The sequence below is a fragment of the Erythrobacter westpacificensis genome (genome assembly GCF_039542285.1).
Taxonomy (GTDB): domain Bacteria; phylum Pseudomonadota; class Alphaproteobacteria; order Sphingomonadales; family Sphingomonadaceae; genus Alteraurantiacibacter; species Alteraurantiacibacter westpacificensis.
In genome coordinates, this window is sequence record NZ_BAABHV010000005.1 from 35,001 (window position 1) to 92,671 (window position 57,671).

Sequence of the window (57,671 nt, forward strand, 5' to 3'; positions counted from 1 at the left end):
CTCACGCCGCCCGCGGCCTTTCGGCCAGCGTTGGCACGTGTGGGCCTGTAGCTCAGTTGGTTAGAGCGCACCCCTGATAAGGGTGAGGTCAGTGGTTCGAATCCACTCAGGCCCACCATTTCTCTTGTCTGTTACGGGGCCTTAGCTCAGCTGGGAGAGCACCTGCTTTGCAAGCAGGGGGTCATCGGTTCGATCCCGATAGGCTCCACCAGACAACTCCAGTGATTGGGAAAACTAATCCCGCTTCGGCGGGTAGTGACGGCATCTGGCCGTCGCGTCTTTGACATTGTGAATGGGTTTTTAAATCGATGCCGTGAGGTGTCGTCGCGCTGGCAAGGCCTTTGGCCTGGCCCAGACGATGGCAAATCACAAATCAATCAAATTGATTATCTGGCTGAGATAATTCCTCCGCGCCATTGTATCGGCTCGCTTTTATGCAGGCTTGTCGTTGATGGTGTGGATTCTCAAGCGTGAGGTAAGAGCATTTGGTGGATGCCTTGGCATGTACAGGCGAAGAAGGACGTGGCACGCTGCGATAAGCGTCGGGGAGCTGTGAGCAAGCTTCGATCCGGCGATTTCCGAATGGGGAAACCCACCTTCACCATTTCTTCTCTGCATTCTTCGGAATGTGGTGGAGAGGTGGATAAGGTATCACCAGACTGAATATATAGGTTTGGTGAAGCGAACCCGGGGAACTGAAACATCTCAGTACCCGGAGGAAAAGACATCAACCGAGATTCCCGTAGTAGTGGCGAGCGAACCGGGACCAGGCCAGTGCCTTCATTTCAACTAGCAAAACACTTTGGAAAGAGTGGCCATAGCGGGTGACAGCCCCGTATGCGAAAGTGATGATGAAGGACTTGAGTAGGGCGGGACACGTGAAATCCTGTCTGAATATGGGGGGACCACCCTCCAAGCCTAAATACTCGTACATGACCGATAGCGAACACAGTACCGTGAGGGAAAGGTGAAAAGCACCCCGATTAGGGGAGTGAAACAGTACCTGAAACCGAATGCTTACAATCAGTTGGAGCCCCATAGGGGGTGACAGCGTACCTCTTGCATAATGGGTCAGTGACTTAATCTAACATGCGAGCTTAAGCCGTTAGGTGTAGGCGCAGCGAAAGCGAGTCTGAATAGGGCGACTGAGTATGTTGGATTAGACCCGAACCCCGGCGATCTAGGCATGACCAGGCTGAAGGTGCGGTAACACGCACTGGAGGGCCGAACCGTTTAATGTTGAAAAATTATCGGATGAGTTGTGTTTAGGGGTGAAAGGCCAATCAAGCCGGGAAATAGCTGGTTCTCCGCGAAATCTATTGAGGTAGAGCGTTGGATGTATGCCGATGGGGGTAGAGCACTGGATGGGTGCGGGCGGCGCGAGCCGTACCAAGCCTAACCAAACTCCGAATACCATCGAGTCTTGTCCAGCAGACAGACGGCGGGTGCTAAGGTCCGTCGTCAAAAGGGAAACAGCCCTAACCTACAGCTAAGGTCCCCAAGTCATATCTAAGTGGGAAAGCATGTGGGAATCCCAAAACAACCAGGAGGTTGGCTTAGAAGCAGCCATCCTTTAAAGAAAGCGTAACAGCTCACTGGTCTAAATAAGGGTTCCTGCGGCGAAGATGTAACGGGGCTAAAGATATGCACCGAAGCTTAGGGTTGCAGTTTACTGCAGCGGTAGCGGAGCGTTCCGTAAGCGAGTGAAGCCGAAGGGTAACCGACGGTGGACGTATCGGAAGTGCGAATGCTGACATGAGTAGCGATAAAGAGGGTGAGATGCCCTCTCGCCGAAAGACCAAGGGTTCCTGCGCAACGCTAATCGGCGCAGGGTGAGCCGGCCCCTAAGACGAGCCCGAAGGGGGTAGTCGATGGGAACCACGTTAATATTCGTGGGCCTGGAGATGTGTGACGGATGGCGGAAGTAGTTCAACCTTATCGGATTGGTTGGGCTGCCAAGTTGTCCCGGGAAATAGCCTCTCCATATAGACCGTACCCGAAACCGACACAGGTGGTCAGGTAGAGTATACCAAGGCGCTTGAGTGAAGTATCCTGAAGGAACTCGGCAAATTGCCTCCGTACCTTCGGAAGAAGGAGGCCCTGAATCGAGGCAACTCTTTTCAGGGGGCACAGGCCAGGGGGTAGCGACTGTTTATCAAAAACACAGGACTCTGCTAAGTCGGCTTCAAGACGACGTATAGGGTCTGACGCCTGCCCGGTGCTGGAAGGTTAAGAGGAGGAGTGCAAGCTCCGAATTGAAGCCCCAGTAAACGGCGGCCGTAACTATAACGGTCCTAAGGTAGCGAAATTCCTTGTCGGGTAAGTTCCGACCTGCACGAATGGCGTAACGACTTCCCCACTGTCTCCAGGATATGCTCAGCGAAATTGAAGTTCCCGTGAAGATGCGGGATACCCGCGGTTAGACGGAAAGACCCCGTGCACCTTTACTGCAGCTTCAGAGTGGCATTAGGAAAGAACTGTGTAGCATAGGTGGGAGGCTTTGAAACTTGGGCGCCAGTCCGAGTGGAGCCATAGGTGAAATACCACCCTGTTGTTTTCTGATGTCTAACCTAGAACCGTTATCCGGTTCAGGGACCCTCTGTGGCGGGTAGTTTGACTGGGGCGGTCGCCTCCTAAAGAGTAACGGAGGCGCGCGATGGTAGGCTCAGGCTGGTTGGAAACCAGCTGCGAGAGTGCAATGGCATAAGCCTGCCTGACTGCGAGACTGACGAGTCGAGCAGAGACGAAAGTCGGTCATAGTGATCCGGTGGTCCCTCGTGGAAGGGCCATCGCTCAACGGATAAAAGGTACGCCGGGGATAACAGGCTGATACTGCCCAAGAGCTCATATCGACGGCAGTGTTTGGCACCTCGATGTCGGCTCATCACATCCTGGGGCTGGAGCAGGTCCCAAGGGTTTGGCTGTTCGCCAATTAAAGTGGTACGTGAGCTGGGTTCAGAACGTCGCGAGACAGTTTGGTCCCTATCTGCCGTGGGCGTCGATTGTTGAGAGGAGTTGCCCCTAGTACGAGAGGACCGGGGTGAACATACCTCTGGTGTACCTGTCATCGCGCCAGCGGTGCAGCAGGGTAGCTATGTATGGACGGGATAACCGCTGAAAGCATCTAAGCGGGAAGCCTCCCTCAAGATTAGCAATCATCGAACCGTGATAGACCATCACGTTGATAGGCTGGGTGTGGAAGTGCAGTAATGCATGGAGCTAACCAGTCCTAATAGTTCTGTTCGCGCTTGGTGGATCCCACCATCAACGTCAGGCCTGAGGCCTAGCGTTGTGGAGGAATACTCCCAGCCGGATAACGACGCCTTCAACAAGCACACCATGATTGGTGCATCGATTTAAAACCTTGCCCGCACGCCGGCTTCATTGCTTGGTGGCCATAGCGCCTGTGACCCACCCGATCCCATCTCGAACTCGGCCGTGAAACCAGGCAGCGCCGATGGTACTAACGCTTAAGCGTTGGGAGAGTAGGTCGCCGCCAGGCATTGCAGCCGGCGGGCTTGCAAGGAAATAACCCATTCACAAGTCAGAAGGCTGACCCGCAAGGGCGGCCCTTTTGGCGTCTCTACCAGACGTCCACTAACGGTGCCGCGGGATGGAGCAGTCCGGTAGCTCGTCAGGCTCATAACCTGAAGGTCGTTGGTTCAAATCCAACTCCCGCAACCACCGTCACTCACCATGACCCATTTGATGCCCTGCTGGATTCAGCAGGGTTTTTTGCATTTCGGGGTGGTGCCAGGATCGATGCACGGACGGTATGGATCGAAACGTCGCCATCGGGGAGCGTCCCTTCCCGTGCCATGACGCTTGCGGTCTGCCGGTCGTGCCGCCATGTGAAGTTTCATGAAACAGCCGGGCACCCGTGAGCGCCTGCTTGCAGCGGCGGAGCAGATCGTTGTGATGCATGGCGTTACCGGCTTGTCGGTTCGCAAGGTAGGCGAACAGGCCGGGGTCAATCCGACGCTCGTCACGTATCATTTCAAGACCATCGAGAACCTGCTGACGGAGCTGGCGCAGCAGAACCTCGATCCCATCCTTGCCGAATGGGATCTTATCGCCGTGGGCATGGACTTTCACGAGATCCTGTTGCGGTGGCTGGAGCCCATGAGCACTGCGGCAAGGTTCACCGATGGAGGACGTGCGCTTGTCGTGGTCGACGAACTGGCCGCTCATGGCGAAGGTGCGCCGCGCAACCTGGTGCTGGCGTCGATGGAGACGTTCGTCCTGCGCCTGCGCGAGAGCATCGCGCCGCACTGTCCTCACCTTTCTGCGCACGAGCTGCGCGCGCGCCTGCGTTTCATATCGGGGGCGGCGCTCGGCCCTCCGCCCCGCACGCACGGCGCACACTCACCACCTGATGGAAGGGCCCTTGACGACCCAGCCTACCTGATCGCCTTCGCGCGCGCCGCACTGGCTGGACAACCTGCCGACCCTTGATTTATACGAGCGTATGAATCGCGATGAGGGAGCGGACGGGAAATGACGACACCACCGGGCATCGACGCGGCGACATTCGCCGACGGCCTTGCCGCCATGCGCAATGCCGTGGGCGAGGAGTGGGTGTTCGACCAGCCTGCCGATCTCCATACCTACCGCGATTTCTATTCCGTCCTTTGGGGAGAACCCGGCGAGAAAGTCGCCAGCGCCGCCGTTGCGCCTGCCAGCCTGGAGGAAGTTCAGGCCGTCGTGCGCGTTGCGAACGAGCGCGCAATTCCGATCTACCCCATCTCGACGGGCCGTAACTTGGGCTACGGTGGCTCCGCCCCCGTCCTCAGCGGCAGTGTGGTCGTGGACCTGAAGCGCATGGACCGCATTATCGAGGTCAACGAGGACAACTGCTCCGCGCTTGTCGAGCCGGGGGTATCCTTCTTCGACATGTATCGCCACCTGCGCGAATCCGGCTCCAAGCTGATGATGAGCGTGCCCGACCCGGGCTGGGGCTCGCTTGTCGGTAATGCCCTCGATAGCGGCGGCGGCTATGCGGCCGCCGGCTATCGCGGCCATTTCGAGGCCGTGTGCGGGATCGAGGCAGTGATGGCCGACGGCGAAGTGCTGCGCACCGGCATGGGCGCGCTTCCCGGCAGTGAGACCTGGCAACAGTATCGCATGGGTATCGGGCCGTGCCTCGATGGAATGTTCCGCCAGTCGACTCTCGGGGTCGTCACCAAGATGGGGTTCTGGATGTTCCCCACGCCCGAGGCATGGCTTTCCGCCAGCGTCAGCGTGATGCGCTACGAAGACCTCGACGATCTTGTCCGCATCGCCAACGAACTGGAGTACGGCAACCTCTTCAACGGCATGCCGGGATTCAGCAGTCCCGTGCTCAGCCGCGAGAACCCGATCGCCATGGCGATGATTCCCGAGCCCGAAGTGATGAACCGCATGGTTGCCGAAAGCGGCGTTCCGGCGTGGTCTTTCGCGCCCAACTTCTACGGGCCCGAGCGGGTGATCTGCGAGCAATGGGCCTATGTGAAGAGCCGCTTCGAACATATTCCCGGCGTGCGGTTTGCGGAGACGGACTACGTCGACCTTCCGCTCTCGCCAGAACAGATGGAGCGCGTGCACAAGCCACGCTTCGGCATACCGTCTCTCGAAATCTTCAGCGTCGGCAGTCGCGGCTATGGCAATTTCAACCCCAGCGACGGGCATATCTGGTTCAGCGCCGTGATCCCGCGATCGGGCCAGGGCATTATCGAGGCGAACCGGGTCATGCGCTCCGAATGCGAGCGGCTGGGGCTGGACCTGTTCATGTTCGCGCCCGCCGTCACCTGCTGGACGCGCAGCTTCGTGCTGTTCGCCGCCGTGCCGGTCTACAAGGACGAGCGCAACGCACACCTGCGTGACGCGGTGTGCGAGATCATCCGCACCTGCGCCGACCACGGCTGGGGCGAATACCGCTGCCCGCCTGCATTCATGGACGACGTGATGGAGGTCTACAGCTTCGGCGATCACAAGCTGCGCCGCGTGAACGAGCAGATCAAGGACGCGCTCGATCCCAACGGCATCATCTCGGCGGGCCGCTATGGCGTCTGGCCGGAGCGGCATCGGCACATGCGCCGGACGGGAGGCGCGGCATGAGGATCGTGCTTGCCACCGCCGCCGTGCTGGCGTTTGCCACGGGCGCGGCAACCGCGCAGCAAAGCGTTCGCACCGGCCCTGCCGCCCCCGAACTTGCGGAAGGCAAGGCCGTCTATGCGCATTGGTGCGCGCCGTGCCATGCGGATTCGATGGGGCTGGCGGGCACCAACAGCCTGACGATCAAGTATGAAGGCACGGACATTCCCGGCGTGCTGGAAGACCGCACGGACCTGACCGCTCCCGTCATCAGCTATTTCGTGCGCAACGGAATTGCCTGGATGCCGCCGTTCCGCCGTACCGAGATATCCGACGCCGAACTGGCGGCGCTTTCCGCCTACCTTACCGCTCCGCTGGAGGATCGCGGCGCGCACACACCGCTGCTGGCCGAAGAGATGGCCGAAATGGAGGCTGCACGATGATGGGTTCTTCCGGGATAAGTCGGCGCGAGATACTCAAGTGGGGCGCGGTCGTCCCCGCGCTCGGCACTGGCTGGCACGGCGCTTTCGCCGCCGCCCCCCAAGGCTTGGACGCGATGCTGGTCGACACCCGCTTCCCCGGCGCGCTGGACGTGGCCGAAGTGCCGGTGCCGGTGCTGCGCTTTGCCGGCGACGTGACGAACCTGTGGTATGACGAACTCGATGCGCGCTGGCGGCGGAAGGGGTTTGTCCTGGGCGGCATCACCGGGGCGGACGCGTCGTTCGTGCTGGAAACGCTGGCCAACCACCAGGGCCGCCGCGTCGTCTCGCGCATGGCGCTGGACCTGCCGCGCGTGAACGATGTTCAGGCCGTGCGCTGGATCATCGCCCCGCATCACCCGAGCGTTTCCGCATGACGATCCTTCCGCCCGACATGAACGAGCGCGCCTTTGCCGCTTTTCTCGATGACCTGCGCGGCGCCGCTGGCGAGGACTGGGTCTGGTCTTCGGACAGCGACATGTTCCCCTACCGCGACGCCTTTTCGCCGGTTTGGAACACGCCCAAGGAAATCCAGGCGAGCAGCGCCGTCGCCCCGGCTGACGTGGCGCAGGTGCAGCAGGTCGTACGCATTGCAAAGCGCCACCGCGTGCCGCTGCATCCGATCTCTACCGGCAAGAACTTCGGCTACGGCGGTGCCTCGCCCAACGTGCAGGGCAGCGCGGTGCTGGACCTGAAGCGGCTCGACCGCGTGATCGAGGTGAACGAAGATCGCAATTACTGCCTCGTCGAGCCGGGCGTGTCCTATTTCGACCTCTACCGCCACATCCAGGAACGCGGCCTGAAAGTCATGATCGACTGCCCCGATCCCGGCTGGGGATCGCCCGTCGGCAATGCGCTTGACCGGGGCGTCGGTTACACCATGCCGCAGTTCCGCGACCATTTCGGCGCGCACTGCGGGATGGAAGTGGTGCTGCCCGATGGCGAGCTGATGCGCACCGGCATGGGCGCCATGCCGGGCGCGGATAGCTGGCAGGAATACCCTTACGGCTTCGGGCCGGACCCGTCGGGCCTGTTTGCACAGGGCAATTTCGGCGTCGTCACCAAGATGGGCTTTCGCCTGATGCCGCAGCCCGAATACTATCGCACCGGCCTGATCCGCGTGCCCCGGCGGCGCGATCTCATCAAGCTGGTGAACCACGTGAATTACCTGTCGGACAGCGGCATGGTGAGCGAGGTGCGCTTTGCCAGCCCGCTCTCGGCATTGCTGGGCAATCCGGAGTTCGCGGCTCTCGCCACGAAGATGGGCGGACCATCGGACGCGGAAATGGATGCCGCTGCTTCCGCCGCTGGCCTGCACAGCTGGGCGATCGACCTGCAATTCCTCGGCCCGCGCGCGGCGACGGCGGCGCAGTGGGAATATGCCAAGGACCGTATCTTGTCTGACATTCCCGGCGCAGAAGCGCTGGACGGCGACCACTTCGCGCTGCCCGCAACCGAACAGCAACTGGAAAACGACACCCAGCCCTATCCCACGGCGATCCGCCGCAAAGGCGCATTGGGCATTCCCTCGCTCGGCATCTGGGAAATCGTACGCGACGATGGACACGTCGGTTTTTTCCCGGTCCTTCCGCGGGACGGGGAGGCCATTTTCGAAATGCAGCGCGTGCTGGGCGATGCGCAGCGCCAGTTCCCGCTGCCGCCCTATTTCAGCGCCGTCACCGCGCCGCTGTTCTGGCATTCCAACACGTTCCAGATGGTTTTCGCGCCCAGCATCAAGCGCGACGACCCGGAGCACAATGCTATGGTCCACCGTTCGATGAAGCACATGGTTGCGGTCGCGGCAGAGCACGGCTGGGGCGACTATCGCGCCGCGCCGATCTACCAGGACGACGTGGCGGAGACCTACAGCTTCAACGGCGGTGCGCTGCGCAAATTCCTCGAGGCCATGAAGGACGCGGTCGATCCCGACGGCATCATCGCGCCGGGCCGGGGCGGCATCTGGCCCTCCCGGTTCCGCGAAGGAGAGCGCGCGTGAAGCTGCTGCTTGCCACTCTGGCGCTCGTAGGTGCCGTTTCGCTGTCCGTCGCCGCGCAAGGCGAAGACCCGCAGGTCGTGCACGGGCGGCAGGTTTTCGAGCGGCAATGCGCGCCGTGCCACGGTCGCGGGCCGGGGGACGATCGCTCCGAAATGCTCCCCGGCACAGCCGCATTGGCGCATAAGTACGAGGGCCGCCTGCCTGCCGCACTGGAGGATCGCACGGACCTTTCCGCCCCGGTCCTCACCCTGTTCGTGCGGCGCGGATCGGGCGCGATGCCGTTCTTCCGGAAAGCGGAGCTGAGCGACGCCGATATCGAGGCGATCGCGGCTTACCTCGCCGACTGAGAGGTGCCTGTCCTACACCGGGTGGCCGCGTCGATAACCTCGGCATGGCCAAATCTTGCGGAACACATGGGCTGTGCGAAAGGTTACACCTTGCACGACAAACATGGGCCTATATATCTGATAGGAAGCATAAATCCGGAGATCCGGAGTTTTTCAAAAGCGCCGGTTCGGTGTTCCAGGTTCATCACTGCAACATAACTGGCACAATTCACGTTCAAGAGGCCGAAGCGTCACAGACGACAGGCTTCACCAGGGTTCGCAGACCATATGTCAGTATCAAATCGTCGCCAGTTCCTCGGCCTGACCGGGACGGCTTTCGCTGGCCTTTACCTCAACAGCTGCACGTCGCTGGGGCCGAAGGCATCGTCCAGCCCCGCGCTGGCGGGCGCAGCCAGTCCAGTGGGGCCGCTGGTGCCCGATCCGGCCGGCATGTTCGACCTGCCCGAAGGCTTCTCCTACCGCGTGATCTCGCGGTTGGGCGATGCCATGGGCGATGGCGGCACCGTGCCTGACAGGGCGGACGGCATGGGCTGTTTCGACCTTGGCAACGGCAAGCTGGCGCTGGTGCGCAACCACGAACTGAAGCCGGAGCACGAGGGCGGGGACATTCCGCCCGGCCCCGCATTCGACACGGTCGCGCGCTCGCTGCGCCCGCTGCCCGGCGGCACGACGACGCTGGTGCTCGATGCGGCGACTCTGGAAGTGGAGCGCGAGTACCGCAGCCTGGCGGGCACGATCCGCAACTGCGCCGGTGGCATCACGCCTTGGGGCAGCTGGCTGACCTGCGAGGAAAACACCGACCGCGCCGATGGCCGCATCAACCAGGATCACGGCTGGGTGTTCGAAGTGCCCGCCGACGCGCCGGGCCTTGTCGATCCCGTGCCGCTGAAGGCCATGGGCCGTTTCAACCACGAGGCGGCCTGCGTCAATCCCGCCACCGGCATCGTCTACCTCACCGAGGACCGCGACGCTTCGCTGCTCTACCGCTTCCTTCCCACCTATCCCGGCCAGCTCGCACGCGGGGGCACATTGCAGGCGCTGGTGCTGGAAGGCATCGACGATACGCGCAACTGGTCCGCCCGCAGCATGGGCGCAGGCGACACGGCGCGCGGCACCTGGATCACGCTGGACGACGTCGAGGCACCCGAGGACGACCTGCGCCAGCGCGGCGCGGCACAGGGCGCGGCCTTGTTCGCGCGGGGCGAGGGCATCTGGATGGGCGAGGGCGAGCTGTTCTTCACCTGCACCAGCGGCGGCGCGGCGCGCGAAGGGCAGATCTTCCGCCTGCAGCCGGACATCCACAGCGCCGATGTGCTGGAACTGTTCTACGAAAGCCCGCACGAAAGCGAATACAGCTACGGCGACAACCTCACCGTGGCCCCGTTCGGGCACCTCGTCGTATGCGAGGACAGCTACGACGACGTCGTGCAGAACCACTTGCGCGGCATTACGCCGGAGGGGGCGGCCTATCCCCTGGCCCTGCTGCACCGGCAGACCGAACTGGCGGGCGCGTGCTTCTCTCCCGATGGGCGCACGCTGTTCGTCAACGCCTACAGCCCGACGATGACATTGGCGATTACGGGGCCGTGGCCGGCATGATAGGGTGCGGCGCATGAATGACGCGCCCTCCATCCTCTTCGTCTGCCTCGGCAATATCTGCCGTTCGCCCCTGGCCGAGGGTGCCCTGCGCACCGCCGCGCGGGAGGCAGGACTGGCATTGGAAATCGACAGTGCGGGCACGGGCGACTGGCATGTCGGCAATCCGCCCGACCCGCGCGCGATCGAGGTGGCGCGGGAGGAGGGCGTGGACATCACGACCTTGCGCGCCCGGCAAGTCGTCTACGAGGACTTCACGCGCTTCACCCACATCTTCGCGCTCGACGCCGACAACCTGCGCAACCTGCGCCAGCTCGCCCCTGGCGACACCACCGCCGAGCTCGCCCTGCTGCTGGACATGGTGCCGGGGCGGGAAGGGCAGGCGGTGGCTGACCCTTACTACGGCGGGGCGGAAGGCTTCGAGCAGACCTGGGCCGATGTGAACGCAGCGGCCAAGGCACTGGTCGCCCGCTTCTCGTGAGCCTTGGCCACGCCATCGAGGCGGCAATGGGCGTGGCGGTTCTCGACGCCCGGCAGTTGCCAGGCGGCGACCTTGGCGGCGCGGCGCTGGTAACGCTGGCGGACGGCCGGGCGGTGGTGGCGAAGGAGGGACACCTCGTCGACCGCGAAGGCGCGATGTTGCGCGCGATCGCCGCAACCGGAGCGCCCGCGCCCAAGGTGCTGCATTGCGACGGCGACCTGCTGGTGATGGAACACGTTGAGGCCGATGGCCGGGCGGGATGGGAGAGCATGGCCGAGGCGCTGCGCCTGCTGCATGCGCCGCAGGAATGCGCCTACGGCTGGAACGCGGACTACGCCTTCGGCAGCGTCACGATATCGAACGACCCGCTGGACGACTGGCCGCGCTTCTGGGCCGAGCGGCGCGTGCTGCCGTTCTGCCGGCACGTCGACGTGGCGCTTGCGCGGCGTCTGGAAACGGCCGCAGCGCGCTTGCCGGACCTGCTGCCCGCCACTCCGCCGTCAGCCCTGCTGCACGGGGACCTGTGGAGCGGCAATGTCCTGTTTCATCAAGGACAACTCGCCGCGCTGATCGATCCTGCCTGTTACTATGGCGACCGCGAAGTGGACTTCGCCATGCTGCAGGTCTTCGGCAGCCCGCCCGAGACGTTCTTCGCCGCCAGCGGCCTTGCGCCCGGCTGGCGCGAGCGGGTGCCTGCGTACCAGTTGTGGCCGATGCTCGTGCATCTGCGCCTGTTCGGCAACAGCTATCGCGGGCGGGTGGAGAGTCTGCTGGACGTCTGCGGCGCGTGACGACTCAAGCGGCCGGGAACGGCGTCCATTCCTCGCTTTCGGGCAAGGGTGCGAAGATTGCGTCCAGCATGTCCTGCGTCACGCCTTCGGGCTCGGCAGGATCCCACTTGGGCGCGTTGTCCTTGTCCACCAGTACGGCGCGCACGCCCTCGGCGAAATCGGGGCGCATGATCATGCGGCTGGCCACGCGGTACTCCATCGCCATGTTGGCGGCGAAGTTCCTGCAGTCGGCGTTCTCCTCGAACTGGCGCAACGCCACCTTGCTGGTTGTCGGGCACTTGGACCGGACGGCGACCAGTTCCTTCGCGGCCCAGTCGCTGTCGTCCGCTTCCAGCGCGGCGATGATGCCTTCGAGCGTTTCAGGAGCGAAGAGCCGGTCGATCTTGCGGCGGTTGCCTTCAAGCCGCGCATCGGGCGCTTCGCTGGCGAATTCGTCGAGGATCGCTTCCACGTTTGCCGGCTCGGCGATCAGGCGTGCCTTCACTTCGGCCAGCTTCTCGCTCTCGATGTAATGCGTGGCAAGGCCCGCCCACAGGCACTCTGCGCCGTCCAGCCGCGCACCCGTCAGCGCCAGGAACTTGCCGACCTGGCCGGGCAGGCGGGGGAGGTAATGGCCAGCGCCCACATCGGGAAACAGGCCGATGGAGCCTTCCGGCATGGCGAACTTCGTGTTCTCGGTCGCCACGCGGTACTTCGCCGGCTGGCTGATGCCCACGCCGCCGCCCATGGTCACGCCGTCCATGAAGGCGACGACGGGCTTGGGATAGGTGAACAGCAGGTGGTTCAGCCGATACTCGGTGTGAAAGAACTCGCGGCCGCGCACGCCGTCATCCTCGGTGGCGGAATTGCGCAGCAAGGCCACGTCGCCGCCCGAGCAGAAACCGCGCCCCTCCGCGTGGTCCAGCAGGACCAGCTCGACCCCCTCGTCCTCGCGCCAGCCGAGCAGGGCCAGGCCCATTGCCTCGCACATTTCCAGCGTCAGTGCATGGATCGCCTTGGGGCGATTGAGCGAGATGTGCGCCACGTTGCCATGCGTGTGCAGGTTGAGAAGATCGGTCATAAAGTCCTTAGTCTTTGAGCAGGTCGCGGCCGACGATCATGCGCATGACCTGGTTCGTGCCTTCCAGGATCGAATGCACGCGCAGGTCGCGCCAGAAACGTTCGATGGGATAGTCCTTCAGGTAACCGTAGCCGCCGAACAGTTGCAGCGCGTTGTTTACGACATTGCTACCGCTATCCGTCGCAAGGCGCTTGGCCATCGCCGAAAAGCGTGTCTTGTCTGGCGCGCCGTCCGTCACCTTTGCAGCGGCGAGGTAGAGGAGGGCGCGGGCGGCTTCCAACTCGGTCGCCATGTCGGCCAGCATGAACTGGGTGTTCTGGAAATCGGCGATGGACTGGCCGAACTGGTTGCGATCCCTGGCGTAGGCAATCGCTTCGTCCAGGCATCGCTGCGCGCCGCCAAGCGAGCAGGCGCCGATGTTCAGCCGTCCGCCGTCGAGGCCCGCCATGGCGAACTTGAAACCGTCGCCTTCCTCGCCCACGCGGTTTGCCACCGGCAGGCGCGCATCTTCGAAGATGACCTGCGCCGTCGGGCTGGCGTTCCAGCCCAGCTTCTTCTCCGGCGCGCCGAAGCTGACGCCAGGGGTGTCCTTGTCCACCACCACGCAGGAGATGCCGCGCGTCTTGTGTTCGCCGGTGCGCACCATCACGACGTAGACATCGTTCACGCCGCCGCCGGAAATGAACTGCTTGGTGCCGTTGAGGACGTAGTGATCGCCGTCACGCTTTGCCGTGGTCTTCAGCGCCGCTGCGTCGGAGCCGCTGGAGGGTTCCGTCAGCGCGTAGCTGGCCAGTTTTTCCATCGAGACGAGATCGGGGAGATAGCGGCCTTTCAGGTCGTCCGAACCGAAGGTGTCGATCATCCATGCGGCCATGTTGTGGATGGAGATGAATGCGCTGGTTGTCGGGCAGCCGTAGGCCATGGCTTCCATGATCAGCGCCGCTTCGAGCCGGCCCAGGGCAATGCCGCCGGACTCTTCGGAGACATAGATCGCGCCGAAGCCAAGTTCGCCGGTCCGCTTGATCACGTCGACCGGGAAGTGGTGCTTCTCGTCCCACTCGCCCGCGTTTGGAGTGATGTTATCCGCCGTGAAACGCTGCGCCATTTCCTGGATGGCGCGCTGGTCTTCGGTAAGCTGGAACTGTCCGGTCATGCGTATCTCCTGCACGGATGATGTGCTGGCGCGCCATGTCAAAAGGCGCGTTGCGGGGCAACCGGTATCTCGTGAAACTTTTCGCCTGTCTCTTTGCGGCTTATTCCTCGAAACTTTCAGGTGCCATGGATTCAGGCGCGAATCCGCCTGTATTGTCTGGAGTTGGATCGAAACCTGTCGCGTCGTCCATGGGGTCTGCGGAGAAACCCTGCGCCGTGTCGATCAGGGATTCAGGCGGCACATCGACTGCCGCGCCCTGGTCCACGTTATCCTCTGGCGCCCGGCGCGTGACGGTGGCCTCGCTCTCCTGCGGTGTTGCGTTGCGGATCGTGATCTCGTCTCGGGCGGGCTCCAGACCCTGCACCGCCTGCTGGCGGCTTTCGAGGTCGTCACCGCATCCGGCCAGCAGGGCCACGGCGCTAAGGGTCGTCGCTGCGCGGGCAATCATTGCAGGCTTCCGATCACGGCTTCGGCTTCGATTTCGCATTTCCACTCCGGGTTGTAGAGCGCATTGATGCCCACGAGCGTTCCCGTGGGCCGCGCGTGCCCCACGGCGCGGGTGAAGGCGGCGGTCACGGCATCAGCATCGCTCATTTCGGTTACGAACATGCGAACGCGCACCACATCGCCCGCGTGGCCGCCCAACTGGCCGATGTAATCGAGAATCTGTTCGAAGCAGCGATCCGCCTGTCGCCCGGCATCGGGGCTGACGCTGCCATCCTCCTCAACCCCCACGTTACCGGAAACGATGATCCGGTCCCCCACGCGAATGGCGCGGGTGAACCCGGCAGCTTCCTCGAACGGGCCGAGCGGGGGAATACGCTGGCGGCCGTCGTTGGGGCCGTTCGAATCGGGGTCAGCCACAGGTAATCCTCTCAATCTGCAGGTCGTCGTCGTAATAGACGGTGAGTCGGTCCGAGCGGTAATCCATGGTTACGGCAGTGCGAGGCGGAACCCAGCGCAGGGTGCGTGCGCCGGACGCTTCCAGCAGTTGCTCGCCCACCGCGGAGCTGGCGGTTGTGCCGAGCATATCCTGCGCGGCAGCGGCATCGCATTGCGCAGTCGGGTCGAGCACGCGCGGATCGCCGTCGCCATCGAACGGGGGCGGCGTGGTGGCGCAGGCAGAAAGCGACAGCGCGGCGAGCGGGAGGAGGGGCTTGATCATGCCGGGCATCCTAGCGTGAAGGCCAATTCAGTGCCAGAACCGTATCCAGATCGGGCATAGTCAATTTGCCCGAAAGCCGCTATGATGCGTTCACGAATTCGAACTGGCCGGAACGAGCCAAGTGGAGAGCGAAAAATGGCTTTGAAATGCGAACCCATCCTGCCGAATTTCGGCGCGGTCTGCTCGGGACTGGACCTGACGCGCGAACTGGATGCTGACGAAGTGAAGCAGATCACAGACGCCATGGACAAGTATGGCGTCACCGTCTGGCGCGATACCGGCATGAGCGACGAGGACCACGTCAATTTCAGCCGTAATTTCGGCTACCTCGAACGCGTGCCCAAGCGGCCGGAGGGACAGAGGACGCGTCTCCCCTACCGCGAGCTGTTCGATGCCTCCAACCTCAACCTCGAAGGCGAGATCACCACCGACCCTGCGGCCATCGAATACCGCAAGGGCGACCGTCTGTGGCACACCGACAGTGCCTTCCTGGAAAAGCGCACCAGCTATTCGATTCTGCTCGCCCACATCACCCCGCCTGCCGGTGCGGGCGGCGAAACCTGGTTCGCCGATGCGCGCACGGCATATGAAGACCTGCCGCAGGAAACCAAGAACCTTATCGAGGACAAGGTTGGAGTGAACTCGCTCTGGTGGAGCAGGAAGAAAGCGGGCGCCGAAGTCAGCGAGGAAGAGGTTTACGAACGGCCCGTGGCCAAGCATCCTCTCGTCCACACCCACGCAGGGTCTGGCCGAAAGAGCCTGTTCATCGCGGCGCACACGATGGACGTGGAAGGCATGGACAAGGCCGAGGGTCGCAAGCTGATCGAAGACCTGATCGCCCACACCACACAGGACAAGTACACCTTCAAGTGGCAGTGGCAGCCGGGTGACATGGTGATCTGGGACAACCTGTGCACCATGCACAAGGGCGGCGAGTACGACTACAATGCCTACAAGCGCGACATGCGTCGCACGACCGTGCGCGAAGGCACGGAACCCCACCTGATGGAAACAGGGGACGACCCCTATACTGCGCTGTTCTCGAAAAGCCCCAAGAGCGTGGATATCAATTCGGCGCGTGACGCGGGTCGATAACCGGAGACGGTGATCAGGTCATCAGTAGGGCCAGGTTCACTCGCCCGGTTCCGCTGCGGATCAGCCCGATCTCGCGCGCGGCGGCGTAGCTGAGGTCGATCACGCGGTTGCCGTGATAAGGACCGCGATCGTTGATGCGCACGACAACGCTCTCGCCGTTGCGCGGGTTCGTGACACGCACTTCGCTGCCCAGCGGTAAGGTGCGGTGCGCAGCCGTAAGGGCCTGCGGATCGAACCTCTCGCCGCTCGCCGTGCGATTGCCTGCCAGTTCATTGCCGTAGAAGCTGGCCTCCCCTGCGCCCATCGCGCTTTCGGCGGGGGAGGGGGTGGTGGCAGGCATCGGCTGTGGCAGATCGATCTCGGCGACCGGCATGGTCTCCACGCTGGCCGTGCCATCGCCAAGCTTCACCACGTCGCGCGAATTGCCCTCGCTGAGCATGGCAACGCCCAGCACCAGAGAGACGGCAGCAAACAATCCGGTGCCGAGCAGCGCCAGTTGTCGCTGCGATTTCAGGCGCATGAACACGCGCAGGCGGTCTCGGCGGCTGGGTAAGGTGTGATCGTTATGGGCGGCGTTTTCGGATGTCCTCATGTCTAACCAAGGGACAGGCGGGGGCCAATGTTCCGAGAAAGTGAAGCGCCCGGCCCCTCCTGCGAGGGGCCGGGCGCCGGCATTTCAGCTATTGATCGGTGACGATCAGAAGATGCGCGTGGCCGTTTCTGCCGGTGCGGCCAGCAGCTTTTCGAGCTCGTCGTCCAGCTTCAGCATCGTGAGCGAAGCGCCCGCCATTTCCAGCGAGGTGCAGTATTCGCCGACATAGTTGCGAGCCACGGTCAGGCCGGTTTCGGCGGCAAGCTGCGCGGCCTTGTTGTAGATGACGTAGAGCTCGGCCGGCGGGGTGCCGCCGAGGCCGTTGATCATCAGTGCAACCCGGTCGCCCGATTCGAACGGCAGGTCCGTCTGCACGGCTTCATAGAGGGACTTGGTGATCTCGTCGGCGCTGGTGATCTTGGCGCGCTCGCGGCCCGGTTCGCCGTGGATGCCGACGCCGACTTCCATCTCGTCGTCACCGATTTCGAAGATGGGGTCGCCCTTGGCAGGCGGGATGCAGCTGGTGAGTGCGACGCCCATGGAGCGCACGTTGTTGTTCACCTTCTCGGCAATCGCCAGCACTTCATCGAGGCTGGCACCGTTCTCGGATGCCGCACCGCAAGCCTTCATCACGAAGAAGTTGCCCGCCACGCCGCGACGGCCGACGGTGTAGAGGCTGTCCTGCACGGCAACGTCGTCGTTGATGTGGAACTGCTTGACCTTGATGCCCTCGGCCTCGGCCAGCTCTGTTGCCATGTCCCATGCCATGCGGTCGCCCTGGTAGTTGTTCACCAGGACCAGCACGCCTGCGTCGGTGGCGACGGACTTGATGGTTTCGTAGCAGGCATCCACCGGCGGAGCGGCGAAGACCGGGCCCTGGCAGGCGGCGGTCAGCATGCCGGGGCCGACGGCCATGACGTGGGCGGGTTCGTGGCCCGATCCGGAACCCTGAACGATGGCCACCTTGCTGGCATCGACGTTGCGACGCTTGATCAGCTGGTGCTCGGGAATGGCTTCCAGCAGGTCCGGGTTGGCGGCAGCGATACCGGCCATGAAATCGGGAACGAAGTTCTCCGGATCGTTGACGAATTTCTTCATTGTGGGTCTCTCCCTTGTAAGAGTGTCTCTTAGCGGTTCAGTTCCTTGGCATTCGGCGAGTAATCGACGCCGTAGACCTTGCACCAGTCGTAGAGGATGGTGGCGATGCCGACGATGCCCGGATCGGGCGTGTCGGCGCTGCGCTGCCCCACCTGGCTGGCGCGGCCGCGATGGGCGATCAGCGTGCGGGTCTCGTCGATCGCCTTGTCGGCTTCCGCCGTGATGGCAGCCAGCACGGCACCAAGGTCGGAGCCGTCCATTTCCTGCATCTTGTCGTGGATCGGCCAGAGCGCGTCGAGCAGCGTCTTGTCGCCGCGCTTCGCGCCGCCGCGGGCCACGATACCCTCGATGGCGGAGCCGAGCATGTCGACCAGGTTCTGGTAGGTCAGTTCTTCCAGACCCTTGGCCACCATTCCGGCGCGCATGAAGCCGGTTCCCCAGATCGGGCCGGACGAGCCGCCCACGTGCTTGGAACAGATCATCGAGATCTTCAGCAGCATGGCGCCGATGGCGCTCTTGTCGATTTCGGGCAGTTCCTTCTTGATCACCTTGAACCCGGTGGCCAGCGAGGTGCCGAAATCGCCGTCCCCGGCCAGGCCGTCGAGATCGGAGAAATACTTCTCGTTGCGGATCACCGTATCGCAGGTGATGTCGATGGTCTTTTCGACCTGGTCGATTGAAATTGTCGACATTTTTCTCTCCCTAATGCGCGCTTATGCGGTCAGCGCGGACAGGTCTGCAAGTGTGATTTGGGGGTTTGACGCATCACCCAGCTCGGGCACCACGCGCGCGGCTTCGGAGAAGTCCTCGCCCACAGTATAGGTGCTGGTGGTGATGAGCGTGGGATAGCCCGCGCCGGTGGATGCGAGCAGGCCGTTGCGGCTGTCCTCGATCACCACGCATTCCTTCGGATCGAGGCCGAGCGACTTCGTTGCCAGCTCGTAAATCTCGGGGTCGGGCTTCTTCTTCGAGACCACATCGCCTGCATGGACGAACTCGAAAGCCGCCTTGCGCTCCGCTCCGAACAGGTCGAGCACGGCATCGATGAACTTCGCATTCGAGGTGGTGCACACGCCGAGGCGCACGCCGCTTGCCATCGCTTCGTCCACGATGCGCAGCACGCCGGGGCGCACGGGCAGTTCCTGCACGATCTGGCTGACTTCGGCGGTCTTGTACTTGTGCAGGGCCGCGATCAGCTCCTGCTTGCCGCCGTATTCGGCCACCTTGTCCTCGGGCCAGCCATCTTCATCGAAGTAGGCCGTCATCCGTTCCTTGCCGCCGGCGACTTTCAGCAGTTCGCCGTAACGTTCGACGGACCACTCGGCATCGATGCCGAAATGCGCGAAAGCGCGGTTGAAGCCGACGCGGTGGGCGTCACGCTCCGTATCCACCAGGACGCCGTCGCAATCGAAAATGATCGCCTTCACCATCAGGCGTTCTCTTTCGTCGATGCGAGGAACTTGCTGCCCTGGTCCTTGCCGCCGAACTTCTCGATGAAGCCTGCGAACAGGTCCTTGCAGGCCTGGTATTGCGCATCGATCACGCGCAGCGGTTCGTAATCGTCCGGGTTGGCCTTGCGATAGGCCTCGAAGCTTTCGACGAAGACGTGCTTGAGGTTGGTGGAGATGTTCACCTTGGCCGAACCGCGGGCGATGGCCTTGGCAAACGTCTCGTCTGAAAGGCCGGTGCCGCCGTGCAGCGCCATCGGGGTGTTGGTGGCTTCGTTGATGGCCTTGATACGGTCGAAATCGACCTTGGGCTCACCCTTGTAGAAACCGTGCGCGGTGCCGACGGCACAGGCAAAGGCGGAAAGGTCAAGCGCGTCGCAGAACTTCTTCGCGTCTTCCGGATCGGTCAGGACGGAGTCTTCCTCGGCCACCACCATGTCGTCTTCCACGCCCATGATCTGGCCTAGTTCGGCTTCCATGCCCACGCCGTACTTCTCGGCGATGTCGCGCACCTTCTTCGACATTTCGAGGTTTTCCTCGAACGGGTATTCGCTCGCGTCGATCATGATCGAGGTCCAGCCGGTGGCGGCGCACTTCTCGATCATCTCCAGGTTCTTGCAGTGATCGAGATGCAGCACGACGGGCACCGGCGAATTTTCCGCGACCGTGCGCACCCAGGAAACGATCTCCTCGTGGCTGTAATAGTCGATGGTCTTGGACGAGGTCTGGCAGATGACCGGCGCGTTCAGCGCCTCGGCCGCTTTCACCATACCCTTCGTGGTGTTGTAATCGACGAGATTGAAGGCCGCGACAGCATAGCCATTGTCCATGGCGTGCCGCAGCAGGGGTTTCATATTGACCAGTGGCATGCTCGTGCTCCCTACGAATAGCCGCTAAATTAGGTGCGTGCCGGTGATTGTGTCCGGTTCGCTCGAATCGGGTCCATAGCGGCACTTTCGACGGCAAACCACCCGTCTTCGGACCATTTCACGTGGGTGAAATTGAAAATGTCCGAAAATTTGAATGGCCCTGCCTCTGCAGTCGCGGGTATCGGATTGACCGATCAGGACTGCGCGTTCGCGAGAGCCGATACGTGTCTGGCGATCCAGATCTTCGTCGTCAGCCCTTCTCCGGCCAGGGCGAGAGGTTCCGCCGCCGAGAGCCCGCAGCGGTGGAGGAATCCGTCCATCTGATCGTCGCTGAAGCCGAGCCTTGCGTGAGCATGGCGTTCGCGCAGTTCGTCCCGCTCGTGGGCGGCGAGATCAACGATGACGATGCGCCCATCTGGTCGTGCAACACGCGCTGCTTCCTGCAAGGCAAAGACAGGCTCGTGCGCGTAGTGCAGCACCTGGTGCAACACCACCGTCTCGAAGGTGTCGTCGGCGAAGGGCAGGGCATTGAAATCGCCTTGCACAAGTTCCCAACGCTGGGCCGGGCGGTCCTGAAGGCGTGCGCGGGCAAGGCGCAGCATTTCCGGGCTGCGGTCCAGCCCCACCACGTGATCGGCCCGGTCTGCCAGCAACTGGGCAATCCGCCCGGTGCCGGTGCCGATGTCGAGCATCCGGCCAAGCGGTTCGTCGCCAAGGGCGGTGAGAATCTTCGCTTCCAGTTCTTCCGGCGGGCAGAGCATCGCGCGAAGCTGGTCCCAGTTCTCGGCGTGGCTGGCGAAAAACTCGGCTGCTTTGCTTTCCCGGCGCGCGCGGATGGCGGAGAGATGGCGCCGGTCCTCTGCGCAGCGAGCGGCGAATTCGGGATCCTCGACCTCTGCCGCATCGAGCAGGCGCGAGGTGGCGGCGGCCAGCGCCGAATCCGATCCCCGCGCAATGGCCTTGCGCAAGTAGACCCAGCTTCCTTCCCGCCGCCGCTCGGCAAGGCCGCTGTCGCACAGGATCGCCACGTGGCGCGAAACGCGCGGCTGGCTCTGCCCCAGCGCCTGCGCAAGCTCGCCCACGGCCAGCTCCATGTGCTCCAGCAGGCGCATGATGCGCAGCCGCGTCGGGTCCGACAGGGCGCCGAGAAGGGGTTCGATCCTCACGGGGCGAGTGCATATTAGGAAATCTTTATATGTGCAATCGTGATATGGATTGTAGATATAAGGATATCTTGATATCTGCATTTCCCGAACCGGAGGCGATCGCCCCGATCTCGCAAAGGCATGCCTTCTATGAATACCCTCGACCCCGCGACCGGCAATCGGAGCTGCGAATCCGCCTATGCCGAACTTCCGGGGGACATTTCCGTCTCGTTCGAATTCTTTCCGCCCAAGAACCAGCCTGGCGAGGCGCAGCTTTCGCGCTCCTTCGCACGGCTCGCACCCTTCGCGCCCGGCTTCGTTTCCATGACCTACGGCGCGGGCGGCTCCACCCGCGAACGCAGTCTGGCGGCGGTGAAGCGCCTGATCGCGGACGGAGAGGTTCCCGTGGCGGCGCACCTCACATGCGTGGGTGCCAGCCGCGAAGAGGTGGATGCCGTGGCCATGCAGTTCCACGATGCTGGCGTGCGCCACATCGTCGCCCTGCGCGGTGACGCCGGCGAGCCGGGCGAACCGTTCTCGCCCCATCCGCAGGGTTATAAGAGTGCCGCCGAACTGGTCGCGGGCCTGCGCGAACTCGCAGACTTCGACATTTCGGTTGCCGCCTATCCCGAGGTGCATCCCGATGCCCAAAGCGCCGAAGCCGATCTCGACAACCTCAAGCGCAAGCTGGACGCAGGCGCCAGCCGTGCGCTCGCGCAGTTCTTCTTCTCGCCAGACACATTCCTGCGCTTCCGCGACCGGGCCGTCGCCGCCGGGATCGAGGCACCGATCGCGCCGGGTATCCTGCCGGTTTCCAGGTTCGGCCAGGTACGCAAGTTCGCCGAGGCATGCGGCGCGCAGGTGCCCCAATGGATGCACCCCGTTTTCGCCGGGCTGGACGAGCATCCCGAGACGAGCAAGTTCGTCTCCACCGCCGTCACCGCAGACCTGTGCCGCAGCCTTTATGAAGGGGGCGTCCGCGATTTCCATTTCTACACCCTCAACCGTGCCGAGCAGGTGGAGGCCGTGTGCCATCTGATGGGGCGCCGCCTGCCTGCCGCTCGGCTGGAGGCCGCAGCATGAGCGTCCGCGAAGCCCTGAACGCCGCCGCGCGCGAGCGCATCCTGCTGTTCGACGGTGCGTTCGGCACCATGATCCAGCGCGCGAAGCTGGCCGAGCAGGATTTCGCCGGGAACCTCGGCCTGCCTGCCTCGCAAGGCGGTAACAACGATATCCTCGCGCTCACCCGGCCAGACGTGATCCGCGATATCACCGCGGCCTATCTTGCCGCTGGGTCCGACATCGTCTCCACCAACACCTTCTCCGCCAATCGCATCAGCCAGGCGGATTACGGGTCGGAGCACCTCGTTCGCGAGATCAACCTCGCGTCGGCACGCATTGCGCGCGAAGCGGCGGATGCTGCTGCCGACGCCGATGGCACCGCGCGATACGTTGCAGGCGCGCTGGGGCCGACGAACAAGACGCTCACCCTCTCGCCTAATGTCGAGGACCCCGGCTACCGCGAGATCGATTTCGACTTCCTCGCCGAGGTTTACCGCGAGCAGGCTGCTGCGCTGGTGGAAGGCGGCGTTGACCTGATCCTGGTCGAGACGATTTTCGACACGCTCAACGCCAAGGCGGCGATATTCGCCGTTCGCCAGCTGGAGCGTGAACTTGGCCGCGAAGTGCCGATTGCGCTCTCCATGACGCTGACGGACCTTTCGGGCCGCAACCTCTCCGGTCACACGGTGGAGGCGTTCTGGTTCGCCGTGCGCCATGCAAGGCCGGTGGCCGTCGGGCTGAACTGCTCTTTCGGGGCCGAGCAATTGCGCCCCTACGTGCAGGCGCTCTCCAAGATCGGCGAGACGCTGCTGCTGGCCTATCCCAACGCGGGGCTTCCCAACGAACTGGGCGAATACGACGAACCGCCGGAGGAAACCGCCGCCATGTTGCGCGAGTGGGCGCACGGCGGCCACGCCAACATCCTTGGCGGCTGCTGCGGCTCCACCCCCGAACATATCGCCGCCATCGCCGCTGCCGTGCGCGGCGCTGCTCCGCGCAAGTTGCCGCAGGTGCAGCCCGCCACCCAGCTCGCCGGCCTCGAACCCTTCACGGTGCCTGCCTGACATGACCATGACCGACACGATCGACCGCCCGATTGATGAGACCGCGCAGGGCCCCACCGCGCGCTTCGTCAACGTGGGCGAACGCACCAATGTTACCGGGTCTGCAAAGTTCAAGAAACTGATCCTCGATGGCGACTACACCGCCGCTGTCGAAGTCGCCCGCCAGCAGGTGGAGAACGGCGCGCAGATCATCGATGTGAACATGGACGAGGGCCTGCTCGATTCCGAGGAGGCGATGGTCAAGTTCCTGCGCCTGCTCGCCGCAGAACCCGATATCGCCCGCGTGCCCACCATGATCGACAGCTCGAAGTGGGAGATCATCGAGGCGGGTCTGAAATGCGTGTCCGGCAAGCCCATCGTCAACTCGATCAGCCTGAAGGAAGGCGAGGCACAGTTCCTGGAACAGGCGCGCAAGTGCTTGGACTATGGCGCGTCCGTCGTCGTCATGGCTTTCGACGAGACAGGGCAAGCCGACACGAAGGCGCGCAAGGTCGAGATCTGTTCTCGCGCCTATCGCCTCCTGACGGAAAACGGCTTCCCGGCAGAAGACATCATCTTCGATCCGAACATCTTCGCCGTTGCCACCGGCATGGAAGAGCACGAACGCTACGCCCTCGATTTCATCGAGGCGGTGGCGGAAATTCGCGAGCAATGCCCGCACGTGCATTGCTCGGGCGGCCTCTCGAACCTCTCCTTCAGCTTCCGCGGCAACGAGACGGTGCGCCGCGCGATGCACTCGGTGTTCCTCTACCACGCGATTCCGGCCGGCCTCGACATGGCCATTGTCAACGCAGGCCAACTCGACGTTTACGACACGCTCGACCCGCAACTGCGCGAGGCGTGCGAGGACGTGATCCTGAGCCGCCGTCCCGATGCGACCGAGCGGCTGATCGCCCTTGCGGAAAGCTATCGCGGCAAGAGCAAGGAAGACGAGAAGCAGGCCGCCGAATGGCGCGGGTGGCCCGTCAACCGGCGGCTGGAACACGCGCTGGTGAAAGGCATCGACAGCCACATCGTCGACGACACAGAAGAGGCGCGGCTGGAAATCGCCAAGCGCAAGGGCCGCACCATCGAGGTGATCGAAGGACCGCTGATGGACGGCATGAACGTGGTCGGCGACCTGTTTGGCTCAGGCAAGATGTTCCTGCCACAGGTGGTGAAATCCGCCCGCGTGATGAAGAAGGCCGTCGCCCACCTCATTCCCTATATCGAGGACGAGAAAACCGAGAACTCGCGCAGCGCGGGCACCATCGTGATGGCGACGGTGAAGGGCGACGTGCACGATATCGGCAAGAACATCGTCGGCGTCGTGCTGCAATGCAACGGCTACGAAGTGATCGACCTTGGCGTGATGACGCCGTGGACCAAGATCATCGAGACCGCCCAGAAAGAAGGCGCGGACCTGATCGGCTTGTCGGGTCTCATCACTCCCTCGCTGGACGAGATGGTGACCGTGGCCGAGGAAATGCAGCGCGCTGGGCTCGACATTCCGTTGCTGATCGGCGGGGCGACCACCAGCAAGGTGCACACCGCGCTGCGCATCGATCCCGCCTACGAAGGCCCGGTGATCCACGTGCTCGACGCCAGCCGCGCCGTCGGCGTTGCGAGCAAGCTGGTGTCCGAAACGAACAGGGACACTTTCGTCGAAGGCGTGGCCGACGATTACGAGAAAGTGCGCGAAAGCCGGGCCGGGAAGGGCGGCTCCAAGCTGCTGATGCTGGCCGAGGCGCGCGAGAACCGTTTTGTGGCCGACTTCGCCAAGAAGGCACCGGCCCCGGCCAAGCCCGGCCTGCACGTGTTCGACGACTGGAGCCTTGCCGACCTTCGCAAGGCCATCGACTGGACGCCGTTCTTTCGCGCCTGGGAACTGGCAGGCACCTATCCCGCCATCCTGCAGGACGACGTGGTGGGCGAAAGCGCGCGCAGCCTGTTCGCCGACGCGCAAGCCATGCTCGATACGATTATCGAAGAGAAATGGCTCACCGCGAAAGGCGTCGCCGGTTTCTGGCACTGCAAGGCGCAGGACGATGACGTTGTGCTGGAGGATGGCACACTGCTCCCCCTGTTGCGCCAGCAGGTGAAGAAAAGCCGTGACCACAACAATTTCTGCCTGTCCGATTTCATCGATCCCGAGGGCGACTGGATCGGTGGTTTTGCGGTCGGCATACACGGCATTGAGCCGCATTTAGAACGCTTCAAGGCAGATACCGACGACTATTCGGATATCCTGCTGAAAGCCCTGGCGGACCGCTTCGCCGAAGCCTTCGCCGAGCGTCTGCACCAGCACGTTCGCACCGACCTGTGGGGTTATGCCCCGGAAGAGGCGCTGTCGAACGAAGACCTCATTCGCGAGCGATACACCGGCATCCGCCCGGCGCCCGGCTATCCCGCCTGCCCGGACCATACGCTCAAACCCATCCTGTTCGACCTGCTGGACGCGCGGGGCAATGCGGGCCTCATGCTGACCGAAAGCCAGGCCATGCTGCCGACGGCGGCGGTGAGTGGGTTCTACTTCGCCCATCCCGACAGCCAGTATTTCGGCGTCGCGCGCATCGGGGAAGACCAGCTGGCCGACTACGCCGACAGGCGCGGGATGGACCTGGAAACCGCCACTCGCTGGCTGCGCCCGAACCTCACTTAGCCCCACCCAAGCAGGACTGCTCACCATGCTCGATACCGCCACCGCCCCTTCCGCCACCTGGCTCGACCGCTTCTGGAGCGACGACCTTGAGGCCGCCGATCCCGATGTCGCCGCGATCATCGGGCGCGAACTTGGCCGCCAGCGCGACGGGATCGAACTGATCGCGAGCGAGAACATCGCCAGCCCCGCCGTGCTGGAGGCTTGCGGCAGCGTATTCACCAACAAATATGCGGAAGGCTATCCCGGCAAGCGCTACTACGGCGGCTGCGAGTTCGCCGACGAGGTGGAAACCCTTGCCATCGAGCGCGCGAAGCAGCTGTTCGGTTGCAACTTCGCCAACGTGCAGCCCAATTCGGGCAGCCAGATGAACCAGGCGGTGTTCCTCGCCCTGCTCCAGCCCGGCGATACCTTCATGGGGCTGGACCTTGCCAGCGGCGGACACCTGACCCACGGATCGCCCGTCAACATGAGCGGCAAGTGGTTCAACGTGGTCCCCTACGGCGTGCGCAAGGACGATTGCCGCATCGACATGGAAGAGGTTCGCCGCCTCGCCCACGAACACAAGCCCAAGCTGATCATCTCGGGCGGCACGGCCTATCCGCGCACCTGGGACTTTGCCGAATTCCGCAAGATCGCCGACGAGGTGGGCGCCTACCTGCTGGCCGATATCTCGCACTTCTCCGGCCTTGTCGTGGGCGGGCAGCATCCCTCGCCGTTCCCGCACGCGCACGTCGTCACCAGTACGACGCACAAGAGCCTTCGCGGCCCCCGTTCGGGCATCATCCTGTGGAACGACGAGGAACTGACCAAGCCGATCAACATGGCGGTTTTCCCCGGCATGCAGGGCGGCCCGCTGATGCACACCATCGCCGGCAAGGCCGTGGCCTTCGGCGAAGCGCTGCGCCCTGAATTCCGCCTCTACGCGCAAGCCGTGGCCGAGAACGCCAAGGCGTTGGCCGAGGGCCTGCTGCGCGAAGGCGTGGGCGTGGTGTCGGGTGGAACCGACAACCACCTCGTCCTTGTCGACCTGACCCGGAACGGCGTCACCGGCAAGTCGGCCGAGGCCGCGCTGGGCCGCGCGCACATCACCTGCAACAAGAACGGCATCCCCTTCGATCCGGCACCGCCCTTCGTTACCAGCGGCGTGCGGCTCGGCACGCCGGCAGGAACGACGCGCGGGTTCGGGCAGCCGGAATTCGCCAGCATCGCCGAGATGATCGCCCGCGTCGTATCGACCGCTGTCGAAGACGAGGGGACCAATACCCGCGTCGAGCAGGAGATCGCAGCGCGCGTTGCACGGATGTGCGCCGACTTCCCGCTCTATCCGGGTAGATAAGCTACTGCCGAGCGCGCGCGTATTTGTATTGACCGGGGCCGATCCCCCGTGGCAATTGCGCCGCGACCTTGCGGGTGTAGCTCAATGGTAGAGCAGCAGCTTCCCAAGCTGACGACGAGGGTTCGATTCCCTTCACCCGCTCCAAATCCCTGTTCAGTGATGTTCATTCCTGACTAGACACCATCCGTATTTCCGCGATATTCTGCCACTTACAGGCCGCATTCGTTCATTTCCGGCCAGAGGCATCCACCCGTTAGCGGGGGTATCTTTGGGGGGTATGGCAGGGCGGCTTGATCCGATACCCCTGATCATGGGGGTATCCAGCCGGTTCGGCCGGGAAAGGATTAGTGGCTCATGGCGCTTACCGATGTGGCAGTTCGCAACGCGAAACCGGGAGAAAAGCCGGTCAAACTCTCCGATGGTGAGGGTATGTTCCTGCTAGTTACGCCCGCCGGGGGGAAACTCTGGCGGCTGAAATACCGTGTGGATGGCCGGGAAAAGCTACTGGCCATGGGAGCCTACCCTGAAATCAGCTTGGCCGAAGCGCGCAATCGGCGGCGCGACGCGAGAGAGTTGATTGCCTCAGGAAAAGACCCTTCCCGCGAAAAGCAACGGGCCAAGCGCAGGGCTCATATGGATGCTGACAACACCTTTGCCGCGATTTCTGCCGAATACTGCGCAAAGCGCAAACGCGATGGCGAAGGCGGTTGGTCGCCAGCTACGGCCAAACGGAGCGAATACCTGCTTTCGCTACTCCGTCCGGCGATTGGGAAACTGCCGATTGCGGAAATCGAGCCAGCCGACATTCTGTCAGCTATCCGGCGCATTGAGGCCAAGGGCAATCTGGAAAGCGCGCGGCGCACCTTGCAATTGGCGAGCATGGTCTTTCGCTATGCCATAGCGACCGCTCGCCTACGTTCGGACCCTACTCGCGATTTGCGGGGCGCGCTAACGGCTCCCAAGGTAACGCACTATGGGGCGGTGACAGATGCCAAGGGCGCTGGCGAACTATTGCGCGCGATAGATGGATACGAGGGGCAGGGACAAGTGAAGCTGGCGCTGCAATTCGCGCCGCACGTGTTCGTGCGACCGGGCGAACTGCGCCATGCCGAATGGTGCGAAATAGATTTCGATGCCGCGCTCTGGATTATACCTGAGGGTAAGACCAAGATGCGCAAGGCCCACCACGTTCCCCTTTCGCGTCAGTCAGTGGAGCTATTGCGGGAAATTCATTCTGCCACCGGCCCGACAGGATACGTTTTTCCGTCTATCCGCTCTCGCGCCCGGCCTATGAGCGACAACACTCTCAATGCCGCGCTGAGGCGGCTGGGTTACTCCACCGAGGAAATGACCGCACATGGCTTTCGAGCGATGGCTTCAACATTGCTCAACGAAAGCGGCAAGTGGCACCCGGACACTATCGAACGTGCGTTGGCCCATGGCGATAGCGACAAAGTGCGCGCGGCCTATCACCGCGGGGCGCACTGGAATGAGCGCGTAGAAATGGCGCAGTGGTGGAGCGACTATTTGGACCAGTTGCGCACGGGTGCGGACATTATCGCTATCCCCAGCCGAGTAGCCAGCTAACCCCCAAGGCCTTGCCCGACGCCCGCGAACGTGCCTAAACCCTTGCGAACGCTAGAGGGGTATCATGCGGCTAGGCTGGGACGAAATTAAGCGGCGCGCGAAGGTCTTCAGCGAGGAGTGGAAGGACGCCCACTACGAGAAGGGCGAAACCCAAACCTTCTACAACGAGTTTTTCGAGCTGTTTGGCATCCGGCGCAAGCAGGTGGCGATTTACGAGCAGCGCGTGAAACTGCTAAAGCAAAAGCACGGCTTCATTGACCTGTTCTGGCCGGGTACGCTGCTAGTCGAACAAAAGAGCGCGAACCTCGATCTGGATCGTGCGCAGGGGCAGGCGCTCGACTACGTGCAGGGCGTCCATCCAACGGACCAGCCGCGCTGGGTTCTAACTTGCGATTTCCAGCGTTGGAGATTGTTGGACCTGGAGACAGGCCGGGAACTCAAATTCCACCTGCAAGACTTGCACAAGCACATTACCGCGTTCGATTTCATGCTTGGCCGCAAGGTTAGCTTCGAAACGCAGGCTGGCGTTACCATCAAGGCAGCCGAGCTCATGGGTAAGCTGCATGATGCGCTGGAGGAATCGGGCTACGTTGGGCATGATCTGGAGCAATTGCTCGTCCGCCTGCTGTTCTGTCTGTTTGCGGACGATACGGGCATATTCCAGCCGAAGGATATTTTCCTCCAGCTGATAGAGAACGATACGCGGCCAGATGGCAGCAATGTAGGCCGGGTGCTGAGCGACCTGTTCGATGTGCTGGATACGCCGGAGAACGCCCGACAAACCACCCTGCAAGCCGAATTGGACGCCTTCCCCTACGTGAACGGCCAGCTGTTTGGTGGACGCCTGAGAACGGCGCATTTCGACGCTACCATGCGGGAGCATTTGCTGGACGCGGCCCGGCACGATTGGTCCGGCGTCTCGCCCGCCATATTCGGCTCTCTGTTCCAGTCCGTCATGGATGCTGAGCAGCGCCGAGCGAAGGGGGCGCACTACACCACCGAGGCAAATATCCTAAAAGTGATTGGCCCGCTGTTCCTAGACGACCTGAAGGCGGAACTTGCCAGCATTATCGCGCGCAAGACTGCTCGCGAAAAGGAATTGGCCAAGTTTCAAGACAAGCTAACCCGGCTAACCTTTTTTGATCCCGCGTGTGGGTGCGGCAACTTCCTTGTTATCGCCTATCGGGAAATCCGGCGGCTGGAGCTCGAATGTCTCAAGGCTCAATATGGCGACCAGCAAATTGACGCGGCGCTGCTCTCCCGTGTGACCGTGGGCCAGTTCTACGGTATCGAGTTCGAAGAATTTCCCGCCCGCATTGCCGAAGTGGCCATGTGGATGATGGACCATATCGCAAACAACGAAATCAACGAGGCCTTCCGGCTTAACTACGCCCGTATTCCACTGAAAGATTCCGCCCATATCCTACATGGCGATGCGCTTGAGACGGATTGGAATACGCTGCTGCGAGCAGAGCGTTGCAGCTACATCATGGGTAATCCGCCTTTTCTTGGAGCGAAACAACAAGACGAATTCCAACGCTTACAGGTTCGCAGAATTGCAGCGCTGGGAGGCAGTGGAGGCACCCTCGATTACGTCGCCGCTTGGTTCATTAAGGCAGGGCAATACTGCCAAGCAAACAAACGCATCCAAATCGCATTCGTCGCGACCAATTCAATCACGCAGGGCGAACAGGTAGCTCAGCTATGGCCGGTTCTATATGACCGTCACTGCCTTGAAATTGCCTTCGCACATCGAACTTTCGCCTGGGCTAGTGAAGCTCGCGGGAAAGCCCACGTTCACGTTGTAATCGTCGGTCTTAGTCATCGCGATCACGAGCCTTCAGAGAAGAGGCTCTTCAGCTATCCCGATTTGCAAGGTGACCCGGTGGAAAGTCAACACAAGGCGCTCACTGCTTATTTGTTTGATGCTCGAGGATTAGCCAACCGTCACTTAGTCGTGAAGAGTGTGAGCACGCCGATAAACGGCGCGCCGAAGCTCCAGGTTGGTTCGAAGCCTGTTGATGGAGGGTATTTCATATTCTCTCCCGCCGAACGTTCCGCACTCATTGAAGCAGCTCCGGGCGCAGAGCGTATCCTTCGCCCATTTATTGGCGCTGAAGAGTTTTTGAATGGCGGAATTCGCCATATAATCGACGTAGAGAAAATCACACCAAAGGACATAAACGCCTATCCTCCGATCCGAGAGAGAATTTCCAAAGTAAGGAAATGGAGGTTGGGGGAAATTGCCAAGAAAAATAGTAAGAAGGGGACCGATAGGGCAGCGGCTAGCACACGCCCCCTCGCGCAATATCCGACCAAGTTTCACGTAAATGTCTTTCCGGCTTCCGGCTTTCTGGTGGTGCCAGAAAATGGCTCGGAACGAAGGGAATATGTGCCAGCGGGTTGGCTAACTAGCCCGATTATTCCTAGCAGTCTGGTGCGGATAGCTCTTGATGCAGAAATTTGGCACTTCGCAGTCTTAGCTAGTCGAATGCATATGGCTTGGGTGAATCACATCGGTGGACGCTTAAAGAGCGACCCACGCTACTCCATTGGCCTAGTCTACAATACGTTCCCTTGGCCCGACATGAGCGAAGCACAGCGCGCTAGAATTGAGGCATTGGCGCAAGACGTGCTCAGTGCTCGCGAAGCGCATCCTACGTCGAGCTTAGCTACTCTCTACGATCCAGATACGATGCCTGCGGATCTTAGAAAGGCCCACACCGCACTCGATGCCGCCGTTGACAAGCTCTATCGACCTACGCCCTTCGCTAGCGACCGCGACCGGGTGGAACACCTTTTCGGTCGCTACGAGGCGCTTGTGAACCCCTTGGAGCGCGTAGGCGTAGCAAAGAATAAGCGAGTGGCAAGGCGCTCAGGAAAATGAGCGAAAGTTCAGCAAAAGCCCTTACAATTATGCGCGGCTGGGCGTGGCTCAGCGGCGACCCTGATGGCAATACTTGGCCGCTATGGAAGCCAATCGGAGAGGCGATCAATCGCTTGGCAATGGAAGGGATCGAGCGTCCCCAAAACGTTCTGATCGAATTGTTGCGCGATGGCGAGTTGGTCGCCGAAGGCGATTACCGTTGGCGTAAATATCAATGGGGAAGGCACTACAGTGTCGAGGAAGTGAATTCGCCAATCAAGAAGAGACAATGGGAGAACCTAGCCAATTTGCTCGAAGCGGAGCGGCAAGAGCTCAAGATGGGCGGGTTCCTGCTCGATAGCGTGGAGCTGACCAATTTGGGCGAAGCTAGTTCATATCCGTATGAATGCGAATTTGAGTTTGGGCGTTTCAGTCTGTCATTATGTCCTCCCGATACGCCGGACACCGATAGGGCATATTATGAAGAGTCCTTTTCCGCCTGGGACGTTCAAGTGCGCCCGGCGAACCTCGATTTTGAAATGGAAGATAGCGAAGAAGAATCGGCATCGTCTCGGACCAGCCGAGGCGGTCGCCCGCCCGCGAAGTGGTGGCCCGAATTCGCTGAGGAGCTGGCATTATATGTCTACGAGGAAGGTATACCTGAAGGCACCGGCCACGAGGGCCAATCGGCCATGATAGACGGAATTTTCGCGCGAATGGCAGCCGCAGGTATGGGTGAGCCTAGCCGCGCAACCGTGCAGCCAGTGATAAATGCTGTTCTCGCCAGAACTCGCTCGGCCGGAAACTAACTTGAATTCATTTCCGGCCCATTCCGGCCATACCGGCTGACTGCACAAGGTCGGACGGGGCAAAACATCTCCAGTCGCAAACGAACGGAGATGCACATGAACCCTACTGCTTCACTTGAACCACTGGCCTATTCGATCAAGGAGGCCTGCCGAGTTTCATCGCTTGGCCGCACCCGAATTTATCAGTTGATTGGCGAAGGTAGGCTTGAGGCCCGGCGCATCGGCAAGCGCACCCTCATTCCAGCCGCCTCCCTTCGCGCGCTGGTCGCCGGGGAAGGTTGAAACCGTGGGCAAGCGTCGAAACCGTAACAGGATCAATGCAAAGGGGCGAAACGTAACCAGCCGTTTTGTCCGGCTTGATTATCGCATCCTAACCAGCAACGCCTATCGGGCGCTTTCGCCTAATGCCCGGTCGCTGCTCGTCGAAGTGGCCATGCTCTATAACGGGGATAACAACGGGAGCCTCTATCTTGGCGTGCGCGATGCCGCCCACCGATTGGGCGTTGCAGACCTAACAGCTGCCAGCCGTGCCTTCGATGATCTTATGGTGCTAGGCTTCCTGCAAATGACTCAGGATGCGCATTTCGCAATCAAGGCAGGGGAAACCTCCCGCGCGCGTTGCTGGCGTCTCACGTGGCTTTCTGGGCCGGGGAGGAAGCTTGCCAGCTGGGATTTCCTAGAGCGGGAGCCAACCCCCAAGAGTCCCTCGCGCAAACGGATGGAACGCGGACTGAGGGCGCTCAAGGCCTATCGGAAAGCCCGCGCTGCCGATCAATTCCCGGTATTGGATATCAATACGATCCCGGCGAATAGCGCCATTCCAACGGCCAGCGCCGTGGCGGAATCCAATACGACAAATGACGAGATTGGCGGAAATCTGCCGATCCTCCGAATACCGAAATCCAATACACATTTAGCTACACCATGGGTGAGGGGGCGCAGCGGCTTACCGATTGGATGGTGGCAGCCTGACTGGTCGACGCAGTTTGCCCGGCTGGCCTACGCCAATTCGCTGGCTAGGGCGCCCGATATGCGAACCGACACCTGCCGGGAGGTCGCAACATGACAAAACCACGAAAGAACAAACCAGCCGCAGAGAGGGTTACGACAGTGACAGCGGAAAAAGGTGAGACGGAACCCGAAACCATGGCCCGCGTGCTCGTTGGCCCATACTTTCGCCATGGCGTCCTCAGTCATGCCGTAGCAGAAAAGGGTTTCGGTAAACTGCCCGGCGAACCGAACTTCGATGATTTCGGTAAAGCTATGAAGGCCAAGGCCAAAGCTGCAATGGATGGCAACTTGACGCTGGCGACCGAACTATTGACCGCTCAGGCGCTCTCGCTCGATGCGCTTTTCGGCGAGCTCGCACGACGCGCCACCATGAACATGGGCGATTATCCCTTGGCAGCCGAACGCTACGCCCGGCTTGCCTTCAAGGCCCAATCCAATTCGCGCGCGGCAATTGAGACCTTGGCGAAGCTGCACCAGCCGCGCGAACAGGTGGTGCGCCATGTGCATGTCAACGAGGGCGGCCAAGCGGTTATCGCAAACAACATCAACCAGCACGGCGGGGGGATGGAAAATGGAAAATCGAACGAACAACCCCATGCAACCAGTTCAGCTCGCGAAGGCTCGCCGATGCTTGGCCAAGACCCGGCTGGGAACGGCGTGCCAATCTCCGGCGGTGAACGGCAGCCAGCGATGCAGGATGCACGGGGGCAAGGGAAGCGGCGCACCTAGCGGCAACCGCAACGCCTGGAAGCACGGCGGGCGATCCGCTGAGGCCGAAGGCGCGGCGCGATACTTGGAGGCGATGGCTCGCCTGATAGGTGAAGCCAATTAGGACGGGCTTCCTTTCCCGGGGGGGGGGTAGTCTGATTTTGAAAGGGTGGTTGGAGAGGACCGAACTGGCCACCCAAAGTTATTGCAAACACAGTTTTCTGTAACCGATTCACGCTATCCATGCCACGCCTTGGCAATTAGCGTGGGTTACATGAGATTAGAGTCAGAACAACAAAAACGCATCCTTCCCCTGAAAGCGGCGATTGTCGAAAACTTCGACCGGGAAAAATGGCTCGAGCTTGGCTTGATGACAGGTTTCATGGAGGAAATTCGTGGCCATAGTCGTCTTTTGCGCAGTTGGGATTTTGGCGACCCTGACTATCCCGGCCATGTGCTGGATATACTCGTAGCAATGGTTACGCGCGATCCGGGCAATCTCAATATTATTGAAGAATATGTGCTGGATTCCAGCGCGGGGGTGCCCTTCGCTCAAGCTGACGGGCGTAAGCGCATTTCAATCTCGCCTAGGGTCTTCGACATACCGAGCGAAACGCCGCAGTTAGATTTCGTCTCTGTGATGATGCCGTTCGATGCGAGCTTCAACGGCGTGTATACTGCGATCCAAGCTGCGTGCAGAAACTCCGCACTGACATGTCAACGGGCCGACAATATCTGGAATCGCTCCACTGTGATTCAGGACGTAGTTGATCTAATTTGGCGTTCTTCAATTGTGATCTGTGATTTCAGCGGGCGGAACGCAAACGTATTCTACGAATGCGGGATCGCCCACACTCTGGGCAGGCATGTTGTTCCCATTACCCAAAGCAAAGGTGATGTGCCCTTTGACCTCCAGCATCATCGCTATCTGCAATATCATCCAAACGATGAGGGGCTCGCATCGCTTTCGAGGGATTTGGAAACGAGATTGAGAACGCTGGCAGGACAAATCCGAGAAGAAAAATAATCAGCCAACCATGTAGGGCTGGGGGTATATCTGGGGGTATGCCGTTCCACCTCATAAAAAATATCAAGTTTTATCAACACAAAGCGTGCGTTTGGAGATTCCCTTCACCCGCTCCATTCACCCGCTTCGCAGCATCGTCATTCTTGTCCTGACTTCCGGGGCGGCGAGCAATTCGTCCAGATCCGCGTCCAGTCGCCTGCGCCAGTTGGGGTGTTCGCAAGTCGTGCCGGGAATGTTGGGCTGTTCGGCAAGGCCCAGCAGGTCTTCCAGCGGCACGAGGGCGAGCATGCTCGGCGTTCGCGCGATGTGAGCGATGGCGGCGTCCACGGCGGCTTTCGGCTCGTCCGGCGCGGGGCGCGGGGTGTGGCCTTCCATGGTTGACCACAACAGGCCGCGATCCCAGTCGCGGACCTGCTCGGCGTTCACGCGGTCCACGCCTTCGGGCAGCCGTCCCAAAGCGTCGGCCCAGTCCAGGTCCCTGCCGCTCCACCAGCCAGCCACCGTTGGCGTGTCGTGCGTTCCGGTCATGGCGACTGCCAGTTCGCCGTAATCGTGCGCGCCGATGAAGCCGTCGTCCGAGGCCCGTTCGAACCACAGCACTCGCATGCCCAGCATCTTGCGCCGCGCGATGGCATCCGAAAAGCCGTGCGGGGCCGTGCCGAGGTCTTCGGCAATGATGAAGGCGTCCGCCAGGTACGCTTCCAGCGTCAGCAGTCGCAGCAGGTCTTCGAAAGGGTAGGTGAGATAGGCGCCGTCCCCCGGTCCGCCGCCTTCGGGTATCACCCACAGCCGCGCGAGACCGAAGGCGTGATCGATCCGCAAACCGCCACCGCTCGCGAGGGCCGCGCGGATCATGGCGATCCACGGCGCGAAGCCGGTGCGCCGCAATCCCTCTGGCGAGAAACCGGTGATGTTCCAGTTCTGCCCGTGCGGACCCAGCGGATCGGGCGGCGCGCCGATGGTGAGACCGCGCAGCATCACATTGCCCAGCGTCCAGCAATCGCTGCCACCCGGATCGACGCCCACGGCAAGGTCGCCCACAAGGCCGATGGACATTCCCGCCGCCTTCGCCCGGTCCTGCACCTTGGCCAGCCCGGCGCGAGCAAGAGCCTGGGCGGCAAGGTGGAACTCCACCTCATCGGCATACTTGGCCGCGAACGTGCTGACGGCCTTGCTGGCGGGATTGCGATACTGGCGAGGCCAGTCGCGCCAGCCTTTCGCGCCCTTGGGGCGGTAATGGCAGTCGAGCGTGTCGAAGACGGCGTGAAGGACCTCGTCCTTTTCGGGTTGCCCGACAAGATCGGCGCGCTGCTGTGGTGACAGGCTGTCGAACAAAGCGCGCATCTGCGACAGCCTTGAGGGCAGGGCGCTTTCCCAGTCGATCAGCGGGCCGCTTTCATCCTCGGGCAGGGCGGGCAGCCCAAGCAGCGCCGGGTCGGCCATGGCTGCGTTAAGGAAACGGCGGCTGGACGGCGAATAGGGACTGAAATGCTCGCCATTGCCCGGAAACAGGGCGTGGACCGGGTTGATCGCCACAGCATCCGCGCCTGCCTGCGCAAGCGTTTCGACGGCATCGGCAAGATCGCCCAAAGTGCCGAATGCGCCGCCCCCTGCAGGTCGCAGCGACGGAATTTGCAGCGATGCTCCCCACGACCTGTGCCCTTGGTGCGGCGGCACGGGGCAATGCGGCGGAGCGACTGCGAGCCGGGTCTCCTCGCCGTCGAATCGGCAGTCGAAATAGCCCGGCTCTGGCGGCGCGATCGGCCTGCCGTCCCGGATTTCCAGCGGCTGCCATGTGTCACCGTCCGCAAATTCGGCCCGCGAACAACGGGAGGGTAGTTCCACCGGCTGTCCTGCGTCCGCGATCACCAGGGCATGGAGCGCGCCGTGCTCGGCCTCCAGAGTATTTAGCGCAGCACCGATTTGCCGGGGCGTATCCACCTTGTGCCCCAGCGCACGCAGCACGCCGCGCAGGGTTGCGTCCGGCACGACGTGGTCGCGGCCTTCGACATCGCGCCAGCGGCGTTGCAGGCCGGCGGCATCGGCCAGCGCATGCAGCGGTTCGAGGGCATCACTCACGGCCGGTTCCTTCTCGCAGGGGCCACCCGGTCATCGGCCCGGCGGGCCCAATTTGCAACCGGATTGCTGCGCCGCAGCAACGAATAGGAATGCGCGAGCGGATGCGCGATTGCGCGGTGCAGCAAAACCTGTCTAATAGCAGCAAGGAGAGGCGTTTTCGACGTCGCGACAAGCGACCCACTGGAGCTTTCGTATCGTGACCACCAGCCCGCAGCCCTCCAATGCCGAGATCGACGCGCTGATCGTCGACGCGCTCAACCACCGCGTCGGCAAGGACGAGCGCGCCGCCAAGCCGCACGACTGGTACACCGCCACCGTTTACGCCCTGCGCGACAAGGTTATCGACCGCTGGATGGAATCGACGCGCCGCACCTATGCCGAGGGCGGGAAGCGGGTCTATTACCTCAGCCTCGAATTCCTGATCGGCCGCCTGCTGCGCGATGCGGTGAGCAATCTGGACCTCAACGGCGCGCTGGAGCGGGCGCTGCGCTCCCACGGGTTCGAGCTTTCGCAGCTTGAGGAACTGGAGCCCGATGCGGCGCTGGGCAACGGCGGGCTCGGGCGGCTGGCGGCCTGCTTCATGGAGAGCCTCGCCAGTCTCGATATCCCGGCCTACGGATACGGCATCCGCTACGTGAACGGCATGTTCCGCCAGCGCATCGACGATGGCTGGCAGGTGGAACTGCCCGAAACCTGGCTGAGCCACGGCAACCCGTGGGAATTCGATCGCCGCGAAAGCGCCTACCGGGTCGGCTTCGGCGGCGAAGTGGTGAGCGATGGTGATGCCGTGCGGTGGGAGCCTGCAGAGATGGTGGAAGCCTCCGCCGTCGATACCCCGGTGGTCGGCTGGCGCGGCAAGCGGGTGAATACCTTGCGGCTGTGGACCGCGCACGCGCTCGATCCGATCAAGCTCGATGCCTTCAACGCGGGCGATCATGTCGGCGCGCTGGAAGGGGAGGCGCGCGCGGCCAGCCTCGTGCGCGTTCTCTATCCGGCGGATTCGCACCAGGCCGGGCAGGAGTTGCGGCTGCGGCAGGAGTACTTCTTCTCCGCCGCCAGCATCCAGGACATCCTGCGCCGCCACATGCAGCACAACGGCAACATCCGCACCCTGCCGGACAAGGCCGCGATCCAGCTCAACGATACGCACCCGGCGGTGGCCGTGGCGGAACTCGTGCGCCTGCTGGTCGACCACCACGGCCTCGAGTTCGACGAGGCGCTGGACATTACCCGGCGCACCGTCGCCTACACCAACCACACGCTGCTGCCCGAAGCGCTGGAAAGCTGGCCGCTGCCCCTGTTCGAGCGGCTGCTGCCGCGCCACATGCAGATCATCTACGCCATCAACAGCCGCGTTCTTCGCGAGGCGCGCAAGCAGGGCGTGAACGATGCCGCCATTGCTGCGATCAGCCTGATCGACGAGGGCGGGGAGAGGCGCGTGCGCATGGCGAACCTCGCCTTCACCGGCGCGAACAGCGTCAACGGCGTGGCGGCGCTGCATACCGACCTGATGAAGCAGACGGTTTTCCACGACCTGCACCGGCTTTACCCGAAGAAGATCAACAACAAGACCAACGGCGTGACCCCGCGCCGCTGGCTGATGCAGTGCAACCCCGGCCTCACCAGCGTGATCCGCGATGCTATCGGCAATGCCTTCCTCGACGATACCGAGGAACTCAGCGCCCTGAACGCGCTGGCAGGCGATGCCGAGCTGGGAGAGCGGATTGCCGAAGTTAAGCGCAGCAACAAGGTGGCGCTGGCAGCCCACATCAAGGATCTAACGGGCGTGCGGGTCAGCCCCGATGCGCTGTTCGACGTGCAGATCAAGCGCATTCACGAGTACAAACGCCAGCTCTTGAACCTGATCGAGACCGTGGCCCTCTACGACCAGATCCGCAGCCATCCCGAGCGGGACTGGGTGCCGCGGGTGAAGATTTTCGCGGGCAAGGCCGCGCCCAGCTATCACAATGCGAAGCTGATCATAAAGCTGGCGAACGACATCGCCCGCCGGGTCAATTCCGATCCCAGCGTGGCGGGGCTGCTGAAAGTGGTGTTCGTGCCCAACTACAACGTCACGCTGGCGGAACGTATCATTCCCGCTGCCGACCTGTCGGAACAGATCAGCACGGCGGGGATGGAAGCATCGGGCACAGGCAACATGAAGTTTGCCTTGAACGGCGCCCTCACCATCGGCACGCTCGACGGGGCGAATATCGAGATCAAGGACCGGGTCGGCGACGAGAACATCGTGATCTTCGGCATGACGGCGGACGAAGTCGCCGAGAAGCGCGCCAATGGCTATGCCCCGCGAGAGGTTATCGAGGGCTCGCCCGAACTGCATCAGGCGGTGGAAGCCATCGCCAGCGGCGTATTCTCGCCCGACGACGAGGATCGCTACAAGGACCTGATGGGCGGGCTTTACGACAGCGACTGGTTCATGGTCGCTGCCGATTTCGAGGCCTATGCCTCCGCCCAGCGCGAAGTCGATGCGCGCTGGCAGGACACCGCCGGATGGCGCAAGGCGGCGATCCACAATATCGCCAATGTCGGCTGGTTCTCGTCCGACCGCACGATTGGCGAGTATGCGCGCGATATCTGGAAGGTGCTTTAAGGAGCCTCACTGCGATCTGCGCATACGTTTTCCTGTTTCGCGAAGGCCCTCGGTCGGGCACAGTGCCACGCACGGGGCCTGAACGGCCCGAGCGACTGGGGGACAGGTGAAGCCACCGGCAGAAGCAATCGAAGCCCTGTTTGCAGGCCGCCAGGCTGATCCCTTCTCTTTGCTCGGCCCGCACGAGGGGCCGGAAGGCACCTTCGCTCGCGCCATGCTGCCGGGGGCCGAAATGGCGGAGGGCTATTCGCTTCAGGGCGCGAAGCTGGGCAAGCTGAAGCGCGTGGACGATCGCGGCCTGTTCGAGGGCAAGCTGCGCGGCAAGCCGAAACCCGTAAAGTATCGCTGCACGGTGGGCGAGCACGAGTGGTGGGTGACCGATCCCTACAGCTTCGGCCCGGTGCTTGGCCCGGTGGACGATCTGCTGATCGCGCAAGGCACGCACTTTCGCCTGTTCGACAAGCTGGGCGCACACCTGATCGAACACGAGGGCGCGCACGGCGTCCACTTCGCCGTCTGGGCGCCGAATGCGCGTAACGTGAGCGTTGTCGGCGATTTCAACTACTGGGACGGCGCGCGCCACCCGATGCGCAACCGCGTGGATATCGGTGTGTGGGAGATATTCATTCCCGACATCGCCGACTGGCGGGCCTACAAGTATCGCATCGTCGGCCCGGACGGGGTGGAGCAGCCGCTGAAAGCCGATCCCTTTGCTTTCGCCAGCGAACTGCGGCCCAAGACCGCCTCCCTCACTGCGCGCCCCGCCAAGCCCGACTGGGGGGACGAGGCGCACCGCCAGCACTGGCGCAATGTCGATCCGCGGCGAGAAGCGATTTCGATCTACGAGGTCCACCCCGGTTCATGGCAGCGCGACGACAGCGACTGGTTCCTGACCTGGGACGAGATGGCCAGTCGCCTGATACCCTACGTCGCTGACATGGGCTTCACCCACATCGAGTTCCTGCCGGTGTCGGAGCATCCCTACGATCCCAGCTGGGGTTACCAGACCACCGGCCTTTATGCCCCATCTGCGCGTTTCGGCGCGCCGGACGGGTTCGCCCGTTTCGTGGACGGCGCGCACCAGGCAGGCATCGGCGTTCTGCTGGATTGGGTGCCCGCGCACTTCCCCACCGACGAGCACGGGTTGGCGAAGTTCGACGGCACCGCGCTTTACGAACACGCCGATCCGAAGCTGGGCTTCCACCCCGACTGGAACACGGCGATCTACAACTTCGGGCGGCGCGAGGTGCAAAGTTTCCTCGTCAACAACGCGCTGTTCTGGGCCGAGCGTTACCACGTTGACGGGCTACGCGTGGATGCCGTCGCTTCGATGCTCTACCGCGATTACAGCCGCGAAGAGGGCGAGTGGATTCCCAACGAACTGGGCGGGAACGAGAACTGGGAAGCGGTGGAATTCCTGCGCGCGATGAACCGCGCCATGCACCGAGAACATCCCTGCATCCTGACGATTGCCGAGGAATCGACAAGCTGGCCCGGCGTCTCCCAGCCCGCCTACGACGATGGCCCGCGCGAGAACCTGGACTTCGGGTTCAAGTGGAACATGGGCTTCATGCACGACACGCTGAAGTACATGGCGCGCGATCCGGTGCACCGGAAGCATCATCACGACGAGATCACCTTCGGCCTGATGTATGCCTTTTCGGAGAACTTCGTCCTGCCTCTCAGCCATGACGAGGTGGTGCACGGCAAGGGCAGCCTGCTGAACAAGATGAGCGGCGACGACTGGCAGAAGTTCGCCAACCTGCGCGCCTATTACGGCCTGATGTGGGGCTATCCCGGCAAGAAGCTGCTGTTCATGGGGCAGGAATTCGCCCAGCGCCGCGAATGGAGCGAGGCCCGCGCCCTCGACTGGCATCTGCTCGATGCGCCTGCTCACGAAGGGGTGCGCAGGCTCGTTCGCGACCTCAACCATGTCTACAAGGCGAAGCCCGCGCTGCACGCACGCGATTGCGAGGGCGAGGGGTTCGAGTGGCTGGTGGCTGACGACGCCGATGCCAGCGTGTTTGCCTGGCTGCGCAAATGCCCCGGCCAGCCGCCGGTCGCGGTATTCTGCAACATGACGCCGATGACGCACGGCTGCTACGGCCTCCGCCTGCCCCGCGACGGGACATGGGCAGAAGTGTTCAATTCCGACGCGCAGGAATACGGCGGCAGCGGGCAGGGGAACATGGGCAAGATCGAAGTGCAGGGCGGCTGGGGCTGTGTCACCCTGCCGCCGCTCAGCACCATCATGCTGGAATACAAGGGATAGCAAGACCGGGAGAATGGCGATGAAAGAGACATATTCGCAGCCGCTGGCGCGTGACGCGATGGCCTATGTGCTGGCGGGCGGACGCGGCAGTCGCCTGCTGGAGCTGACCGACCGTCGCGCCAAGCCCGCGGTCTATTTCGGCGGCGTCTCCCGCATCATCGACTTTGCCCTCTCCAACGCGATCAATTCGGGCATCCGCCGCATCGGCGTTGCCACCCAGTACAAGGCGCACAGCCTGATCCGACACATGCAGCGCGCGTGGAACTTCATGCGGCCCGAGCGTAACGAGAGCTTCGACATCCTGCCCGCCAGCCAGCGCGTATCCGAAAGCCAGTGGTACGAAGGCACGGCAGACGCGGTGTTCCAGAACATCGACATCATCCAGGCGCACGCACCCAAGTACATGATCATCCTGGCGGGCGATCATGTCTACAAGATGGATTACGAACTGATGCTGCGCCAGCACGTGGAAAGCGGCGCGGACGTGACCGTGGGATGCCTCGTCGTGCCGCGCATGGAAGCGACGGGCTTTGGCGTCATGCACGTGGACAAGTCGGACCGCATCACCGCATTTGTGGAAAAGCCCAAGGACCCGCCCGGCATTCCGGGGCAGGAAGACATGGCGCTCGCCAGCATGGGCATCTACGTCTTCGAGACGGAATTCCTGTTCGACCAGCTTCGCCGCGATGCCGCCGATCCGGACAGCAAGCGCGATTTCGGCGGCGATATCATCCCCTGGATCGTCGAGAACGGCAAGGCGCAGGCCCACCGCTTCACCGACAGCTGCATCCGCGCTGCGGACGAGATCGAGGAATACTGGCGCGATGTCGGCACGCTCGACGCCTATTTCGAAGCCAATCTCGACCTCACCGACACGGTGCCCAAGCTCAACCTGTATGACCGTGACTGGCCGATCTGGACCGACCAGATCGTGGCTGCTCCTGCAAAGTTCGTGCACGACGAGGACGGGCGGCGGGGACATGCGATATCCTCGCTAATCAGCCAGGACTGCATCGTTTCGGGCGCGCTGGCAAAGAAGAGCCTGCTGTTCACCGGGGTGAAGATGGGCAGCTTTTCCCGCGTCGAGCGCGGCGTGATCCTGCCCTACTGCAACATCGGGCGCGGAGCGCGGCTGACGAATGTCATTCTCGACAGCGGCGTGCGCATCCCTGAAGGACTGGTGGTGGGGGAGGATCCCGAACTCGACGCGCGGCGTTTTCGCCGCAGCGAGAAGGGCGTTTGCCTCATCACCAAGCCGATGATCGAGAAGCTCGACCTGTAATGGCGCTATCCGTCCTTTCGGCCGCCTCGGAAGCAGTCCCGCTGGTGAAGACCGGCGGCCTGGCAGACGTTGCGGGCGCGCTGCCCGCCGCGGTGTCGGCGCACGGCATTGAAATGACGACATTTCTGCCCGGCTATCCGGCCGTCGCCAAGGCGATGGGCAGGAGGCGGGTCATCCACGAATGGGATTCGCTGCTCGGCCAGAAGGCGCGGTTGCTGTCGGGCAGGATCGGGACGCACAAGCTGCTGGTGCTCGATTGCCCGGCATTCTTCGCGCGCGATGGCGGCCCGTATTCGGACGGCAAGGGACAGGACTGGGCCGACAATTGGCACCGCTTCGCCGCCTTCGGCCGCGCCGCCGCCGATATCGCCTCGGGCAAGGTGAAGGGCTGCCGGTTCGACCTTGTCCACGCCCATGACTGGCAGGCGGCGATGGCGATTGCCTACCTGAAGCTGGCCAGCGACGCGCCGGACATGCCGTCTGTCATGACGATCCACAACATGGCGTTCCAGGGTTACTACGATGCCGCGATTTTCCCGCGTCTCGGCCTGCCGCAATCGGCGTGGTCGGTGGACGGGGTGGAAAGTTATGGCGGGGTCGGCTTCCTCAAGGCCGGGATGCAGCTCGCGGATATCATTACCACCGTCAGCCCCAGCTACGCCGCCGAGATCAGGCAACCCGAATTCGGCATGGGGCTGGAAGGGCTGGTCGCTTTGCGCGGTGACAGGGTGCGCGGCATCCTGAACGGGATCGACCGTGCCGTATGGAACCCCGAGACGGACGCCGCGATCGCGGCCACCTATTCCCATCGATCGCTCGCCAAGCGCAAGGCCAACAAGCGCGCCATCGAGAAGGAATTCGGGCTGGAGAAGGGCGAAGAACCGCTCTTCACCGTTGTCAGCCGCCTGACCTGGCAGAAGGGGATGGACGTACTGATCGAGGTGCTCGACCACCTCGCGGGCCTCGGCGGACGGCTGGCGCTGCTCGGCTCCGGCGACAAGGCGATCGAGGCCGCGTTGCACGAAGCTGCCGCGCGCCATCCGGGGCGGATCGCCGTCCGTATCGGCTATGACGAGGCGCTGTCCCACCAGTTGCAGGCAGGCGCCGATGCGATCCTTGTGCCCAGCCGGTTCGAACCGTGCGGCCTCACCCAGCTCTATGGTCTTGCCTACGGCTGCTTACCCGTGGTGGCGCGCACCGGCGGGCTGGCGGACACGGTGATCGACGCGAACCCCGCCGCGCTGGCGCAGGGTGTCGCCACCGGCGTGCAGTTCGACGGCGTGCATTATCACGCTCTTCGCTCCGCCATCGACAGGACGATGGCGCTCTACGCGCAGCCGGAGACATGGCGCAAAATTCAGCGCAACGGCATGAAATCCGACTTTTCGTGGAACGCCAGCGGGCGTGCATACGCTGACCTCTACCGGGAACTGACAGGAAAAGCCGCATGATCCGAACGCACGAAACCACGCCTTTCGACGGACAGAAGCCGGGCACCTCCGGCCTGCGCAAGAAGGTGAAGGTCTTCCAGCAGCGCAGCTACGCCGAGAATTTCATCCAGTCGGTGTTCGACGCAGCCGAGCGCCAGCCCGGCTCCACGCTGGTGCTGGGCGGCGACGGGCGGTATCACAACCGCAGCGTCATCCAGCAGGCGATCCGTATGGCGGCGGCAAACGGTTATGGTCGCGTGCTGGTGGGGCAAGGCGGCATTCTCTCGACGCCCGCCGCCAGCCACGTGATCCGCAAGTATGGCGCGAGCGGCGGGCTGATCCTGTCGGCCAGTCACAATCCCGGCGGGCCGGACGAGGACTTCGGCATCAAGTACAACACCGTCAACGGCGGACCGGCACCCGAAGGCGTGACCGCCGCGATTTACGCCCGCACGCAGGAGATCGACCGCTGGCAGGATGTCGATGCGCCCGATGTCGATCTCGACACGCGCGGGGTGACGCACGTGGGCGAGATGGCGGTGCAGGTGATCGACCCGGTTGCCGACTATGCCGCGTTAATGGAGGAGCTTTTCGACTTCGACGCCATCCGCGCCGCCGTGAAAGACGGCCTCGGCATGGCCTTCGATGCGATGCACGCCGTCACCGGTCCCTACGCGCACGAAATCCTCGAGAACCGTCTTGGCTTTGCGAAAGGCACCGTGCGCAACGGCACCCCTCTGGAGGATTTCGGCGGACACCATCCCGATCCCAATCTCGTCCACGCGAAGGTGCTTCACGACCTGATGATGTCCGACGATGCCCCCGCTTTTGGCGCGGCGTCGGATGGCGACGGGGACCGCAACCTCATCATCGGCAAGCACCGCTTCATAACCCCCTCGGATTCGCTCGCGATGTTGGCCGCCAACGCCCATGTCGCGCCCGGTTACGCAGGCGGCCTCAAAGGCATTGCCCGCTCCATGCCCACCAGCGCCGCGGGGGACCGGGTGGCAGAGGCGCTGGGCATACCCGCGTACGAAACGCCGACCGGCTGGAAGCTCTTCGGCAACCTGCTCGACGCCGGAATGGCGACGATCTGCGGCGAGGAAAGCGCCGGGACGGGCAGCGATCACGTGCGCGAGAAGGACGGGCTGTGGGCCGTGCTGCTGTGGCTCAACATCCTCGCCGCGACGGGCAAGAGCGTGGACCAGATCGCCCGCGAACACTGGGCGCGCTTCGGGCGCAATTACTACGCGCGGCACGATTACGAAGGCGTCGAGAGCGACAGGGCCGATACGCTGATGGCAGAATTGACGGGCAGCCTCGCCAGCCTGTCAGGCACCAGCTTCGGCCCGCTGACCGTGGCCGGGGCGGACAGCTTTTCCTACACCGATCCGGTCGATGGTTCCCTCAGCGAGAACCAGGGTATCCGGGTGCTGTTCGAAGGCGGCAGCCGCGTGGTGTTCCGCCTGTCGGGCACCGGCACGCAAGGGGCGACGATCCGCGTCTATCTCGAACGTTACGAACCTGCAGACGGCAACCTCGATGCCGAGACACCCGCCATGCTGGCCGAGATCATCGCGGCTGCCGGGCAGATTGCCGGGATCGAACGGCACACCGGGCGAACCGCGCCCGACGTGGTGACGTGAGCGGCTACGGCGGTGAGGTCCACGCGGACCGCACTTCATTTCGCGTCCGCTCCCCGCTCGCCGAGGCGCTGCACCTCTGCCTGTTCGAAGGCGAGGACGAGCAGCGCGTGGTGATGGAGCGCGACGGCGAAGACTGGGTGGCCGAGGTGGCGCGCGACCTTTCCGGCACGGCCTACGGCTACCGCGCCGAAGGGGAATGGTCGCCGGACGAGGGCAAGTGGTTCGATGCGGCCAAGCTGCTGGTCGATCCCTACGCGCTGGAACTCGACAGGCGCTTCGTCCAGAGCCCGGAACTGGCTGTATACGGCGTGGATACCGCCGCCATCGTCCCGCGCGCCATCGTGCCCGGACCTCTGCCAGAAGTGGCTTCAGAGCCGCCCCGTTTCACCCCCGGCGGTCTGGTCTACGAACTCGCCGTGGCAGGCTTCACCGAGCTCCACCCCGACGTGCCGGAGGAGCAGCGCGGCACCGTAGCCGCGCTCGCCCATCCCGCCGTCGTCGCCCACCTGAAAAAGCTGCGCGTCAGCGCGGTGGAGCTGATGCCGATTATCGCCTGGATTGACGAGCGCCACCTGCCGCCGCTCGGGCTGGCGAACCATTGGGGCTACAACCCGGTCGCGCCGATGGCGCTCGATCCCGGCCTGTGTCCCGGCGGCGTGGCGGAACTGCGCGAGACGGTTTCGGCCCTGCACGATGCGGGCATCGGCGTGATCCTCGATCTCGTGCTCAACCACACGGGAGAGAGCGACATATTCGGCGGCGTCTTGTCCGTACGCGGTCTTGACGATGCGGCTTACGCCCATGCGCCGGATGGCAGCCTGATCAACGATACCGGCTGCGGCAACACGCTGGATTTCGCCAACCCGCACGTCCGCGCGCTGGCGCTGGAAACGCTGCGCCATTTCGTGCGCCATTGCGGCGTGGACGGCTTTCGCTTCGACCTCGCCCCGGTGCTGGCGCGCGGTCCGGGCTTTGCCGCCGATGCGCCGATCTTTGCCGAGATTGCTGCCGACCCGTTGCTGGCCGACAGGGTGATGATCGCAGAGCCGTGGGATATCGGCCCCGGTGGCTACCAGCTCGGCAATTTCCCCGCGAACTGGCTGGAATGGAATGATCGCTACCGCGACGACGTGCGCCGGTTCTGGCGTGGCGACGGGGCGGCGAACGTGCTGGCGACGCGCATGGCGGGTTCGTCAGACCTGTTCGGACGGCACACCCGCAGCATCAATTTCCTCGCCGCGCACGACGGGTTCACGCTGGCCGATACCGTCGCCTTCGAACACCGCCACAACGCAGCGAACGGCGAGGGCAACCGCGACGGCCACGGCGAGAACTTCAGCTGGAACAACGGGGTGGAAGGGGCGAGTGTCGCCCCTGGCGTGCTGGCCCGCCGCGATGCGGACCTGCGCGCCATGCTCGGCACCCTCTTTGCCTCTGCGGGCACGATCATGCTGACTGCGGGCGACGAATTCGGGCGTAGCCAGCAGGGCAACAACAACGCCTATTGCCAGTTCATGCCGGTCGACTGGCAGGCGCGGGACGTGGCGCTGGAAGGCTACGTCGCCGCGCTGGCGGAAGACCGGGCGCAGAGGGCAGCGGGCATGGCCGAATTTCCCGAGGGCGGCACGTGGCGCAGTCTTTCGGGAGAGGACATGCACGCAGGACTTTGGGAAGACCCGCATTGTGCCGGCTTCACCTTCGTTCCGCCCACAGGCAGCCAGTGGCCGCGTTTCACCGTGGACCGCACGTCGCGGGCAGTGACGCTGGACTAGGCGGCCCGGCGTGGCTCGCCCGTCAACGAAGCGGCGATATGGGCCAGGTCGTCCCGCGTCATTTCCACGGCAGTGCGGTTGAAATGCTTCTGCGCATTGGTGACGCGCGCCAGCAGGGAGCGGTAGAACACGTCGAGCGATTTCGAGACCGGCTGCGCCATGTCGAGGCCCGAGAGCAGCGTGATCAGGCCCATCTGCGCGCGTTCCAGCGCCTTCCTGCGTACATCGGTGCGGCCATTGGTGTCCGCCCACAACGCCTTTGCCGCCGGCGCATACAAGGGGGCCGACGTGGTGAGCGACCGCGTGCGGCGCTTCGTCCCGATGGTGCGCAAGGCCGCCTGGCACATCAATGGCGCGGGCCGTGACGGACTGGAAATCGAGGACCTGATGCAGGCAGGCTTCATCGCCCTGACCGAAGCTGCCCGCAACCACGACGGGCCGGGCGAGGACGGCTTCGCCGCCTATGCCAAGCTGCGCGTGCGCGGGGCCATGTTCGACCTCGTGCGAAAGACCATGCCCGGCAGCCGGGGCGCAGCGAAAAGGCGGCGCGAGATCGAGGAGGCACGGCGCGAATTCGCGCAGCTTTCGGGCCGCGAACCGGGGCACGACGAACTCGCTGCGATGGTGGACATGACCCCCGCCGAACTCTCGCAGCACATGGGCGACGAAGTGCACCTCGTCTCGATGGACTCGGCCTACGACGATGCCAGCGATGTCTTCGCCAGCGACCTGCCCGATCCCTTCGCGCTGGTCAGCGAGATGCAGGACAATGCGCGGCTGGGCGAAGCGATGGTGCAGCTGCCCGACCGTCTGAAGCTGGTGCTGCAACTCTATTTCGTGGAGGAACTGAACCTCACCGAGATTGCCCAGGTGCTGGAAGTCAGCGTGCCGCGCGTCCATCAGTTGAAGGCGCAGGCGCTGGTGAAGATACGGCAATTGATGGCGGACGAGGAGTAGCTGGCGCGCGGGTCGGCCGCTGCTATAGCTTCGGCGATGCCCGCCTTCTTCCTCACGTTCATCGCCGTTGTCGCCGCCATGGTGGCAGGGCGCGATGCCCTGCGGGTGGCGCGCCTTCGTTCGACGCTGGGGTGGACCGGGCCGCTGATCGTCACCGTCTTGCTGGCGGCCCTGGCGGGGGCGGGCCTGGCGGCATGGATCGCGAGCGGGCTTGCCCCGCTGATCCCCGGCGATTTCAAGCCTGTTGTCGTGGCCGTGGCGTTGCTGCTGGCGGGGCTGGAAGTGCTGTTTCGCACACCGCCGGAGAAACCGCGCGAACCGACCCGCTCCTTGGGCGCGATCACGCTGGTGCTGCTGCTGGGCATGGTGACGGATGCCAGCGGCTTCATCATCCTCTCGCTGGCGATCGCGACTGGCGAGATTCTGCTGGCGGCGGCAGGAGGCGCGATGGGCGCGCTGGTCGTGCTGGTGGGCGCGATCATGGCGGCGGAGGACTGGCAGGCGTTGCCGCTCGAAACGATGCGCCGGGTGGTCGGCGCGGGCCTCATACTCGCTGCAGGAGTAATCGCCTTATTTTCCTGAAAGTTACTTGTTCATCGTCTCAGCCGATTACCGTAACCGGTCAAAATCCTGAAACCGAGAGCGGTCAAGCCCGTTGGTTAGGCAAACAGACAATAGAAAGGACGAGAGTTACATGGCATCCGCTGGAGACAATTCGAAAACCGCGCTGATCGAGGGCCTCAACGGCCTGCTCGCCGATCACATGGCGCTGTATTTCAAGACCAAGAACTTTCACTGGCACGTGAAGGGTCCGCGTTTCCGCGACCTGCACCTGCTGTTCGACGAACAGGCCGTCGAAATCCGCGACCAGATCGACGACATTGGCGAACGCGTGCGGAAGAACGGCGAACTCACGCTGACTTCCATCGGCTCGGTCGCGAAGCATACCCAGATCAAGGATCAGGACGACACCACGCTCGCTGCTGAGGACATGGTGCGCGAACTGCGGGACGATAACCAGAAGATGGTCGATCGCCTGAAGGAACTGAAGAAGTACGCCGAACAGGCAGGCGACAACGCCACCGACGGCTTGCTTGACGACTGGACCGATATGGCCGAGGAACGCGTCTGGTTCCTCAGTTCCACGCTCGGGTAAATTAATCCGATCGAACACCACCAAAACCGCCGCGCAGCACTCGCTACGCGGCGGTTTTGCGTTTAGGAGGCTGCTCATGCCCGATATCGACATCATCGAAAACGCAGGCGACGACACCATCGCCACTTTCATCGAAGCGATCCTGCGCAGCAAGTTGACCGAGAGCGATGCGCCCGTTGCCATCAGCGTGCCGGGCGGCTCCACGCCGTTCCCGATCATGCGCGAACTGGTGAAAGCCGATTTCGAGTGGAGCCGCGTGACCGTGTGGCCGGGCGACGACCGCGTGGTTCCGGAGGATCACGAGGCCAGCAACACCGGCAAGATCCGCGCGCTGTTCGAGCCGGTCGGCGCCCATGTCGCCACGCTTACGGTGATGGAGCAGGTGCCGCATTTCGCGCTGGTGTGGCTGGGCATGGGCGCGGACGGACACATCGCCAGCCTTTTCCCCAACACCGATCCGCAGGTGGACGACGACGCCCCGATCCGTCGCCTGACGCCGGACCCGCTGCCGCCCGAGGCCCCGTTCGACCGGGTAACGCTGACCATCCCCTCGCTGCTCGATAGCGACGCGCTGATGTTCGTGATCCGCGGCGATGACAAGCGCGCCGTCTTCGATGGCGCCGCCGAGGGCGAGAGCGACCTGCCGGTGGCGCGCCTGCTGGGCGCGGCGCGCCAGCAGGTGACATGCTTCACCTGATCCCCGCGCCGTTGCACCGCGCGGTCCTGCCGCTCGGCCATGCGCTGCGCAAGACCTACCTCCGCCTGTTCAAGCCCCGCATCGCCGGGGTCGCTGTGTTCATTCGTGACGAGCACGAGCGCGTGCTGCTGATCCGCCAGTCCTACGGCTCCGGCCACTGGACCACGCCTGCGGGCGGTGCGCGTCTCACCGAAGACCCTGAAATGGCCATCCGCCGCGAAGTGCGCGAGGAGCTTTCGTGCGAACTGGTCGAACTGGTTCTGCTGCACGAGGGGGAGGACACCATGCACGGCGCGCCGCACCGGCACTGGATATTCCATGCGCGCGCCCATGGCGAACCCCGGCCCGACCGGCGCGAAGTGATCGAGGCGCGCTGGTTCGCGCTGGATGACCTGCCGCAACCGTTGACCCGCTCGACCAGGGACCGGCTGGACGTTTTAAAGCAGCGATAGCTGCGCGTCGTCGCGGGGTTTCTCCTCGCGGTCGTCCCGGTCCAGATTGCTGAGCGTCAGCCCCATCAGCCGGATCGGCATGGGCAGGGGCAATTCGTCTTCCAGGATGGCGCGGGCGGTGGCGGCGAACTGCGCCTTGTCCGCCACCGGCTGGGCCTGGCTGCGGGAGCGGGTGGCGATCTGGAAATCGTTGAACTTCAGTTTCAGCGTGACGGTGCGCCCCTTCGCCTGCTTGGCGGCGATCCGGTCCCATACGATATCGATGATCCGCTCCAGCGTGTCGCGCAGGTCGTCCTCGGCGGAGATATCCTCGCTGAAGGTGCGCTCCCCGCCAATGGACTTGCGGATGCGGTTGGCGCGCACGGGCCTGAGGTCGATCCCCCGCGCCGCGCGGTAGAGGTAATCGCCGAAGCTGCCGAAGTTCGCCGCCAGCCACTCGCGGTCCTTCTGTGCAAGGTCCGCCCCCGTATCGATGCCGAGCCGCGCCATTTTCTCCGCGCCCTTGGGGCCGACCCCGTGGAAGCGGCGGATGGGCAGGCTCTGCACGAAAGCTGCGCCTTCGCCGGGGCGAATCACGCACAGGCCATCGGGCTTGTTCTGGTCGCTCGCCAGCTTGGCGAGGAACTTGTTGTAGGAAACCCCCGCGCTCGCCGTCAGCTGCGTGACTTCGCGAATCTGCCGCCGGATAGCCTGCGCAATGGCGGTGGCGGAGCCCAGGCCGTGGCGGTCCTCGGTCACGTCAAGGTAAGCCTCGTCGAGGCTCAGCGGCTCCACGTGCGGCGTGTAGTGATGGAAGATCGCACGGATCTGCTCGGAGACTTCACGATAGACGTCGAAGCGGCTCTTGCAGAAGATCAGGTCCGGGCACTTTCGCTTCGCCGTGACGGAGGGCATTGCGCTCCTCACGCCGTACTTGCGCGCTTCATAACTGGCGGCGGCCACCACGCCGCGCCCGCTCGATCCGCCAACGGCCACCGGCTTGCCGCGCAACTCCGGGTTGTCGCGCTGCTCCACGCTGGCGAAGAAGGCGTCCATGTCGACGTGGATGATCTTGCGCAGGCCATCGGCTTCGGGCGGCGCGTCTTCGCCGTCGTATTCCTGGATGTCGTCGGGATTCGCCATCAGGTGGGGTTATAGCCTTTTGCCACGATGTTGACTTTATCCTTTTCTCATCTGCGAAACTTGGCCAAAGGGTTTGGGTGACGAGCCTTACAATCACCGCTGCAGACGGATCCGGCCGCAAGGTCGGGCAACGCGAGTTCATCGTGCTGATGGCCACGCTGATGAGCCTTAACGCGCTCGCGATCGACGCCATGCTGCCTGCGCTGGACGAGATCGCCAGCACTTTCGCCATCGACGATCCCAACCGTCGACAGCTGGTGGTGGGCGTCTATTTGCTGGCTACCGGCTTCGGCAGCCTGGTGCCCGGCCTCTTCGCCGACAGGTTCGGCAGGCGGCCGGTGCTGTTCGTCAGCCTCGCAATCTACCTCGCTGCATCGCTCCTGTGCATGTTCGCGCCCAGTTTCGAGATACTGCTGGCGCTTCGCGCGGCGCAGGGTTTCGGCACGGCAGGGCTGATGGTGCTGCCCGCCGCGATCATCCGCGACCGGTTCGACGGGGATGCCATGGCGCGGCTGATCTCGATGATCTTCATCGTTTTCATGGCCGTACCCGTGCTGGCCCCAACGCTCGGGCAGATCGTGCTGACTTTCGCCAGCTGGGAATGGATATTCTTCGCCCTCGCGCTGTTCGGCATCGGCGCGGCGGCCTGGGCGGCAAAGCGCCTGCCCGAAACGCTGGACCCGCGCCACCGGCAGAAAATCGACCCGCGCACCATCGTCCACAACCTGCCGCTCACCTTCCGCACGCGCGAGGCGGTGGGATATGTGCTGGCAGCCGGCCTCACCTTCGGCGCGGTGTTCGGCTACATCAATTCCGCGCAGCAATTGATCGGCGAGCATTTCGGGGCGGAGGAGCAGTTCCCGCTGATTTTCGGCGCATCGGCGGCGACGCTGGCCTTCTCCAGCTTCGCCAACTCGCGCATCGTCGAACGGTTCGGCGCGCGGCGCGTCTCGCACACGGCGCTCATCGCCTTCATTCTCGTCAGCGTGGTGCAGGTCTACGCCGCCGAAGTACACGCGGATTCGCTGGCGTGGTTCTTCCCGCTCATCAGCATCAACCTGTGCCTGCTGGGCTTCCTCGGCGCGAATTTCGGCTCCATCGCCATGCAGCCTTTCTTCGACAGCGCGGGCGCGGCAAGTTCCGTGCAGTCGGCCATCCGCATGCTGCTGGGCGCTGTCATGGGCATTGCCATCGGCCAGGCTTACGACGGCACGGCGCTGCCGCTGGCGATCGCGCTGTTGGGGAGCAGCCTGATCGCGCTGGCCCTTGTGCTGTTCAGCGAACGTGGCAAGCTGTTCACCCGCCCGCGCAAGCCGCGCTACATCACGGAGAGCCCGCACTGATGCCAGACACGCCCGCCACCCGGCCGTTCGACCTGATCGTGATCGGCGGCGGTGTGAACGGTGCGGGCGTGGCGCGCGATGCGGCGGGCAGGGGCGCAAATGTGCTGCTGCTGGAAAAGGGCGACCTTGCCAGCGGCACTTCTTCCAAGAGCACCAAGCTGGTGCACGGCGGGCTGCGCTACCTCGAATATTACGAATTCGCCCTGGTGCGCGAAGCACTGGGAGAGCGCGAGACGCTGTGGTCCATCGCGCCGCACATCATCTGGCCGATGCGCTTCGTGCTGCCGGTGACGCGCAGCATGCGCCCGAAATGGATGCTGCGCGCGGGGCTGTTCCTCTACGATCACATCGGTGGGAAAGGTTCGCTGAAGAAGACGCGCAGCGTCGATCTGCGCAAGCATCCCGCCGGCGCTCCGCTGGAGGGGCAATACACCCACGCCTTCGAATACTCGGACGGATGGGTGGACGATGCCCGGCTGGTGGTGCTGAACGCGCTGGATGCCGCCGAGTGCGGCGCGCAGGTCCGCACCCGCACGCCCGTTACCGCCGCTCGGCGGGAGGGCGAACTGTGGCGCGTGGAAGCGGGCGGAGAGACGTTCCACGCCCGCGCGCTGGTGAACGCCGCCGGGCCGGGCGCGGACGACGTCGCGTGGCTGGTGGGGGAGAACCCCGCCTACGGCATTCGCCGCGTGCGCGGTTCGCATATCGTGGTGCCGAAGCTGTTCGAGCACGACTGCGCCTATATCCTGCAACAACCCGACACGCGCATCTGCTTCGCGATCCCGTGGGAGGACGACTACACGCTGGTGGGCACCACCGATGCCGACCATCCCGGCTCGCTGGACGACGTAGAGGCGAGCGCGGACGAGATCCGCTACCTGTGCGACGCGGTGAACCGATACTTCGAGCGCGACGTGACGCCCGATGACGTGGTGCATACCTACGCCGGTGTGCGCGCGCTGGTGGACGATGGCTCGGGCAGGCCGGAGGCGGCTTCGCGCGGATATGAGCTTGCGCTGAGCGATGCCGGGCGCGGCGCGCCGGTGCTCGGCATATACGGCGGCAAGATCACGTCCTACCGCCACGTGGCCGAGGATGCGCTGGACAAGCTGGCCGACCGGCTCCCGGTGCTGAAAGGCAAGCACTGGACGGGCAGCAGCCCGCTGCCCGGCGGCGACATCGACAAGCACGCTCAACCCTACCTGTTCGAAGTGCTGGGCGAGGATTTTCCCTTCCTGTCCAAGCGCGACGTTGTCCGCATCGGCCGCGCCTACGGCACCCGTGCCTGGGACTGGCTGGGCGATGCGAAGGGGTGGGACGACCTCGGCCGCGCGTTCGGTGGCGGGCTATCGGAGGCCGAAGTCACTTACCTGCGCGACAGGGAATGGGCGCAGACGGCGGACGACATCCTGTGGCGGCGCACCAAGCTGGGCATGCACACGAGCGCGGCGGAGCAGGCGGCTCTGGCGGAATTCCTGGGCGGTTAGCCCTCGGCAGCTTCCACCACAGCCAGCACGGCCTCCACCTGCACCTGTGCGCCTTCGCTGGCGGAAAGCTGCGTCACCGTGCCGTCGAACGGCGCGGTGAGCGAGTGCTCCATCTTCATCGCTTCCAGCACCATCAGCCGCTGTCCGGCGGTAACGCTGTCGCCCTCTGCCACGTCGAGCGTGATGACCTTGCCCGGCATGGGCGCGAGGATCGCGCCATCGGCGGCTGCGGCGGCGCCGGAGCCGCGGGCGTCGCGGGCAAACTCGAAGCTCTGCCCGTGGGCGAAGACCACTGTGCGCGCTTCCTCGACAAAGCCGGTTGCGTGGGCCGCGTCCTGCTTGCCGCTGGCAATGACGGTGCGCGTCTCGCCCCTGAAGCCCAGCGTCGCGGCGATGCGCGGCGGGGCGTTGAGGCGGAAGCCGAGGGCGCTTGGCACTTCGTCGTCCATCGCCGCCATCAGGGTGAAATCGGCGGCGGCTTGCCAGATCGTATCGTCCGGCTCCCCGTCGGCGACGAGGGTGTCCAGCTTGCGCTCGATGAAACCCGTATCGAGGTTCGCTTCGCCGAAATCGTCGTCCAGCAATGCGTTGGCGAGGAAGGCGGCGTTGGTCTTCACCGGCCAGATTTCAACGCTCTCGGTTATCGCGGCGAGCTCGTCGATCGCCTCGTCGCGCGTTTCACCCCAGGCAACCAGCTTGGCGACCATCGGGTCGTAGTGCGGGGAGATGACGTCACCCTCTTCCACGCCCGTCTCGATGCGGCCCGCCGTACCAAGGTCGAAATGGTCGAGCGGGCCAGTGCTGGGCAGGAACCCACTGGACGGATCCTCCGCATAAAGCCGCGCCTCGATGGCGTGGCCGTTGATCGAAAGCTCGTTCTGCTTGAGCGGGATTGCCTCGCCCGCCGCCACGCGCAGTTGCCACTCCACCAGGTCCACCCCGGTGATTTCCTCGGTGACGGGATGCTCCACCTGCAGGCGGGTGTTCATTTCCATGAAGAAGATGCGATCCGCGCGCAGCCCTTCGCTGGCATCGGCGATGAATTCAATGGTGCCCGCGCCTTCGTAGTCCACCGCCTTGGCAGCGCGCACGGCGGCGGCGCAGATTTCCTCGCGCGTTGCCTCGTCCATGCCCGGCGCAGGGGCTTCCTCTATCACCTTCTGGTGACGGCGTTGCAGCGAGCAGTCGCGTTCGAACAGGTGGACGACGTTACCGTGGCTATCGCCGAACACCTGCACCTCGATATGGCGGGGCGAGGTGATCCACTTCTCCAGCAGCACCTCGTCGTTGGAGAAGCTGGCCTTGGCCTCGCGGCGGCAGCTTTGCAGCATGGCCTCGAAGTCCTCGGCGCTATCGACCTTGCGCATCCCCTTGCCGCCGCCGCCTGCCACGGCCTTGATCAGCACGGGATAGCCGATGGCATCGGCCTCCTTCTTCAGGCGCTCCACCGACTGGTCCTTGCCCAGATAGCCCGGCGTCACCGGCACGCCTGCCTCCTGCATCAGCGTTTTCGCGGCATCCTTCAGGCCCATCGCCTCGATGCTGGAGGGCTTCGGGCCGACCCAGATCAGCCCTGCGTCGATCACGGCCTGTGCGAAACCGGCGTTTTCCGACAAGAAGCCGTAGCCGGGATGGATCGCCTCCGCGCCAGTTTCCTTCGCCGCCGCAATGATATTCTCGCCGACAAGGTAGCTTTCGGCAGCGGGGGAGGGGCCGATGTGCACCGCCTCGTCCGCCGAACGCACATGCAGCGCCTTGGCATCGGCATCGGAATAGACCGCCACGGTGGCGATCCCCATGTCGCGGGCGGTGCGGATGATGCGGCAAGCGATCTCGCCACGGTTGGCTATGAGCAGCTTTGAAATCA

The 57,671-nt window shown here is 63.3% G+C and carries 50 protein-coding genes, 4 tRNA genes and 2 rRNA genes (1 of these 56 only partly in view); 41 read left to right on the forward strand and 15 right to left on the reverse strand.

Annotation, left to right across the window (positions count from 1 at the left end; translation table 11 throughout):
- Positions 1-41 precede the first annotated feature (41 nt).
- The 14 genes from ABFX23_RS02605 to ABFX23_RS02670 all read left to right on the forward strand — a co-directional run bounded on the left by ABFX23_RS02605 (position 42) and on the right by ABFX23_RS02670 (position 11,762).
- Positions 42-118, forward strand: a tRNA-Ile gene (locus tag ABFX23_RS02605).
- Between the two features lie 17 nt (positions 119-135).
- Positions 136-211, forward strand: a tRNA-Ala gene (locus ABFX23_RS02610).
- Positions 212-465: 254 nt separating this feature from the next.
- Positions 466-3,253: ribosomal RNA gene (locus tag ABFX23_RS02615) — 23S ribosomal RNA — on the forward strand.
- Positions 3,254-3,387: 134 nt separating this feature from the next.
- A 5S ribosomal RNA gene (rrf, locus tag ABFX23_RS02620) occupies positions 3,388-3,502 on the forward strand.
- A 105-nt stretch (positions 3,503-3,607) separates the two neighbouring features.
- A tRNA-Met gene (locus tag ABFX23_RS02625) sits at positions 3,608-3,684 on the forward strand.
- Positions 3,685-3,861: 177 nt separating this feature from the next.
- A complete protein-coding gene (locus ABFX23_RS02630; protein ID WP_346031576.1) occupies positions 3,862-4,455 on the forward strand; it encodes a TetR/AcrR family transcriptional regulator in 594 nt (197 codons plus the stop codon).
- A 42-nt stretch (positions 4,456-4,497) separates the two neighbouring features.
- Positions 4,498-6,096, forward strand: coding sequence for an FAD-binding oxidoreductase (locus tag ABFX23_RS02635; protein WP_346031577.1), 1,599 nt, complete (start codon positions 4,498-4,500; stop codon positions 6,094-6,096).
- Positions 6,093-6,515: a c-type cytochrome gene (locus ABFX23_RS02640; protein WP_346031578.1), complete on the forward strand. Its 423-nt coding sequence runs from the start codon at positions 6,093-6,095 to the stop codon at positions 6,513-6,515. Before ABFX23_RS02635 ends, ABFX23_RS02640 begins: the two co-directional genes overlap by 4 nt.
- Positions 6,512-6,928 (forward strand): hypothetical protein, encoded by a 417-nt coding sequence (locus ABFX23_RS02645; RefSeq protein ID WP_346031579.1) that lies wholly within the window; start codon positions 6,512-6,514, stop codon positions 6,926-6,928. The genes ABFX23_RS02640 and ABFX23_RS02645 overlap by 4 nt, the downstream gene beginning before the upstream one ends.
- Positions 6,925-8,547 (forward strand): FAD-binding oxidoreductase, encoded by a 1,623-nt coding sequence (locus ABFX23_RS02650; RefSeq protein ID WP_346031580.1) that lies wholly within the window; start codon positions 6,925-6,927, stop codon positions 8,545-8,547. The genes ABFX23_RS02645 and ABFX23_RS02650 overlap by 4 nt, the downstream gene beginning before the upstream one ends.
- Positions 8,544-8,894 (forward strand): c-type cytochrome, encoded by a 351-nt coding sequence (locus ABFX23_RS02655; protein WP_346031581.1) that lies wholly within the window; start codon positions 8,544-8,546, stop codon positions 8,892-8,894. The genes ABFX23_RS02650 and ABFX23_RS02655 overlap by 4 nt, the downstream gene beginning before the upstream one ends.
- Before the next feature lie 267 nt (positions 8,895-9,161).
- Positions 9,162-10,493 carry an alkaline phosphatase PhoX gene (locus ABFX23_RS02660; RefSeq protein ID WP_346031582.1) on the forward strand — a complete coding sequence of 444 codons (1,332 nt, stop codon included), beginning with the start codon at positions 9,162-9,164 and terminating at the stop codon, positions 10,491-10,493.
- 13 nt (positions 10,494-10,506) lie between these two features.
- Positions 10,507-10,971: a low molecular weight protein-tyrosine-phosphatase gene (locus tag ABFX23_RS02665; protein ID WP_346031583.1), complete on the forward strand. Its 465-nt coding sequence runs from the start codon at positions 10,507-10,509 to the stop codon at positions 10,969-10,971.
- On the forward strand, positions 10,968-11,762 hold the full coding sequence (locus ABFX23_RS02670) for a fructosamine kinase family protein (protein WP_346031584.1): 795 nt from the start codon (positions 10,968-10,970) through the stop codon (positions 11,760-11,762). Before ABFX23_RS02665 ends, ABFX23_RS02670 begins: the two co-directional genes overlap by 4 nt.
- A gap of 4 nt (positions 11,763-11,766) precedes the next feature.
- Here the strand turns inward: ABFX23_RS02670 and ABFX23_RS02675 are convergent, their stop codons facing one another.
- The 5 genes from ABFX23_RS02675 to ABFX23_RS02695 all read right to left on the reverse strand — a co-directional run bounded on the left by ABFX23_RS02675 (position 11,767) and on the right by ABFX23_RS02695 (position 15,140).
- Positions 11,767-12,822, reverse strand: coding sequence for an enoyl-CoA hydratase/isomerase family protein (locus ABFX23_RS02675; protein ID WP_346031585.1), 1,056 nt, complete (start codon positions 12,820-12,822; stop codon positions 11,767-11,769).
- Between the two features lie 7 nt (positions 12,823-12,829).
- Positions 12,830-13,975, reverse strand: coding sequence for an acyl-CoA dehydrogenase family protein (locus ABFX23_RS02680; RefSeq protein ID WP_346031586.1), 1,146 nt, complete (start codon positions 13,973-13,975; stop codon positions 12,830-12,832).
- A gap of 100 nt (positions 13,976-14,075) precedes the next feature.
- Positions 14,076-14,423 (reverse strand): hypothetical protein, encoded by a 348-nt coding sequence (locus ABFX23_RS02685; protein WP_346031587.1) that lies wholly within the window; start codon positions 14,421-14,423, stop codon positions 14,076-14,078.
- Entirely contained in the window at positions 14,420-14,839 is a 420-nt protein-coding gene (locus tag ABFX23_RS02690; RefSeq protein ID WP_346031588.1) for a Rid family hydrolase, read from the reverse strand. Before ABFX23_RS02690 ends, ABFX23_RS02685 begins: the two co-directional genes overlap by 4 nt.
- Positions 14,832-15,140, reverse strand: coding sequence for an I78 family peptidase inhibitor (locus tag ABFX23_RS02695; protein ID WP_346031589.1), 309 nt, complete (start codon positions 15,138-15,140; stop codon positions 14,832-14,834). The genes ABFX23_RS02690 and ABFX23_RS02695 overlap by 8 nt, the downstream gene beginning before the upstream one ends.
- A 135-nt stretch (positions 15,141-15,275) precedes the next feature.
- On the opposite strand from ABFX23_RS02695, the gene ABFX23_RS02700 reads away from it, so the two are divergent.
- A complete protein-coding gene (locus ABFX23_RS02700; RefSeq protein WP_346031590.1) occupies positions 15,276-16,235 on the forward strand; it encodes a TauD/TfdA dioxygenase family protein in 960 nt (319 codons plus the stop codon).
- A 13-nt stretch (positions 16,236-16,248) separates the two neighbouring features.
- Here ABFX23_RS02700 and ABFX23_RS02705 read toward each other — a convergent pair whose 3' ends face one another.
- The 6 genes from ABFX23_RS02705 to ABFX23_RS02730 form a co-directional block, all read right to left on the reverse strand.
- Positions 16,249-16,827, reverse strand: coding sequence for a septal ring lytic transglycosylase RlpA family protein (locus tag ABFX23_RS02705; protein WP_346031591.1), 579 nt, complete (start codon positions 16,825-16,827; stop codon positions 16,249-16,251).
- A gap of 105 nt (positions 16,828-16,932) precedes the next feature.
- Positions 16,933-17,925, reverse strand: a complete 993-nt coding sequence (dhaK, locus tag ABFX23_RS02710) for a dihydroxyacetone kinase subunit DhaK (RefSeq protein WP_346031592.1) — start codon at positions 17,923-17,925, stop codon at positions 16,933-16,935.
- A gap of 29 nt (positions 17,926-17,954) precedes the next feature.
- Positions 17,955-18,617, reverse strand: a complete 663-nt coding sequence (gene dhaL / locus ABFX23_RS02715) for a dihydroxyacetone kinase subunit DhaL (RefSeq protein ID WP_346031593.1) — start codon at positions 18,615-18,617, stop codon at positions 17,955-17,957.
- Positions 18,618-18,638: 21 nt separating this feature from the next.
- On the reverse strand, positions 18,639-19,355 hold the full coding sequence (locus ABFX23_RS02720; RefSeq protein ID WP_346031594.1) for an HAD-IA family hydrolase: 717 nt from the start codon (positions 19,353-19,355) through the stop codon (positions 18,639-18,641).
- Positions 19,355-20,242, reverse strand: a complete 888-nt coding sequence (locus ABFX23_RS02725) for a class II fructose-bisphosphate aldolase (protein WP_346031595.1) — start codon at positions 20,240-20,242, stop codon at positions 19,355-19,357. The genes ABFX23_RS02720 and ABFX23_RS02725 overlap by 1 nt, the downstream gene beginning before the upstream one ends.
- A gap of 194 nt (positions 20,243-20,436) precedes the next feature.
- A complete protein-coding gene (locus ABFX23_RS02730; RefSeq protein ID WP_346031596.1) occupies positions 20,437-21,408 on the reverse strand; it encodes an ArsR/SmtB family transcription factor in 972 nt (323 codons plus the stop codon).
- A 129-nt stretch (positions 21,409-21,537) separates the two neighbouring features.
- On the opposite strand from ABFX23_RS02730, the gene metF reads away from it, so the two are divergent.
- From metF to ABFX23_RS02790, 13 genes are all read left to right on the forward strand, one after another.
- Positions 21,538-22,470, forward strand: a complete 933-nt coding sequence (gene metF / locus ABFX23_RS02735; protein WP_346031597.1) for a methylenetetrahydrofolate reductase [NAD(P)H] — start codon at positions 21,538-21,540, stop codon at positions 22,468-22,470.
- The gene (locus tag ABFX23_RS02740) at positions 22,467-23,513 is read left to right on the forward strand and encodes a homocysteine S-methyltransferase family protein (RefSeq protein WP_346031598.1); all 1,047 of its coding nucleotides are present in this window, start codon (positions 22,467-22,469) and stop codon (positions 23,511-23,513) included. Before metF ends, ABFX23_RS02740 begins: the two co-directional genes overlap by 4 nt.
- 1 nt (position 23,514) lies before the next feature.
- A complete protein-coding gene (metH, locus tag ABFX23_RS02745; RefSeq protein WP_428831635.1) occupies positions 23,515-26,154 on the forward strand; it encodes a methionine synthase in 2,640 nt (879 codons plus the stop codon).
- Positions 26,155-26,179: 25 nt separating this feature from the next.
- Positions 26,180-27,490 carry a serine hydroxymethyltransferase gene (glyA, locus tag ABFX23_RS02750; RefSeq protein ID WP_346031599.1) on the forward strand — a complete coding sequence of 437 codons (1,311 nt, stop codon included), beginning with the start codon at positions 26,180-26,182 and terminating at the stop codon, positions 27,488-27,490.
- Positions 27,491-27,560: 70 nt separating this feature from the next.
- Positions 27,561-27,634 (forward strand) — tRNA-Gly (locus ABFX23_RS02755).
- 210 nt (positions 27,635-27,844) lie between these two features.
- Positions 27,845-29,077, forward strand: coding sequence for a tyrosine-type recombinase/integrase (locus ABFX23_RS02760; protein ID WP_346031600.1), 1,233 nt, complete (start codon positions 27,845-27,847; stop codon positions 29,075-29,077).
- Between the two features lie 64 nt (positions 29,078-29,141).
- On the forward strand, positions 29,142-31,964 hold the full coding sequence (locus ABFX23_RS02765; RefSeq protein WP_346031601.1) for a DNA methyltransferase: 2,823 nt from the start codon (positions 29,142-29,144) through the stop codon (positions 31,962-31,964).
- Positions 31,961-32,752: a hypothetical protein gene (locus tag ABFX23_RS02770; RefSeq protein ID WP_346031602.1), complete on the forward strand. Its 792-nt coding sequence runs from the start codon at positions 31,961-31,963 to the stop codon at positions 32,750-32,752. Before ABFX23_RS02765 ends, ABFX23_RS02770 begins: the two co-directional genes overlap by 4 nt.
- Before the next feature lie 96 nt (positions 32,753-32,848).
- Positions 32,849-33,034 (forward strand): helix-turn-helix domain-containing protein, encoded by a 186-nt coding sequence (locus ABFX23_RS02775; RefSeq protein WP_346031603.1) that lies wholly within the window; start codon positions 32,849-32,851, stop codon positions 33,032-33,034.
- Positions 33,035-33,038: 4 nt separating this feature from the next.
- On the forward strand, positions 33,039-33,818 hold the full coding sequence (locus ABFX23_RS02780; RefSeq protein WP_346031604.1) for a hypothetical protein: 780 nt from the start codon (positions 33,039-33,041) through the stop codon (positions 33,816-33,818).
- On the forward strand, positions 33,815-34,492 hold the full coding sequence (locus tag ABFX23_RS02785) for a hypothetical protein (protein ID WP_346031605.1): 678 nt from the start codon (positions 33,815-33,817) through the stop codon (positions 34,490-34,492). Before ABFX23_RS02780 ends, ABFX23_RS02785 begins: the two co-directional genes overlap by 4 nt.
- On the forward strand, positions 34,437-34,595 hold the full coding sequence (locus tag ABFX23_RS17730; protein ID WP_428831636.1) for a hypothetical protein: 159 nt from the start codon (positions 34,437-34,439) through the stop codon (positions 34,593-34,595). The genes ABFX23_RS02785 and ABFX23_RS17730 overlap by 56 nt, the downstream gene beginning before the upstream one ends.
- A gap of 150 nt (positions 34,596-34,745) precedes the next feature.
- Positions 34,746-35,498, forward strand: a complete 753-nt coding sequence (locus ABFX23_RS02790; protein WP_346031606.1) for a hypothetical protein — start codon at positions 34,746-34,748, stop codon at positions 35,496-35,498.
- A 117-nt stretch (positions 35,499-35,615) separates the two neighbouring features.
- On the opposite strand, the gene malQ is transcribed toward ABFX23_RS02790, so the two are convergent.
- Positions 35,616-37,577 (reverse strand): 4-alpha-glucanotransferase, encoded by a 1,962-nt coding sequence (gene malQ / locus ABFX23_RS02795; RefSeq protein ID WP_346031607.1) that lies wholly within the window; start codon positions 37,575-37,577, stop codon positions 35,616-35,618.
- 196 nt (positions 37,578-37,773) lie between these two features.
- Between malQ and ABFX23_RS02800 the strand changes: the two genes are divergently transcribed.
- From ABFX23_RS02800 to ABFX23_RS02825, 6 genes are all read left to right on the forward strand, one after another.
- Entirely contained in the window at positions 37,774-40,188 is a 2,415-nt protein-coding gene (locus ABFX23_RS02800; RefSeq protein WP_346031608.1) for a glycogen/starch/alpha-glucan phosphorylase, read from the forward strand.
- Between the two features lie 106 nt (positions 40,189-40,294).
- A complete protein-coding gene (gene glgB, locus ABFX23_RS02805) occupies positions 40,295-42,460 on the forward strand; it encodes a 1,4-alpha-glucan branching protein GlgB (RefSeq protein WP_346031609.1) in 2,166 nt (721 codons plus the stop codon).
- A 19-nt stretch (positions 42,461-42,479) separates the two neighbouring features.
- The gene (glgC, locus tag ABFX23_RS02810) at positions 42,480-43,742 is read left to right on the forward strand and encodes a glucose-1-phosphate adenylyltransferase (protein WP_346031610.1); all 1,263 of its coding nucleotides are present in this window, start codon (positions 42,480-42,482) and stop codon (positions 43,740-43,742) included.
- A complete protein-coding gene (glgA, locus tag ABFX23_RS02815) occupies positions 43,742-45,193 on the forward strand; it encodes a glycogen synthase GlgA (protein ID WP_346031611.1) in 1,452 nt (483 codons plus the stop codon). Before glgC ends, glgA begins: the two co-directional genes overlap by 1 nt.
- Positions 45,190-46,818, forward strand: a complete 1,629-nt coding sequence (locus ABFX23_RS02820) for an alpha-D-glucose phosphate-specific phosphoglucomutase (protein WP_346031612.1) — start codon at positions 45,190-45,192, stop codon at positions 46,816-46,818. The genes glgA and ABFX23_RS02820 overlap by 4 nt, the downstream gene beginning before the upstream one ends.
- A complete protein-coding gene (locus ABFX23_RS02825) occupies positions 46,815-48,590 on the forward strand; it encodes a glycogen debranching protein (RefSeq protein WP_346031613.1) in 1,776 nt (591 codons plus the stop codon). Before ABFX23_RS02820 ends, ABFX23_RS02825 begins: the two co-directional genes overlap by 4 nt.
- On the opposite strand, the gene fliS is transcribed toward ABFX23_RS02825, so the two are convergent.
- A complete protein-coding gene (fliS, locus tag ABFX23_RS02830; RefSeq protein WP_346031614.1) occupies positions 48,587-48,844 on the reverse strand; it encodes a flagellar export chaperone FliS in 258 nt (85 codons plus the stop codon). The genes ABFX23_RS02825 and fliS overlap by 4 nt on opposite strands.
- On the opposite strand from fliS, the gene ABFX23_RS02835 reads away from it, so the two are divergent.
- The 5 genes from ABFX23_RS02835 to ABFX23_RS02855 all read left to right on the forward strand — a co-directional run bounded on the left by ABFX23_RS02835 (position 48,831) and on the right by ABFX23_RS02855 (position 51,852).
- A complete protein-coding gene (locus tag ABFX23_RS02835; RefSeq protein WP_346031615.1) occupies positions 48,831-49,547 on the forward strand; it encodes a sigma-70 family RNA polymerase sigma factor in 717 nt (238 codons plus the stop codon). The genes fliS and ABFX23_RS02835 overlap by 14 nt on opposite strands.
- Positions 49,548-49,583: 36 nt before the next feature.
- Positions 49,584-50,129, forward strand: a complete 546-nt coding sequence (locus tag ABFX23_RS02840) for a hypothetical protein (RefSeq protein ID WP_346031616.1) — start codon at positions 49,584-49,586, stop codon at positions 50,127-50,129.
- Between the two features lie 112 nt (positions 50,130-50,241).
- On the forward strand, positions 50,242-50,703 hold the full coding sequence (locus tag ABFX23_RS02845) for a Dps family protein (RefSeq protein ID WP_346031617.1): 462 nt from the start codon (positions 50,242-50,244) through the stop codon (positions 50,701-50,703).
- Positions 50,704-50,779: 76 nt separating this feature from the next.
- On the forward strand, positions 50,780-51,400 hold the full coding sequence (locus tag ABFX23_RS02850) for a 6-phosphogluconolactonase (protein WP_346031618.1): 621 nt from the start codon (positions 50,780-50,782) through the stop codon (positions 51,398-51,400).
- The gene (locus ABFX23_RS02855) at positions 51,388-51,852 is read left to right on the forward strand and encodes an NUDIX hydrolase (protein WP_346031619.1); all 465 of its coding nucleotides are present in this window, start codon (positions 51,388-51,390) and stop codon (positions 51,850-51,852) included. Before ABFX23_RS02850 ends, ABFX23_RS02855 begins: the two co-directional genes overlap by 13 nt.
- Here the strand turns inward: ABFX23_RS02855 and dinB are convergent.
- Positions 51,838-52,974 carry a DNA polymerase IV gene (dinB, locus tag ABFX23_RS02860; RefSeq protein WP_346031620.1) on the reverse strand — a complete coding sequence of 379 codons (1,137 nt, stop codon included), beginning with the start codon at positions 52,972-52,974 and terminating at the stop codon, positions 51,838-51,840. The two genes, ABFX23_RS02855 and dinB, sit on opposite strands and share 15 nt — an antisense overlap.
- A 77-nt stretch (positions 52,975-53,051) precedes the next feature.
- Here dinB and ABFX23_RS02865 point away from each other — a divergent pair, with 77 nt between their 5' ends.
- The gene (locus ABFX23_RS02865; protein WP_346031621.1) at positions 53,052-54,317 is read left to right on the forward strand and encodes a multidrug effflux MFS transporter; all 1,266 of its coding nucleotides are present in this window, start codon (positions 53,052-53,054) and stop codon (positions 54,315-54,317) included.
- On the forward strand, positions 54,317-55,804 hold the full coding sequence (locus ABFX23_RS02870; RefSeq protein WP_346031622.1) for a glycerol-3-phosphate dehydrogenase: 1,488 nt from the start codon (positions 54,317-54,319) through the stop codon (positions 55,802-55,804). The genes ABFX23_RS02865 and ABFX23_RS02870 overlap by 1 nt, the downstream gene beginning before the upstream one ends.
- Here the strand turns inward: ABFX23_RS02870 and ABFX23_RS02875 are convergent.
- A protein-coding gene (locus ABFX23_RS02875) for an acetyl/propionyl/methylcrotonyl-CoA carboxylase subunit alpha (protein WP_346031623.1) crosses the window boundary here: on the reverse strand, positions 55,801-57,671 show its 3' portion. The gene runs 1 nt beyond the window's last position; the window shows 1,871 of its 1,872 coding nt (coding positions 2-1,872); only part of the start codon is in view: it crosses the right edge, with 2 bases visible at positions 57,670-57,671; the stop codon is at positions 55,801-55,803. The two genes, ABFX23_RS02870 and ABFX23_RS02875, sit on opposite strands and share 4 nt — an antisense overlap.

What these genes read in the sequence shown, in the direction of transcription:
- ABFX23_RS02630 (WP_346031576.1), top strand. Translation starts at nt 3,862, where the DNA reads ATGAAACAGCCGGGCACCCGTGAGCGCCTGCTTGCAGCGGCGGAGCAG.
- ABFX23_RS02635 (WP_346031577.1), top strand. Translation starts at nt 4,498, where the DNA reads ATGACGACACCACCGGGCATCGACGCGGCGACATTCGCCGACGGCCTT.
- ABFX23_RS02640 (WP_346031578.1), top strand. Translation starts at nt 6,093, where the DNA reads ATGAGGATCGTGCTTGCCACCGCCGCCGTGCTGGCGTTTGCCACGGGC.
- ABFX23_RS02645 (WP_346031579.1), top strand. Translation starts at nt 6,512, where the DNA reads ATGATGGGTTCTTCCGGGATAAGTCGGCGCGAGATACTCAAGTGGGGC.
- ABFX23_RS02650 (WP_346031580.1), top strand. Translation starts at nt 6,925, where the DNA reads ATGACGATCCTTCCGCCCGACATGAACGAGCGCGCCTTTGCCGCTTTT.
- ABFX23_RS02660 (WP_346031582.1), top strand. Translation starts at nt 9,162, where the DNA reads ATGTCAGTATCAAATCGTCGCCAGTTCCTCGGCCTGACCGGGACGGCT.
- ABFX23_RS02665 (WP_346031583.1), top strand. Translation starts at nt 10,507, where the DNA reads ATGAATGACGCGCCCTCCATCCTCTTCGTCTGCCTCGGCAATATCTGC.
- ABFX23_RS02675 (WP_346031585.1), bottom strand. Translation starts at nt 12,822, where the DNA reads ATGACCGATCTTCTCAACCTGCACACGCATGGCAACGTGGCGCACATC.
- ABFX23_RS02680 (WP_346031586.1), bottom strand. Translation starts at nt 13,975, where the DNA reads ATGACCGGACAGTTCCAGCTTACCGAAGACCAGCGCGCCATCCAGGAA.
- ABFX23_RS02685 (WP_346031587.1), bottom strand. Translation starts at nt 14,423, where the DNA reads ATGATTGCCCGCGCAGCGACGACCCTTAGCGCCGTGGCCCTGCTGGCC.
- ABFX23_RS02695 (WP_346031589.1), bottom strand. Translation starts at nt 15,140, where the DNA reads ATGATCAAGCCCCTCCTCCCGCTCGCCGCGCTGTCGCTTTCTGCCTGC.
- ABFX23_RS02700 (WP_346031590.1), top strand. Translation starts at nt 15,276, where the DNA reads ATGGCTTTGAAATGCGAACCCATCCTGCCGAATTTCGGCGCGGTCTGC.
- ABFX23_RS02705 (WP_346031591.1), bottom strand. Translation starts at nt 16,827, where the DNA reads ATGAGGACATCCGAAAACGCCGCCCATAACGATCACACCTTACCCAGC.
- dhaK (WP_346031592.1), bottom strand. Translation starts at nt 17,925, where the DNA reads ATGAAGAAATTCGTCAACGATCCGGAGAACTTCGTTCCCGATTTCATG.
- dhaL (WP_346031593.1), bottom strand. Translation starts at nt 18,617, where the DNA reads ATGTCGACAATTTCAATCGACCAGGTCGAAAAGACCATCGACATCACC.
- ABFX23_RS02720 (WP_346031594.1), bottom strand. Translation starts at nt 19,355, where the DNA reads ATGGTGAAGGCGATCATTTTCGATTGCGACGGCGTCCTGGTGGATACG.
- ABFX23_RS02725 (WP_346031595.1), bottom strand. Translation starts at nt 20,242, where the DNA reads ATGCCACTGGTCAATATGAAACCCCTGCTGCGGCACGCCATGGACAAT.
- metF (WP_346031597.1), top strand. Translation starts at nt 21,538, where the DNA reads ATGAATACCCTCGACCCCGCGACCGGCAATCGGAGCTGCGAATCCGCC.
- ABFX23_RS02740 (WP_346031598.1), top strand. Translation starts at nt 22,467, where the DNA reads ATGAGCGTCCGCGAAGCCCTGAACGCCGCCGCGCGCGAGCGCATCCTG.
- metH (WP_428831635.1), top strand. Translation starts at nt 23,515, where the DNA reads ATGACCATGACCGACACGATCGACCGCCCGATTGATGAGACCGCGCAG.
- glyA (WP_346031599.1), top strand. Translation starts at nt 26,180, where the DNA reads ATGCTCGATACCGCCACCGCCCCTTCCGCCACCTGGCTCGACCGCTTC.
- ABFX23_RS02760 (WP_346031600.1), top strand. Translation starts at nt 27,845, where the DNA reads ATGGCGCTTACCGATGTGGCAGTTCGCAACGCGAAACCGGGAGAAAAG.
- ABFX23_RS02765 (WP_346031601.1), top strand. Translation starts at nt 29,142, where the DNA reads ATGCGGCTAGGCTGGGACGAAATTAAGCGGCGCGCGAAGGTCTTCAGC.
- ABFX23_RS02770 (WP_346031602.1), top strand. Translation starts at nt 31,961, where the DNA reads ATGAGCGAAAGTTCAGCAAAAGCCCTTACAATTATGCGCGGCTGGGCG.
- ABFX23_RS02775 (WP_346031603.1), top strand. Translation starts at nt 32,849, where the DNA reads ATGAACCCTACTGCTTCACTTGAACCACTGGCCTATTCGATCAAGGAG.
- ABFX23_RS02785 (WP_346031605.1), top strand. Translation starts at nt 33,815, where the DNA reads ATGACAAAACCACGAAAGAACAAACCAGCCGCAGAGAGGGTTACGACA.
- ABFX23_RS02790 (WP_346031606.1), top strand. Translation starts at nt 34,746, where the DNA reads ATGAGATTAGAGTCAGAACAACAAAAACGCATCCTTCCCCTGAAAGCG.
- glgC (WP_346031610.1), top strand. Translation starts at nt 42,480, where the DNA reads ATGAAAGAGACATATTCGCAGCCGCTGGCGCGTGACGCGATGGCCTAT.
- glgA (WP_346031611.1), top strand. Translation starts at nt 43,742, where the DNA reads ATGGCGCTATCCGTCCTTTCGGCCGCCTCGGAAGCAGTCCCGCTGGTG.
- ABFX23_RS02820 (WP_346031612.1), top strand. Translation starts at nt 45,190, where the DNA reads ATGATCCGAACGCACGAAACCACGCCTTTCGACGGACAGAAGCCGGGC.
- ABFX23_RS02840 (WP_346031616.1), top strand. Translation starts at nt 49,584, where the DNA reads ATGCCCGCCTTCTTCCTCACGTTCATCGCCGTTGTCGCCGCCATGGTG.
- ABFX23_RS02845 (WP_346031617.1), top strand. Translation starts at nt 50,242, where the DNA reads ATGGCATCCGCTGGAGACAATTCGAAAACCGCGCTGATCGAGGGCCTC.
- ABFX23_RS02850 (WP_346031618.1), top strand. Translation starts at nt 50,780, where the DNA reads ATGCCCGATATCGACATCATCGAAAACGCAGGCGACGACACCATCGCC.
- ABFX23_RS02855 (WP_346031619.1), top strand. Translation starts at nt 51,388, where the DNA reads ATGCTTCACCTGATCCCCGCGCCGTTGCACCGCGCGGTCCTGCCGCTC.
- dinB (WP_346031620.1), bottom strand. Translation starts at nt 52,974, where the DNA reads ATGGCGAATCCCGACGACATCCAGGAATACGACGGCGAAGACGCGCCG.
- ABFX23_RS02870 (WP_346031622.1), top strand. Translation starts at nt 54,317, where the DNA reads ATGCCAGACACGCCCGCCACCCGGCCGTTCGACCTGATCGTGATCGGC.